Source organism: Ruminococcus sp. RTP21484sp1_RTP21277st1_D2_RTP21277_210401 (genome assembly GCF_040924225.1).
Classification (GTDB): Bacteria; Bacillota; Clostridia; order Lachnospirales; family Lachnospiraceae; genus Blautia_A; species Blautia_A faecis.
Window position 1 is genome coordinate 1 of the sequence record NZ_JBCOMJ010000033.1, and the last position, 57671, is coordinate 57671.

Sequence of the window (57671 nt, forward strand, 5' to 3'; positions counted from 1 at the left end):
GGACAGCTGGTTCCCATATTTTTTACATGGGAGGATGGAAGAAAGTATAGCATTGACAGAATTTTGAAAATCGAGCGGTGCGCCAGCAGAAAGGCAGGCGGTGTAGGAATGATGTACACCTGTATGATACAGGGGCAGGAAAGCCACTTGTTTTACGAAGTGGATAAATGGTTTATGGAGAGAAAAACAGCATAAGGAGAGATTGGTATAGACGATATTATTTGGATTATTAATCGGCAGGGATAGTCACTTTCCCTTTATATTCCTGCAGGTTTTACATAAGAAGATGGATTTCGGTCAGCAAAGGCAGCTCCCACAATGCCTTTTGGATATCCGCTTCTGCAAGTTGTAGTAAGTAATTGCTTCCCATCAAAATCATGAGATCGTGGTACCGCAGGCAAAGGATAAAAGATTTAGACCGTCACTGGGCGTTGAGGAAGAGTAGGTGAGTAATATGAGATACGAAGATTCGATGAAAGATGTAGCTGATCAGATAATCAAAGAACAGCAGCGAGCCAGTAAAATTAAAAACAATCCAGAAGAGTTCCATTGGCATGACGAATATGCAACGTTGAATTTCTTTCGGTTTATCTGCAAAAATATCGGTAACTTGAGAAATGGAGAAATTGAAAAAATGGTCACACGTTTAAAGAACATAGATCAGAAAGCAGTGGAAAACCATGTGAATGGTGCTGTTTGGGCATTTGATTATGATAAGATGTTCTGTGTATTGATGGAAAATGAAATTTGCCGAAAGGTGTGTGAAAAGAATAAATATAACAATTGGATGAATCTGATTGGACAGTATTGTGTTTCAAGGACTTAAAGACGAAGAAAGTTGTTGGAGAGAAGTAATTTCCAGCAACTCTGTCTTTAATGAATAGAGTTCATTTTTTTATTCAACTATTCCCATAATATATACAATATGTAAATGTGCAATTCAAATATCAGTTTATGCTAAGTACAAAAATAATAATAATTACTATTATTGACAAAAGAATAATTATCATGTATAATACAGATATACAAGAAACAAAGTGTTAGAAAAATTGCTAGGAACTTGGTAACAAAAATAAATCGACATTGAAAAGGGAAAATGACTATGAAAAAATATGAATGTGAACCATGTGGCTATATTTATGATCCGGCAGTAGGCGATCCAGACGGAGGTATCGCTCCAGGAACTGCATTTGAGGATATTCCAGATGACTGGACATGCCCAATCTGCGGATTAGGAAAAGATGTTTTCGTTCCTGTAGAAGACTAAGCAGAAAATGCAGATACGAAACTGCCAGACATTAAAAGAGCCTAAGAGAACATATAAAAGAAATGGAGGTCAAATTATGACTTACGATTTAAACATTACCTTTGATGACAATTTAGTAACAGGAAATAAAACAATCGATACACAGCACAAAGAATTGATTGACCGTATTCAGAACTTTGTAATTGCCTGTCAAAATGGCGACAGCAAGGTAAAGGCGATCAAACTTCTGGATTATCTTAACGAGTATACTGACTTTCATTTTAAAGAAGAAGAAGCACTTCAGGAAAAAGCCGGTTATCCAGAGCGTGAAAAACATTATGAAAAACATGAAGAGTTTAAAAAGACAATTCAGGAACTGTATGAATACCTTCAGGAGTATGAAGGACCAACAGATCGGTTCAGTGAACTTGTACAGAAAAATGTAATCGACTGGCTGTTTGGACACATTAAAACATACGACCGCTCTGTGGCAAAATTTATCTTTATGAAACAAAATCCAGATCGATGCTAAAATAAACCAGGGAACGAGTTCACTCAGAATGTAGACAACGTGATGAAGTAAACTAGGGGCTGTCATAATGCAGCCCCTTTCCTGTTATAGCGATATTCTAGGTAATATATTGCGCTGGCATGACATATTATTTTACTACTACTATATGGGAAGAGCAAGCAGCTCTTCTTTTTTTGTCCTTTTTATCCAATTTTAAGTTGTAAAGTCTCTTTTCATGCCAACAGAAATATGCTAAATTGATTTTATAGAACAAGATATAATTCCACTTATATATCTGAGGAAAATGAATGAGAGAGAAAACTATATATGAGAAGATTGCAGAAAAGTATAACACAACACCAGAAGAAGTACGCAGAGAAATGCAGATAGCCATAGATGCAGGATTTGTTAATCCTGACCCGGCAGTGCAGGAAGAATGGAAGAAAATGACACTTAAAGGAGACAGGCCCACACCGGAAGAAGTAATCAATTACGCAGTAAAAAAATTAAAAGGAAATTAAAAATATGAAGAAAAAGATAATTGCAGTAATTTCAGGAACAGCAATCTTGATAATTGCTGCAGGAAGTATTTATGGGAAATTTGAATCCAGTCATAAAGAAGGCGAACCAGATGTAGTTGGAACTTTTTCTGTAAATCGGGATGAAAATATAACCGTGGTCGCAAATAGGGAAGATATTGAGGATAGAGAAGCGTTTGCAAGAAAACTTTTGCAGATGTACAAGGATGATTCTTTTCATTCGACAAAATTCTCCACAGACAGAGGATATGCGACGAGCATTGATATGAACATCTATTTATGGAAAGAAGATATTGAAGACGGGGAATCGGTAATGACAGCCGAATATAGACCTGTAGAATACGGAAAGGACTATGATGTTGTCAATAATCCTGATAAATTTCAACTATATATAGATGGAAAAGAGATTAAATAGTAATCTCCTGAAAGCAAGCTTTTTGTCAATTATTTCAAAGAAAAATTAAAGGATAACAATACATAGTTTTGACAATGATATTTTGAAAAATTTTATAGGAATGCTCTATTATCAAATTGACATAAGAATATGGTAGCGTATAATTAGAATTGAATACACTGAAAAAATGGAGGAATTACATGAAAGCACATAAATATTGGTCAGTAGGAGCATTGATCACAATGCTTGGGACTTTTTACACTGGATATAAAAAGCAAAAATCAAGTCACAAATACTTTGCTTTAAGTTCTATGTTATGTATGGTAATGGCGATATATACAGGTCATAAAATGATTACCGGGAATAGGAAGAAAAAGGCGAATAAAGAGAAAGATACAGAAAGGGAGGGATAAATAATGTTGGAAGTAGGGGTTAAGGCACCGGATTTTGAGTTGCCAGATCAAAATGGGAAAATACATAGATTATCGGATTATACAGGAAAAAAAGTGATTTTATATTTCTATCCCAAGGATAATACAGCGGGATGCACGAAACAGGCATGTGGGTTTTCTGAGCGATACCCTCAGTTTACCGAAAAAGGAGCAGTTATTCTTGGAGTCAGTAAGGATTCTGTATCCTCTCATAAGAGATTTGAGGAAAAATATGGATTGGCATTTACACTTTTAGCAGATCCAGAGCGGAAAGTTATTGAAGCATATGATGTATGGAAAGAAAAGAAAAATTATGGAAAAGTCTCTATGGGAGTAGTAAGAACCACATATCTTATTGATGAACAGGGGATTATTATAAAGGCAAATGATAAAGTCAAGGCTGCAGATGATCCTGAAAATATGCTCAAGGAATTAGATTAATGAAGATAATATTATCCCCTGCTAAAAAGATGATTACAGATACTGACAGCATAGCGCCGGATGGATTGCCTGAATTTATTGAAAAGACGACAGAGATACAAAGTTGGTTGAAAAGTAAGTCAAAAGAAGAACTGAAGACTATCTGGAAATGTAATGACAAAATTACAGAACAGAACTTCAATAGATTGGAAAACATGGATCTTTATCATTTACTTACCCCAGCTGTCTTATCATATGAAGGAATTGCTTTTCAATATATGGCTCCATCCGTGTTTGAGGACAGTCAGTTCGAGTATGTACAAAAGCATTTGAGAATAATATCTGCATTTTATGGTGTGTTAAAACCAAGGGATGGTGTGACGCCTTATCGTTTGGAAATGCAGGCGAAGGTTGGAATAGGAGAAACAAAAAATCTATATGAGTACTGGGGAGATTTATTATACCGCTCAGTGATTGATAACAGCAGGATTATAATCAATCTGGCATCGAAAGAATACTCTAAGTGCATAGAAAAATATCTGACACGACAGGATAGATACATTACGATTACATTTTGTGAGTTATCAGGAGATAAACTGGTGACAAAAGGTACATATGCTAAGATGGCCCGTGGTGAAATGGTTAGGTTCATGGCTGAAAACAGAATTGAAAATCCTGAGGATATTAAGAAATTTGATAGACTAGGCTATTCATTCCGCTCTGATTTATCATCAGATGCAGAATATGTTTTTGAACGGAAAAAATGATGATTGAATTATTATTTTAAATAAAAGGTAATCAGTAATATTGATTATTATAATAATAGAAGGAGGAACAAACTAATGAAATATGTATGTGACGTTTGCGGATGGGAATATGATGAAGAGAAAGGTTATCCTGAAGGTGGTATTGCACCAGGAACAAAGTGGGAGGACGTTCCAGAAGATTTTGAATGCCCATTATGTAATGTTGGAAAAGATCAGTTTTCAGAAGTTGAATAAAATTCTGATTATTTAAATACGGATAGATAAACAAAAACCCTGGTGCGTGTGAGCAACAGGGTTTCAGACTGTAGACAAACTTGGTGTTGGGTGTTATGCCCAGCACCATTTTTCTTTTAAAACTTCTTTTCTTTTTATTTTCTTCAAAATCAACAAAAATCTGGCTGTGTTCCAACCTCGTTTTTCCAGAATCTTTGAAAAGATATGCTCAAAAAGGTCTGTATCTTTGAAACGGCGGGTATAATTCTTTCCAAATGTAGAGAAATGAGGTACTGGATCTAACATGTCTAGTCCGAGAAACCAGCGGTATGCAACGTTTACCTCGATCTCTTTCATGGTCTGACGCATGCTTTTTATCCCATAGAGATACTGAATGAATGGTATCTTTATCAGCATGACGGGATCCATACTGGGACGGCCGTTATCCGGACAGTATTTTTCTTCAACCAGATCATAAATAAAATTCCAATTGATTGCTTTATCAATCAATCGCAGCATATGGTTTTGAGGTACCATGTCATCCATGGAAAACATCATCATTTGTTCTCTGTTTTTATCTGCATTTTTCGTCATCATAAAAAACACCGCCCTTCTGATATTTATTATATCAGAAAAGCGGTTCCAACAATAGCAAAACCCTGCAAAAGCAGGGCTTTGTCTACAGTCTGAAGCAGCTGGATTACAGCTGCTTCAGTACGTTTAAGAGTTTTGTATTATCGTCGTGCATCATGATGCAGAAGCGGACAAATTCGCCGTCCAGGCACTGGAAGGAAGAACAGTCGCGGATCATCAGGCCTTTTTTGATGCAGGCCTCAAAGACATCGGCGGAAGTCAGACCGTCCCGGCGGATTTTTAATAAGATGAAATTGGCATAGGCAGGATAAACTTTAAAAGTAGGGATATTTTGAAGTTCCTGCTCCATGCGGTCACGCTCATCGAGGATCAGATCACGCGTTTCCTGAATGTAGTCGTGGTCACGGAGCATCAGCTCTCCGGCAAAGGCACCAAGACTGTTCAGTGACCATGGCGTCTGTTTTTCTCGCATTTTGGAAAGAAATTCCATATTTCCGGTAATTCCGTAACCGAGACGCATGCCCGGTGCAGCATAAAATTTAGAAACACCACGCAGTACCATAAGATTGGTAAATTCTCTGGTCAGAGGAATTGCAGTTATTTCTTCGACATCTGGTGCGAACTCTACGTAAGTTTCATCGATCATGACAAAAATATCTTTATCTGCACAGAATGCGATCAGTTTGCGGAGATCTTCCTCCATGATCGCAGAGGAAGTCGGATTATTCGGATTGCAGAGAATCAGGAAATCATAACCGTTTTCCAGAGTTTTGCACAGATCCTCTACATCGAGAGTGAAATTTCGTTCTTCTCGCAGATGATAATATTCCTGTGTGCTTCCGGAGAAAGAAAGTTCTCTGGAATATTCGGAATATGTCGGTCCGAGAATCAGGGTGTGTTTCGGCGCACGTTCCTGAATCAGAAGTGAGATCAGTTCACTGGAACCATTTCCCGGTAAAATAAATTCAGCGGGAATCCTGCAGTATTCTGAGATCGTATTTCTGAGAGATACATAATCTCTGTCCGGATAAGAAGAAAAAAGATCAACATTTTCTGCAATTTCTTTTTTTACAGAGGCGGAGAGGCCAAGAGGATTGACATTTGCCCCGAATTTAACGATATCTTCTTTATTTAAATGATAGTAGTCACATATTTTTTCTATGTCACTTCCATGAAAAACCATTTTTGTAGTCATAAGGTTACACTCCTCATTATTTCGCTATTTACTATAATAAATCATCGAAGCGTTTTTTACAATAGACAACCGCCGAAGATGTGTTATACTAGAAAAACAGGTGTTGCTGTGAACACAGGCAGTATTCCGCGAGGTGTTTTGGAATGGATTTTGACCAAGTTGCTGTGAACGGAGTGAACAGTAACAAACAGGTGTTGTTGTGAACAGCAATAACTAATAAATATGCAAGACGGGGGAATGAATATGAGATTGCAGACAGTACAGGATGCATTGAATCAAAAAAATATCAGGTTTGAATATACCGAAGAAGACGGATGCGGAAGTCTGGATTTTATGTTCCGCGGACTGAAATTCCATGTGTGGGAATATCACGATGGAGTCTGGGGTGCAGAGACAAATATCTATGAGGCAGGCAGAAGTGAGGATATTGAGGGCGATTATGAAGAAAAGATTGCCGGAGAAATTCTGTCATGGCCGGATATGATTAATAATTAAGCAGGAGAGAAAAATGAAACTTGTAAACATTGCCGATGAAGGCGCAAAATATAAATGGCAGCTTTATGATCTGTATGATAAAGCATTTCCGGAACAGGAGAAAAAGCCCCTGCAGGTAATGGAAAACCTGGTAGCAGATGGAAAGATGGAGATGCTTGCAATGGTTGACGAAGATGAATTCGTAGGATTGGCAATCAATCTGATCGATGCGGAGCAGGATAGGGCGCTTCTGGATTATTATGCAATTGTACCGGAGAAAAGAAATTACGGATATGGAAGCAGGGGACTGGAGGCATTACTTAAAAAGTTCAAAAATCATAAATATATTTTTGAAATAGAAACACAGGATGAAAAAGCAGAAAATGCTGAAGAACGCAAAAAAAGAAAGGCTTTTTATCTTCGGAACGGACTTCAGGAGACGGGATTGTTTGTAAATGTGTATGATACAGATTTTGAAATCCTTACACCGGACGGTGAGCTGACTTTCTGGGAATATGTAGATTTTCTGCGAGAAGTAATGTATGAAGAATACGTACAGATTCTTCGCCCGACATTGATTGCGATGAAAAAATAATAAAAATACAAAAGGAAATTAAGGACAGGGAACGTGGGAGAAAATGTGGTTTTAGTTTATCTGGTAGTATGTTTTTTTGTATTTCTGGCAGGATTTGTGGATTCGATTGCCGGAGGAGGCGGACTGATCTCACTTCCGGCATATATGATTGCGGGATTGCCGGTACATACTGCAATTGCAACAAATAAAATGAGCAGCTCCATGGGAACTTTCGTGGCATCTTTTCACTACATGAAAAAAGGCTTTATGAAATGGAAAATCTGTATTCCGGCAGTTTTTGGTGCAATTGCCGGATCCTGGATAGGATCTCATCTGGCTCTTCTGATTTCGGAGAAAGCTTTAAAGATCGCCATGCTGGTTGTGCTTCCGGTCATTTTGTTTTATGTACTGAGAAGCAAAGCACTGAAAGGAAAAGACGAAAATGCAACAGAAGTAATCAATGGAATGCTGATTTTTAAAAGTATTCTGATCGCAGCTGTAGTTGGTATTTATGATGGGATTTACGGACCGGGAACAGGAACATTTCTGATGCTTTTATTTACCGGTTTCTGTCATATGACATTAAACGATGCAGCAGGTGCCACAAAGGCAATCAATCTGACAACCAATATCACAGCACTTGTCGTATTTCTGATCAATGGCAAAGTGCTTTTGCCACTGGGAATTGCAGCAGGAGTTTGTAACATGGCAGGGAATTATCTTGGAAGTCATAGCTTTACTTCAAACGGTCACAAGATCGTAAAACCGGTTATGATTGTGGTGATCGTGATCTTCTTCATTAAAGTATTAACAGAACTGATTTGAAACACACAAAAGGGGACTTATTTCACATCCCCCTTTGTCTACAGTCTGAAACCCTGGTGCGTGTGAGCAACAGGGTTTTTTATTGCGATAGTTTGTGATGATATCACAGAAAATGATTTACCTTTTGCTTATAATGTACCTACAAACAAAGTAAGGAGGTAGTCTAAATGAGATTAAAAGATAAAGTTGCAATCATTACGGGTGGAAGCCGTGGTATAGGATTTGCTACATCTGATAAATTCTTGAAGGAAGGTGCTTCAGTTGTGTTGGCAGCAAGTTCACAGGAATCGGCAGATGTTGCTGTAGATAAATTAAAAGAAAAATATCCCAATGCAATAGTTGCTGGAATTAGTCCAAATCTGGCAAGCATGGAGTCTGTCAGAAAGGCTTTTAAAGAGGCAACTGAAAAATATGGATGTGTCGACATATTGGTAAATAATGCAGGGATTTCAGAAAACACCTCATTTATGGATTATACAGAGGAGACTTTTGATAAAGTCATGGATCTAAATGTAAAAGGAGTATTTAATACTACTCGTGTAGCAGCAGAATGTATGGTGGCAAGAGGCAAGGGGGTCATTCTCTCAACTTCTTCCATGGTGAGTATTTCGGGACAGCCAAGTGGGTTTGCTTATCCGGCATCGAAGTTTGCAGTAAACGGATTGACTGTATCATTAGCAAGAGAACTAGGACCTAAAGGTATTCGTGTTAATGCTGTTGCACCTGGGATTACAGAAACTGATATGATGAAGGCCGTGCCAAAGGAAGTTATCGAACCTATGATTGAAAGAATTCCATTGCGTCGTCTTGGACAGCCAGAAGATATTGCCAATGCGTTTGTGTTTCTTGCTTCAGATGAGGCGAGTTACATTACAGGTGTTATATTAAGTGTAGATGGTATGGCAAGAAGTTAAGTTAATGAGGTATGGTGATGTAATCACGGATAATAAATGAAATTAAGACTATAATAAATCTACAAAAAGAAAAAGATAAGGAGGACTGTAAAATGTCTGCTATTAATATCAATAAAAATAATTTTCAGAACGAAGTACTGAATTCCGATAAACCCGTTCTTTTAGATTTTTGGGCATCTTGGTGTGCGCCTTGCCGCATGGTAGTACCCATTGTAGAGGAGATTGCAAGTGAGCGTAGAGATATTAAAGTTGGAAAGATTAATGTAGATGAAGAGCCTGAACTGGCAAATAAGTTCAGTATTATGAGCATTCCGACTTTAGTGGTTATGAAGAATGGGAAGATTGTACAGCAAGTTTCAGGGGCGAGACCTAAGAATGCGATTTTAGAAATGCTTTAGGGAGGTGTGCTAATGGGATTTTTTGATCTCTTTAAACAGTCGAATATTAATCAAGGCATAGAAGAATATAAAAGGACTGATGATGCAGTTCTGCTGGATGTACGTACACCGCAGGAATATCAGGAAGGACATATACCAGAAAGTAAAAATGTGCCGTTGCAGCAACTTGACAATATTGCTTCTGTAGCGAAGAATAAGGATATCCCACTGTTTGTATACTGTTATTCCGGTTCACGAAGCCGCCAGGCAACTGGGATACTGCAACGAATGGGATATTCTAAAGTAAATAATATCGGTGGCATTGCAGCTTACTCAGGAAAGGTGGAAAAATAAGATGAAGGTAATAATTGTAGGAGGTGTAGCCGGAGGAGCTACAGCCGCAGCAAGAATACGCAGACTGAATGAACATGCTGAAATTACTGTGTTTGAAAGATCCGGATACATATCCTATGCAAATTGTGGACTTCCATATTATATTGGAGACGTGATCACAGACCCGGAAGAACTTACACTACAGACACCAGAGAGTTTTTTTAAACGCTTCCGTATTAACATGAAAATTCATCATGAAGTTATCTCCATACATCCGGAACGTAAAAAGGTTTCAGTGAAAAATTTAGAGAATGGTGAGATATTTGAAGAAAAATATGATAAGCTGATCCTCTCTCCAGGTGCAAAGCCAACACAGCCGAGACTTCCCGGAGTAGGTATTGATAAACTTTTTACACTTCGTACTGTAGAAGACACTTTTCGGATAAAGGAATATATAAATAAGAATCATCCAAAATCGGCTGTATTGGCAGGTGGCGGTTTTATTGGTCTGGAACTGGCAGAAAATTTGAGGGAGCTTGGCATGGATGTTACGATTGTCCAGCGGCCTAAGCAGCTGATGAACCCTTTTGACCCGGATATGGCATCCATGATCCATAATGAAATGAGAAAGCATGGGATAAAACTGGTACTGGGCTATACAGTAGAAGGATTTAAAGAAAAAGACAACGGAGTGGAGGTCCTGTTGAAAGATAATCCATCCCTTCAGGCTGATATGGTAGTTCTGGCAATCGGAGTCACACCAGACACAGTATTAGCAAAAGAAGCCGGTCTGGAACTTGGCATCAAGGAAAGTATTATAGTGAATGACAGAATGGAAACCTCTGTACCGGATATTTATGCTGCAGGTGATGCAGTTCAGGTAAAACATTATGTTACGGGTAATGATGCGCTGATTTCTTTGGCAGGACCAGCCAATAAACAGGGCAGAATCATCGCTGATAATATTTGTGGCGGTGATAGTCGTTACCTGGGCAGTCAGGGAAGCTCCGTTATAAAAGTGTTTGATATGACAGCAGCCACTACAGGTATCAATGAAACCAATGCCAAAAAGTCAGGATTAGAGGTAGATACAGTAATTCTTTCTCCTATGAGTCATGTCGGTTACTATCCTGGTGGAAAAGTGATGACAATGAAGGTGGTTTTTGAAAAAGAGACCTATCGTTTGCTTGGTGCTCAGATTATTGGATATGAAGGAGTTGATAAACGTATTGATGTGCTGGCAACAGCAATCCATGCAGGGCTGAAGGCAACCCAGCTGAAGGATTTGGATCTCGCATATGCACCGCCTTATTCCTCTGCCAAGGATCCTGTAAATATGGCAGGATTCATGATAGACAATATAGCAAAAGGTACCTTAAAACAATGGCATCTGGAAGATATGGATAAGATTTCTAGAGATAAAAGTGTTGTGTTGCTGGATGTGAGAACTGTAGGTGAATTTAACAGGGGGCATATGGATGGATTCAAAAACATTCCTGTAGATGAACTAAGGGAACGTATCAATGAAATTGAGAGGGGAAAGCCTGTTTACCTGATATGCCAGAGTGGGCTGCGAAGTTATATTGCCAGTCGTATTCTGGAAGGAAATGGATATGAAACATACAACTTCTCCGGCGGATTCCGCTTCTATGATGCAGTTGTCAATGACCGTGCGCTGATTGAAAAGGCATATGCATGTGGTATGGATTATTAAAAATAATCATAATATTTTTATAATTTTCTTATAGCATAAAAAGATCCCCCATTTATTAGAATGACTTTCATAATTCTGATAAATGGAGGATTCTTCTTTATATGTTACAGAAAAACAATTTTATGATCTTTGGAGTGTTTCCAGTCTTTTTGGATCAAGGATTGTGATTTTGCCGCGGGAGAGTTTGACGAGACCTTCGCCTTGAAAGTATCGAAGCATTCGAGTGATAACTTCCCTGTGGGAACCAAGATGATTAGCAATCGTCTCATGAGTGATTTTCAGCTCGTTTGTTCCTTCGATAGAGGTCTCTTCTAAAAGAAATGAAGCAACACGCTTATCCAAACTCTTCCACATGATTTGTTCAATCAGCCACATGACATCAGAAAAACGGGTGGCTATTAACTCATTGGTATAGTTTGCGACGGGAGCAGATTCCTTCATAATGCCCTTATAGATTTCAGCAGGGATGATCCAAAGATCAGTATCTTTTTCTGCTTCAATGGTTACTTCAAATTGAATGGAGCGTATGATACATGAGGCGGATAAAAGACACATATCCATATCGAACAGACGGTAAAGTGTAATCTCTCGTCCTTCATCTGAAAGTATGTAGGTTCGAAGCTGCCCGGATTTAACCAGTAATAATCCAGTGCAATCCAGGTTTCCATTGTGAATGATTGTCCCTTTTTTTACATACTGTGTGATTAAATTGTCTGAAATTATTTTTTTCTGTGTTGTATTTAAGTCATTCCATAGTGGAAAACAATTTTCGAAGTTCATAACCGTTATCTCCTTTACGAACATAGTATACTTGCTTTTTTTAGATGCGTCAATTATATAACTGGCATATGCCATAAATAGAAATAAAAAGAAGTGTAATAAAGTAAATTATCTTTTCTGTGATATCATCACGGAAGCAAGCACTTATTTGGGGTATATTAAGTTCAAATAGGAGAAGGAGTTGAAAAATATGACATCTATAAATATAAATAAAGAAAAGTTTGGACAATTAATTCATAAGGAAAAACCGGTTTTGGTTGATTTCTGGGCACCTTGGTGTGGTTATTGCCGTAGAATTGGAGCGGCTTATGAAAAAATAAGTGAAGAATACAGCGATATTCTTATTGCTGGAAAAGTGAATATTGATGAAGAACCACAGATTGCAGAAGCTGAAAAGATTGAGGTGATTCCTACGCTGGTTTTATATCGAAATGGAAAGGCAATAGATTCTATTGTTGCACCTGAATCAAAAATAATGATAGAGAATTTTATTAATGAAGCATTGGAAAAATAAAAGGAGGACTGCTGTATGAATGAAAATCATGTTTACGATATGATTATCGTGGGGGGAGGACCTGGAGGGTATACATCAGCATTATACGCAGCCAGAGCAGGATTTGATACCATTGTTTTAGAAAAATTATCTGCAGGTGGTCAGATGTCATTGACCTGGCAGATTGATAACTATCCTGGTTTTGAAAATGGAATTGACGGATTTTCATTGGCAGAGAAAATGCAAAAACAGGCGGAAAAATTTGGCGCTAAAAGTGAATATGCTGAAGTTTTTAATATGGATTTAACAGGAAAGCTTAAGAGAGTAGAAACTAGTTCGGGAATTTATATTGGGAAAACAGTAGTGATTGCTACTGGAGCAAATCCAAGAGAACTTGGTCTCGCTAAAGAAAAAGAATTGATAGGTCATGGGGTTGCTTATTGTGCCTCCTGTGATGGTATGTTTTATAAAGATAAGATCGTGGTGGTGGTTGGTGGTGGAAATTCTGCTGCATCAGATGCTGTTCTTTTAAGTCGAATTGCTAAGAAAGTCATCATTGTTCATCGAAGAGATACATTACGTGCAACGAAAATCTACCATGACCAGCTGATGAAAACTGAAAATATAGAGTTTCGATGGAACAATACAGTAAATGAACTGATTTATGGAGAACGATTGACTGGTGTGCGGTTGAAAGATACAGTTACAGGAGAAGAAAACATTATAGAATGTGACGGCCTGTTTGTGAGTATAGGAAGAAAACCGACAACAGATTTTTTAGATAATCAGATAGAAATGGATAATAAAGGATATATTGTGGCAGGTGAAAACACTGAAACGAGTATTCCGGGTGTTTATGCTGTAGGAGATGTCAGAACAAAGTTACTTCGTCAGATAGTAACAGCAGTGGCAGATGGTGCTATGGCAGTACATATGGCAGAAGAGTATGTGGAGAAATAATAATCAGAATTTGAATGGTGAACTTTTTATACTGAAATATGTACGATTTCAATAATGACATGAACTTATGGGAACGTATTGCGGATACTTTGTGAACTTTATCCTGATACAATGATTATGCTGATGAAAGAAGGCATTCAGAATGGAATTACACTAGAAATACTTATGACAAAAAAACATAAGAAAACACCGGAAGAAAAAGCAGCTGTTGCGAAACAAAAGAAACAACAGATGAGAGCAAAACTGAAAAAAGAAACAAGAGATAATCTGGCTAAAGAAGAGATCTTGCAAGATGACCGATTTTTCTTTATTGCCGGTTATACCTCCGGAGGTGCACCGTATGGTATCACCTGGGAGGAAATGGGTCTGAAACCTTGGGATGATTTGGAGGAAAATAAAATGGTGTAAAAGTGGTGTAAACAAACAAAAATCAGCTGTGAAGATTATTGAAAACTATCGAAAACAATACGCTTCTCATATAAAAATATACAAAAATAACTATTCCATATATTTTTTTACATATAAAAAGAAATTGTGAAATTTTTATCTTCAAATGTGCGAAAATTATGAAAATTGTGCGTATTCATATACTTATACAGAAAAATTTTCATGTAATAAGGCTAAAAAATGAAGCGTATCGGTAGAATACGGAGCTGATTTGCACAATAAAATATAAAAAAACCAGATAAATCAATACGTCATTTAAAAACAAATTCTTAACAAATAATGAATTTTGTATATATTCAAACGTTTTTGTTGCACTTCTTTTGTCAATTTGCTATAATTAATACAATAAACAGAAAGAAATGGGAGAGGTGAACTATGAATTTAGGTATCATTGCACATAATAGTAAAAAAGTTCTCATTGAAGATTTCTGTATCGCTTATAAGAACATCCTGGCCAAGCATGAAGTATATGCTACCGGCACTACAGGAAGAAGAATTGAGGAAGCCACCGGTCTTCATGTCCATAAGTTTTTACCGGGCAGTATCGGAGGCGATAAGCAGTTCATGGAAATGGTAGAGCGGCAGGATCTGGATATGGTAATACTTTTCTATAATCCTGTTATGATAGATCCAAAGGAGCCAGACATCACAGCTATTGTAAAGCGCTGTGACCAGTATAATATTCCGGTGGCGACCAATATCGCTACTGCAGAACTTCTTATTCTTGGACTGGCCCGTGGTGATCTGGATTGGAGACTGAATCTGAAATGAGAGTCATCGCAGGAAAAGCAAGACGACTGAACCTTAAGACTGTGCCGGGTATGGACACACGCCCGACCACAGACCGCATCAAAGAAACTCTTTTTAATATTCTTCAGCCTGAACTTCTGGATTGTCACTTCCTTGATCTGTTCAGCGGAAGCGGTGCAATCGGCATTGAGGCATTAAGCCGCGGAGCAGCTCGGGCTGTTTTTGTTGAAAAAAATCCCAAGGCATGCACATGCATAAGAGAAAATCTGACATTTACAAAACTTGCAGATAGTGGTACACTGCTGAATATGGACGTGATGCAGGCCCTTCGTTCCTTAGAAGGAAAGGGCGTTTTTGACTGCATATTTATGGATCCCCCATATAACCATGAACTGGAGCGTCAGGTTCTGGAATACCTTCAGGACAGCAGTATTCTGGATGAGAATACACTGATCATCGTGGAAGCTGACCTTACTACAGATTTCGGTTATGTGGAAGATCTTGGCTACAGACAGCTGCGTTCCAAAGAATACAAAACTAACAAGCATATCTTTTTATGCCGGGGAAAGTGAGAAAAATACATGGTAATAGCTGTTTATCCAGGAAGTTTTGATCCGGCCACTTATGGTCATCTGGACATAATCAAGCGTGCAAGCGTATCTTTCGACAAAGTAATCGTAGGAGTTTTGCATAATTCTGCAAAAAGTCCGTTGTTTTCTGTTGAAGAACGTGTTAATATACTAGAAAAGGCAACAAAAGACATGGAGAATGTAGAAATCAAGGCATTCAAGGGTCTTTCTGTGAACTTTGCCAGAGAGAATCATGCACAGGTGATCGTGCGCGGGCTTCGTGCAGTTACCGATTTTGAATTTGAACTGCAGATGGCACAGACAAACCGGGTGCTTGCTCCGGATATTGACACCGTGTTTCTGACGACAAGCCTGGAATATGCATATCTTAGCTCTACTATTATGAAAGAAGTAGCAGGCTATGATGGCGACCTGAGCAAATTTGCTCCGCCGGAAATTACCGAAGCTGTTAAGAAAAAGATGCACGATTTGAAGAAATAGAATAAGGAGAGTTTACTATGAGCAGCAGAATTGAACAGATCATTGAAGAAATCGAAGAATATGTAGACAGTTGTAAATATCAGCCACTTTCTACAACTAAGATTGTAGTGAATAAAGAAGAAATCGAAGAGCTTCTTCGTGAACTTCGGCTTAAGACTCCAGACGAGATCAAACGTTATCAGAAGATCATCAGCAATAAGGATGCCATCCTTGAGGATGCACAGACAAAGGCAGATGCACTGATCGCAGATGCACAGAATAAAGCTCAGGAGCTTGTTACCCAGCATGAGATCATGCAGAAAGCATATGCGCAGGCAAACGAGACTATCAATGCAGCGAATCGTCAGGCTCAGGAGATTCTGGATTCCGCTACACAGGATGCTAACAGCATTCGTCTCAGCGCGATCACATACACAGATGACATGATGGCAAACATCGGTTCCGTACTTACCCAGACTCTTGAGGATGCTGGCGGCAAATATAAAGGATTCATCGATGCTCTTCAGGCATGCATGGATGTTGTAAACCATAATCGTCAGGAGCTTGCGCCACAGACTGCTCAGGCAGCTGCAATGTCCGGCTCTTATCAGCCGGCTGATACAGAGGCTTCCAAGGAAGATGAAGCTCTTCTGGACGAGATTGGCGATAACTAATTTTTCTGCGCGAAATATAGCAGACTTTATCTGATTGCAATTCACTAAAACTATTCTATAATTGTTTTATGTGAGCAGTGATCATATTTATAAGAATATAAGTATGAGAACAGCAGTAACTGCTGCATTCATACATTTTGCAGAAGCGTACGGATGAAGGGAGAGTTCCTTTCCAAGTACGCTTTTTGTTTGCGCCATAATACAGAATCCTCCGAATGCACTCATACACAGTGCAAGAAGTACACGAAGGGAATAAGAAAACCCGGACAGCAGGAGCCCATGGAGACCAGTGGTAACTTCTATCAGTCCGAGAAGAATATATTTTCCCTGTGCCGGAAGATACCAGAAATGACTTATGGCAGCGGACAGTATAGAGAACATAAGAATGTAACCACCCAGTTTTGCCATAGTTTCAAAACTATTCATAATGACAAAATCCAGAAGCCCGGCAGAAGTATATTCCTGCTCAGATGTTTTTGGCGTACAAAAGGAAAGCAGTGAGTTTTTTCTATAGAATGTAAAGCGAAAAAAACACATGCAGATCATGTCTGATAGAAGCAGAATCCTCACAAGAAAACCAATATGTAATTTTCCCTCCAGACAGATATGTCCCACATAAGTAATAAGAAAGGCCGGACTTGGATTATTGCAGAAAGTTAACAAATATTCAGCCTCCTGCCGGCTGATTTTTCCAGCATAATACAAATCTGCGGTTAATTTTGCCCCCATAGGGTAACCGGTGAGAAGTCCCAGAAGAAATACATAGGCACCTCCTGGAGAAAGCCCAAAAACGACCTTGAAAAAAGGAGCAGTTGGTTGTAAAATTTTTGTAATCCAATCTGTGTGCACCAGAATTCCTGTAAGGATCATAAACGGAAGAAGGGTAGGCAGTAAGGTCTCCAACCACAGTTTCAGTCCGTTTCTTGCCGCAGCAAGAGCTTCGGCCGGGTAACACAGAAGGAAGAGTAAAAGCAGGATAACAGAAAGCAGGATTATTTTTTTCTTCATTTTGACCTCGTTATTAAAATAAAAGCCCAACATGTGAAGTTATAGTCAGGTTGTGTTCAGCAGCCTGAAGTATGTTTAAAAAATCATTATATAAAATTTATATTCTGTTTCTGTCTCAAAATGCCGAAAAGATAAATACAAACCATATATAAAATTTTGGAGGTAACCCATATGGCAATTTTAGAAAACTTCGAACCCAAAAATGTGTTTCACTATTTTGAGGAAATCTGTGGTATTCCACATGGTTCAGGAAATACAAAACAAATCAGTGATTATCTGGTGAATTTTGCAAAGGAACATGATTTGAAATATGTTCAGGATGACATGAATAATGTTGTGATTTATAAACCTGCAACACCTGGCTACGAAAACGCGCCCACAGTCATCCTTCAGGGACATATGGATATGGTTTGTGCGAAATGCCCGGAAATCGAACATGATTTTACAAAGGATGGACTAAAGCTGGTTGTGAAAGATGGCTTTTTATCAGCCGAGGGCACCACTCTTGGCGGAGATGACGGAATTGCAGTGGCTTATGGCCTTGCGCTTTTAGACAGTACAGATTTGCCGCATCCGACTTTGGAGGTTGTTTTCACCGTCGATGAAGAGACGGGGCTTCTGGGCGCTGACGGATTCGACTGCAGCCTTTTGAAGGGAAGAAGAATGATCAATCTGGATTCTGAAAAAGAGGGCTGTCTGTGGGTAAGCTGCGCTGGTGGTGTTGCTGGAAATTCTTATCTGCCAGTCCGGCGTGTGGACGCTTCCGGCAGAAAAGTTAACGTAAAAGTCTGTGGACTTGTGGGAGGCCATTCCGGAGCTGAAATACACAAAAACCGCGCAAGTGCCAATATTCTTATGGGACAGTTTCTTTATGAACTTTCCCATGTCTGTGGCTATGCATTAAAAGAATTAGAAGGTGGTCAGCAGGACAACGTTATTACAAAAGAATGCGAAGCGGTTCTTCTTGTGCTTCCGGAAGAAATTTCTCAGATCACTTCCCTTGCAAAGAAAATGCAGAAGGATTTCCGGGCAGAATACACTGGTACAGATGATACTATTACAATTCAGATAACAGAAGAAGGGGATATGGATGCACAGGTTCTTCATCCCACCAGCCAGGAAAAAGTGCTTTTTTATCTGATGAACATGCCATTTGGTGTTAAGAAAATGAGTGGTACCATAGAAAATCTGGTGGAAACCTCCTGCAATCCCGGAATTCTGAAGCTGTATGGGGACGAGTTGTTTGTACAGACCAGTATCCGAAGCTCTGTAGGAACTGCCAAAGAGGCTCTTTCCCATAAAATCCAATATCTGACAGAATTTCTGGGAGGCGAATATGAGACTGAGGGGGCTTATCCTGCATGGGAGTATCGTAAAGCTTCTCCTCTTCGTGACAAGATGGTAGAAATTTATAAAAACATGTACGGTAAAGACCTGGAGGTAGTTGCCATTCATGCCGGTCTGGAATGTGGTATTTTTTATGAGCGAATGGAAAACCTTGACTGCACCTCTCTTGGACCGGATATTCTGGACATCCACACCAGCAAAGAACGCCTTGATATGGCTTCTGTGAAACGGGTTTGGGAATATCTGACAGAAGTATTGAAAAATTTGAAAGACTGATAATTACATGTATATTTAAAAGCCTGTTTTTCATAAAGCTTTTGGCATACCCCCATTAAATAGTAACTGTGGCTGCCATAGCCTTTGATCATTCGAATCAGCTGTATTTGGAAAAAATATTTTCCATACAGCTGATTTTTTGTTCTAATTTTTCTGATTTTCCATATATTATCTGAGGGTGAAAAAATCGTTACTATTTACTGGTAACAAAAAAATCATCCACCTTTTCCCATATATTAAAGAGAGGAAATGCCATGAAAAGAAAGACCGGGAAACACTTACTCCTTCTTCTTTTTCTTTTGCCGCTGCTTATCTTGCTTCAGAATTTTATTCAGCAAAGAAGCCAGGCTTCCCTGCTAAAACCGGACACCTGTTTTACAGAAAGCTTCCGGGAACAGGCTTTGTCGTCTGTGCTATATGCAGAGTTAGAAGAACAAGTGCTTTCAGATGGAGAATTTGCCGATCTTCTTACAACAACTATGCTGAATGGAAAATTTTTTCCAAAATATCTTTCCGGAAACAGGGAAGCGTATCTGCGCTTCAAACCCAAAGCCTATTATGACCTGAGAAACTGTTATCTGGCTGTCTGGAAAGACCTGGAAAATTTTCCCATTCCGATCAGAAACGATAGAGAAATATGGCAAGAGATTTTTTATGAAAACACCTTTGGCGCTGCCCGAAGCTATGGTGGAAGCCGGATGCACGAAGGCTGCGATCTCTTTGGCAGGGTTTCTCAATCCGGATTTTATCCTGTGATTTCCATGACTGATGGCAAAATAGAAAAAATCGGATGGCTTCCTCTTGGCGGATACCGGATCGGAATCCGTTCTCCTCATGGAGGGTATTTTTATTATGCCCATCTTGCATCCTATGAAAAATATTTTCAGACAGGTGAAGCAGTGGAAGCGGGGCAGATCCTTGGATTCATGGGAGATACCGGATACGGAGAAGAAGGAATGTCCGGAAAATTTCCGGTTCATCTTCATCTGGGAATCTACATAAATCCACAGGGAAAAGAGGAACTGAGTGTAAACCCTTACTATGTCTTACAGGCAATGGAGAAAAAAGTAAAAAAATACACTTATTGATAACAAATTTTTTGAAATATATGCTATAATGATTAAACATATGGGCAGACACACTTAAATTTAACTGCAGAATATTTTTCATAATACAATGCCCATATTCTGTAAGGAGCGATTTATATGGAAATACAGTTATGGAGAAGCATTTTATGCCCCTACGAACTGGCAGTCAGGGAACTGATTGTCAAATTTGAACACATTATCAGCGAACATCGAGAAAATGATCTGTATTCCCCTATTGAGCAGGTAAGCGGACGAGTGAAAAGTGTATCCAGCATTCTGGAGAAAATGCAGCGCAAGCATATTCCTATGGAACGCATGGAGGAAGAAGTAGAAGACATTGCCGGAATCCGTATTATCTGTCAGTTTGAGGAAGATATTGAGACAGTAGCATCCCTGATCCAAAACCGGTCAGATATGACCATTAAGAGTGAGAAGAATTATCTGAAGCATGTGAAACAGAGTGGTTACAGAAGTCTCCATCTGATCATTTATTATACAGTAGAAACATTAAATGGTCCCCGGAAGCTGCAGGCGGAAATTCAGATCCGCACCATGGCTATGGACTTCTGGGCAACGATCGAACATTCCCTTCAGTACAAATATAAAGGGGACATGCCGCCGCATGTGGCAGAGCGTCTGACGAATGCCGCGGATGCTATTATTTTGCTGGATCAGGAAATGTCTTCTGTGCGCGATGAAATCATGGATGCCCAGAATTCTTCCCAGATGCAGTCCAATCTTGTAAAAGATATTCTCAATAATATAGAAAATCTTTACCGCGTATCCAGCGAACGGGAGATTACCAAAATTCAGACAGAATTTCTTCGTGTTTTCCATACCAAAGATTTGAAACAGCTGGAGCGTTTTCACAGACAGCTTGATATTATCGCGGAAGGTTACCGCGCCCAGGCTGTTTACCATAATATCGGACATCAGCCAGGCAAGAGCTGTATTTCATAAATCTGTCCGAAAATACGTTACTGTTCATTTTGTTCACATCATTCTTGGAACACGCCTTACAGAATGAGCAGTGCATAGGAGAAAAATATAGATGTCACAATTTTTACCAGTTACAAAAAAAGACATGAAGGACAGAGGCTGGGATCAGGTAGATTTTGTCTACGTGACAGGAGATGCTTACGTAGATCATTCCTCTTTTGGAACTGCTATTATCAGCCGCCTTCTGGATAGCCGGGGCTATAAAGTGGGAATTATCCCTCAGCCCGACTGGCGCAGGAAGGAGAGTATTGCCATATTTGGAGAGCCTCGCCTTGGCTTCCTTGTAAGTGCCGGCAATATGGATTCCATGGTTAATCACTATACCGTTGCAAAAAAGCACCGCCAGAAGGATTCTTATTCTCCTGGCGGTAAAATGGGTTTGCGGCCAGACCGTGCTGTTATTGTATACAGTAATCTGATTCGTCAGACTTTTAAGAAAACTCCTGTAATCCTTGGTGGAATCGAGGCAAGCCTCAGACGTATGGCACATTACGATTACTGGGAAAATAAGGTGAAGCACAGTATCCTCATAGATTCCGGCGCAGACTTGATTTCCTACGGAATGGGAGAGCATTCTATTATTGAGATTGCAGAGGCTCTTGACAGCGGAATCCCTGTCAGCGAAATTACCTACGTGGCAGGAACCGTCTATAAATGCAGGGATCTGTCCCGCACTTACGAGCCGATCATACTTCCTTCTTTTGATGAAGTACAGGCGGATAAGCTGGCTTATGCCAGAAGCTTTGCCATCCAGTATCAGAATACAGATCCTTTTACAGCAGGAACCATGGCCGAATCCTACGGAACAAAGGGCTATGTAATCCAGAATCCACCTGCATTACCTCTTACACAGGGGGAGATGGACGATGTATATGATCTTCCTTATGTGGGAAATTATCATCCCATGTATGAGAAAGACGGCGGAATTCCTGCATTAGAGGAAATTAAATTCAGCCTTACCAGCAACAGGGGTTGTTTCGGAAGCTGCAGCTTCTGTGCATTAACTTTTCATCAGGGAAGAATCCTGCAGACCAGAAGTCATGAATCAATTCTGAAAGAAGCGGTCCACATGACCGAGGAGAAAGATTTCAAGGGATATATCCACGATGTAGGCGGACCTACAGCAGACTTTCGCCAGCCTTCCTGCCAGAAACAGCTGACCAGAGGCGTTTGCAAGAACCGTCATTGTCTGTTTCCTGAGCCATGTAAGAATCTGACCGCGGATCACAAAGATTACGTTTCTCTTCTTCGTAAGCTCCGGGATCTTCCAAAAGTAAAAAAAGTATTTGTCCGTTCCGGTGTGCGTTTCGATTATGTGTTGGCAGACCCGGACAAAACTTTTCTTAATGAACTTGCCAAATATCATGTAAGCGGACAGCTTCGTGTAGCTCCTGAGCATGTTTCCAATCAGGTGCTGAAATATATGGGCAAGCCGTCCCACGAAGTGTATGAGAAATTTTTGAAGGAATTTGACAAGGCAAATAAGAAGGCTGGCTTACAGCAGTTTGCCGTGCCATATTTTATGTCCTCCCATCCGGGATGTACCATGAAAGAGGCTGTGAAGCTGGCAGAATATGTCCGTGATCTTGGCTTTACTCCGGAGCAGGTGCAGGACTTTTACCCAACACCTTCTACACTGTCTACCTGTATGTATTACACGGGAATCCATCCTCTTACAGGCGAAAAGGTTTATGTGCCGAAGAGCGCCCATGAAAAAGCCATTCAACGTGCGCTTATGCAATATAAGAATCCGGTCAACAGAGAACTGGTTCTCGAAGGATTGAAAATTGCAGGGCGTATGGATCTGGTTGGGTATGGGGAAAAATGTCTGATCCGGCCTGTCAGAAAAGAGCATGGCGACAACAAATATACAGAGAATGCCGGGCGTAACAGAGAATCAAAGCATGGTCCGGCACCAAAGAAAACCATCCGCAATCATCACACAAGAAAAAAGCAGAAATAGGAGTGTTTTCATGAAACTAATGCAAACAAACAAAGGAGAATTCGGATATCTGAAGCGTGAACGAAAGCGCAGGATCATAATTGCTGCCATTATGCTTGGTGTCCCCGTTTTTATTTTTATCAGTATGTGGATTTACCTGGGTACCAGAAATTCTATCTGGACGATCATTGCTCTGGTAGGATCTCTTCCAGGCTGTAAGGCTGTGGTAGATGTGATCATGGTCTATCTGGCAAAGCCTGTAGATCCGGTTCTGTACAAGAAGATCCATGCGCATCAGGGTGATCTTGTAATGGCGTACGAGATGTATATGACTTTCTATGAAAAAAAATGCACCATAGATGCCATTGCAGTATGCGGAAATACTGTAGTCGGTTATACCAGTGATCCGAAAGCAGATACAAATTTTATGGCTGCAGAAGCCCAGAAACTGGTTCGCAAAAACGGCTATAAAGTAGATGTAAAAATTCTTGGAGAGCTTCGTCCTTTCCTGGAACGTCTTGATTCTATGAACGAACACAAGGAATCCTTAGAAGAAGGGCTTCGCTTTACACCAGATCCAAGATATCCTGATTTTACCAGAGATGAAATGGTGAAGCATGTGATCCTGAATTTGTGTATCTAAGAGGATATCCAGCATGAAAGAATTTATTATTAATGAAAATGAAGCGGGACAGCGCTTTGACAAATATTTAGGAAAGCTTCTCCGTGAAGCTCCAAAAAGTTTTTTTTACAAAATGCTCCGCAAGAAAAATATTACCTTAAACGGCGGCAGAGCCACTGGAAATGAGAAGCTTTCCACTGGTGACCACGTAAAGCTTTTCCTTTCGGATGAGACTTTCGGGAAATTTGCAGGAGTACAGGAAACGGTAGCAAGAGCTCATCAGAAGCTTGACATTGTGTATGAAGACGATAATATCCTTCTGATTAACAAACCTGTGGGAATGCTTTCCCAGCCTGCAGATGATAAGGAACCATCACTGGTAGAATATCTGACGGGGTATCTTCTTGAAAGCGGAGCGGTTACGGAAGCGTCTTTACATACCTTCCGCCCATCTGTCTGCAATCGTCTGGACCGTAATACCAGCGGACTTGTGGCTGCAGGGAAGTCCCTGGCAGGACTTCAGGAGCTTTCTTCATTGTTTCATGATCGAAGCCTTCACAAATTTTACCGCTGCCTGGTAAATGGTGTTATAAAAAATGAAAAATATATCAAAGGATATTTGCATAAAGACGAAAAATGTAATAAAGTAACAGTACAGGAAACGGAAACATCCGGAGCACTTCCCATTGAGACCAGATACCGTCCCCTTGGAGGTAACGGAACCGTTACCCTTCTTGAGGTGGAGCTGATCACCGGACGCACACATCAGATCAGGGCACACCTTGCAGGAACTGGTCATCCCCTTATTGGAGATTACAAGTACGGCAGGCGTACCTTAAACGATGAATACTGCAGAAAGTATGGTCTGAAATCGCAGCTGCTTCACGCATACAGGTTGGAAATCCCGGAAATTGAAGGGCGTCTTTCCTATCTGTCTGGCAAAGAGTTCACGGCTCCTTTGCCTTATCTGTTTCAAAAAATCCTGAAAGAGGAACACGTAGAGGAGAATAAATAATATGAAAATCTGGCATGAAGTATGGGACTATATAAAAATGATCATCATTGTAGTTGCTATAGTCCTGGTTATCAACAATGTAGTACTGATCAACGCAAAAATCCCTTCTCCATCCATGGAGAAGACTATTATGACCGGCGACCGTATCTTTGGATTCCGTCTTGCATATGGTATCAATCTGGATCTGTTTGGACATGAGATTTCCAAAAAAGTCAAGGATCCCGAGCGCTTTGACATTGTAATTTTCAAGTATCCGGATGATGAAAGCCAGCTTTTCATCAAACGTGTGATCGGACTTCCGGGAGAGACTGTTGAGATCAAGGACGGAAAGGTATACATCGACGGTTCTGAGACTGCTCTTGATGATTCCTTTATTCCAGAGAAAATGCAGGGAAGCTTCGGTCCATATACCGTTCCGGATAATTGCTATTTTATGCTGGGTGATAACCGAAATGATTCTAAGGATTCCCGCTTCTGGAAGAACACGTTCGTCCGCTTTGACCAGATCGTAGGGAAAGCAGTTGTAAGATATTATCCTTCCATCAAGCTTCTTGGCTACGAGGAACCGTAAGAATGGCCACATGGAACAGCAGAGGGCTCCGGGGTTCTACCCTGGAGGACCTTGTAAACCGAACAAACGAGCAGTACAGGGAGAAGGGACTTGCTCTGATACAGAAGATTCCCACTCCCATCACTCCGGTACGCATGGACAAAGAAAACCGTCACATTACTCTGGCATACTTTGACCAGCGAAGTACTGTTGACTATATAGGTGCAGTACAGGGAATTCCTGTCTGCTTTGATGCAAAGGAATGCAGCGCCCAGACGTTTCCTCTGGCAAATATTCATCCTCACCAGGTGAAATTTATGGAGGACTTTGAAAAACAGAATGGCGTGGCATTTTTTCTTATATTTTTCAGTCAGTTGAACTTATTTTATTATCTGCCTTTTCGGGAACTGTTGATATACTGGAGACGGATGGAAGAGGGCGGACGGAAAAGCTTCCGCAGGGAGGAACTGGATGAGAAGTATTACCTGCCGAAAAAGAGCGGATTTCTGGTTCCTTATTTAGAGGGATTAAAATTGGATCTGGAAACACGCGTGTTGCCATAACACACGCAACGTTACTGTTCACTCCGTTTACAGTAACACGCTTCGCGATGCACAGAAATCATGCTTTGCATGATTTCGCGCCGCAACTCTCGGGTTTTCTGTGAACTTTGTTCACAAAAAACACCTCGCGGAATGTTACCAGTGAACAGTAACCACGCAACACTTCGTCTTGACAATCTTGGAATATTCCACTATAATCAACATTGATTTTTACATTATCGTAGTAGCGTGATAAAGTGTTATGTAATTAACAAGCAAGAAACAACATGGAGGAAACATGATATGCAGAGAATTTTTCATACGCCGGAGGGTGTACGGGATATTTACAGTCAGGAATGCAGCCGAAAACAAAAGCTTCAGGAAAAGCTTCACCGTGTATTCCATCAGTATGGCTTTGAAGATATAGAAACTCCCACATTTGAATATTTTGAAGTGTTTAGTAAAGAAGTGGGAACCATTCCCTCCAGGGATCTTTATAAATTTTTTGACAGAGAAGGCAATACCCTTGTTCTTCGACCTGACTTTACACCGTCCGTTTCCAGAGCCTGTGCTACCTATTTTAACCCTGAAAAAGAAGTAGTAAGTCTGTGTTATACAGGCAACACTTTTATCAATAATTCCAGCTTTCGCGGAAGATTGAAAGAGACAACCCAGATGGGCGTTGAGCGTATGGGCGATGATTCACCGGAAGCAGATGCAGAGATTCTGGCTATGACAGTAGAGTGTCTGCTTGCGACAGGACTTACCGAATTTCAGGTAAGCGTTGGGCAGGTTGACTATTATAAAGCGATTTTTGCCCAGACAGGCTTGAGCCAGGAAGAGGAAGAAGAGCTTCGGGAGCTGATTTCCCAGAAAAACTATTTTGGTGTGGAAGAGCTTGTAAAGAATAAGAACATGGATAAATCCCTTGCAAGAGTTCTTTCCCAGCTTCCTCAGATGTTCGGATCGACAGAAGTTCTGGAAAAGGCAAAATCCCTTACGGACAATCCACAGGCATTAAAGGCGGTTGCGCGTCTGGAAGAAATCTATGAGCTTCTGAAGGTTTACGGCTATGAGAAATACGTTACTTTTGATTTTGCAATGTTAAGCAAATATCATTACTATACCGGAATCATTTTCCAGGCTTATACCTATGGTACAGGAGAAGCGTTGATCAAGGGCGGACGCTACAATCAGCTGATGAAGCATTTCGGCAAGCCTGCTGCATCCATCGGGTTTGCCATTGTAGTAGATAACCTTCTGATGGCTCTTTCCAGACAGAAAATCGAAATGGAGGGAGAGGAGGGCGTTACGGTTATCACTTACCGCAAAGAAAACCGTATCCAGGCAATCCAGAAGGCCAAAGAGCTTCGCGCCCAGGGCAGAAATGTAGCCCTTCGCCCAGAGAAAGTAACTAAGGTTTGTGAGGTGGAATTATGAGATATCTGACTTTTGCCCTTACCAAGGGAAGACTTGCAGACAAAACCCTTGCCATGCTTGAGAAAATCGGGATCACCTGCGAAGAGATGAAAGATAAGGATTCCCGTAAACTGATTTTTGTAAATGAAGAATTAAAGCTTCGTTTTTTCCTTGCCAAAGGACCAGATGTACCTACATATGTAGAATATGGCGCAGCTGACATCGGAATTGTCGGAAAGGATACGATCCTGGAAGAAGGCCGTAAGCTTTACGAGGTAATGGATCTTGGATTTGGAGCCTGCCGCATGTGTGTTTGCGGACCTGAAAGTGCCAAACCCCTTCTGAATTCAAATCAGCTGATTCGTGTGGCAACCAAATATCCAAACATTGCCAAAGATTATTTCTATAATAAGAAACATCAGACTGTGGAAATCATTAAGCTGAATGGTTCTATTGAGCTTGCCCCTATTGTAGGTCTTTCTGAAGTGATTGTGGATATCGTTGAGACCGGAAGCACACTTCGTGAAAATGGACTGAAGGTGTTAGAAGAAGTTTGCCCTCTTTCAGCAAGAATGGTTGTGAATCAGGTAAGCATGAAAATGGAAAATGAAAGAATCAGTAAGCTGATTGAAGATTTACGAAAGGTAATCTGAAATTACTGTTTTTTCTGGAATAAAATAAAATTGGAAGGATCGATCACAATGCGTACAGTAAGATTAACAAAAGAATCTACCAAAGATATCCTGGAAAATCTTTTAAAACGGAGCCCTAATAATTACGGCAAGTTCGAAGCCGCAGTAGCAGATATTCTTGCAAATGTAAAAGAAAAAGGGGATGAAGCTCTTTTTTCTTACACAAAAGAATTTGATAAAGTAGAGGTAACTCCGGAAACCATACGTGTAACCGAAGCGGAAATTGAAGAAGCATATAAAGCAGTTGATGCATCCTTATTGGAAGTTATCCGCAAGGCACTTGTAAACATCCGCAGCTACCATGAGAAACAGCGTCAGAACAGTTGGTTTACCAGTACCGAAAATGGCACCATGCTTGGTCAGAAGGTAACACCATTAAATCGTGTAGGTGTTTATGTTCCAGGCGGAAAAGCAGTTTATCCTTCTTCTGTATTAATGAATATTGTGCCGGCAAAAGTGGCAGGAGTACCTCACATCGTTATGACCACACCTCCTGGGAAAGACGGTAAAGTAAATCCATCCACTCTGGTTGCTGCCAAAGAAGCAGGCGCTGATGAGATCTATAAAGTTGGTGGTGCACAGGCAATCGGAGCACTTGCTTATGGTACTGCAAGCATCCCAAAGGTAGACAAGATCGTAGGACCTGGCAACATTTTTGTAGCCCTTGCAAAAAAGGCTGTTTATGGACATGTGAGCATTGATTCCATCGCTGGTCCAAGTGAGATCCTTGTCCTTGCAGATGAAACTGCAAATGCACACTATGTAGCAGCAGATCTTCTTTCTCAGGCAGAACACGATGAGATGGCTTCTGCAATCCTCATTACTACCAGTACAGAACTGGCACAGAATGTAGAGAAAGAGATTGAAGGCTATCTGAAGGTTCTTTCCAGAAAAGAGATCATCGAAAAATCTCTGGAGAATTTTGGATATATCCTTATTGCAGAAGATATGGATGAAGCAATTGAAGCAGCGAATGAGATTGCTTCGGAACATATGGAAATTGTCACTAAGAACGCTTTTGAGGTAATGATGAAGGTACGAAATGCAGGCGCTATTTTCATTGGAGAGTACAGTTCTGAACCTCTTGGTGATTATTTCGCGGGACCGAACCACGTTCTTCCTACCAACGGAACAGCCAAGTTCTTCTCTGCACTTTCCGTTGACGATTTTATTAAGAAATCCAGTATTGTATATTATTCCAGGTCTGCATTACAGGAAATCCACAAGGACATCATCCAGTTTGCATCCTCAGAGCAGCTAACTGCACACGCCAACTCCATTGCAGTCCGCTTTGAAGAGGAAGATAAAAAGGAGCAGTCATGACAAGAGAAGCTACTGTTGAACGAAATACAAAGGAAACTAAAATTGCCATAAAGCTGAATCTGGACGGAACCGGAAAAAGCAGTCTGGATACAGGTGTGGGATTTTTCGATCACATGTTAGATGGCTTTACCCGCCACGGACTTTTTGATCTGGATATAAAGGTAAAGGGTGATCTTCAGGTTGACGATCATCATACCATTGAAGATACGGGAATTGTTCTTGGCACAGCTATTAAAGAAGCGGTTGGAGACAAGAAAGGAATCAGGCGTTACGGAAGCTGCATCCTTCCAATGGATGAGTGTCTTGTGCTTTGCGCCATTGATCTCGGGGGACGCCCGTATCTTTCCTTCGAAGGTACGTTTACCAGTGAAAAAATTGGAGATATGTCCACAGAAATGGTGAAGGAATTCTTTTACGCCATTTCTTATACGGCAGCCATGAATCTTCACATTAAGGTTCTAACACCGGGAAATAATCACCATATGGCAGAAGCCATGTTCAAAAGCTTTGCAAAGGCGCTGGATATGGCGGTAGCTTATGATCCTCGTATTACAGATGTGCTTTCTACGAAGGGAAGTCTCTAAGGGCAGAACAAACAGAATTACAATTAAGACGATATGATATATGCCACTTGTTTTCATTTTTTTCGAATTGAGCATGAAAGCAGGTGGCATAATTGCAGAAGAATTTTTCATAAAGGAGTATTAAAAATATGGAACAGAACCAATTAAAGTCCAAAATGTCCTGGTCAGATTTCAAATTAAACAGTGACGGCATGGTTCCGGTTATTGTGCAGGATTACAAAACAGACGAAGTTCTTATGCTTGCGTACATGAACGAGAAAGCATACCTTACCACTCTGAAGCTGGGAAAAATGACTTACTGGAGCCGCAGCCGCAACGAGCTCTGGACCAAAGGACTAACCTCCGGTCATGTTCAGTATGTGAAATCATTGACTATTGACTGTGATAATGATACAATTCTGGCAAAAGTAGAGCAGGTAGGGGCTGCATGCCATACCGGAAACCGGACATGCTTTTTTACCCCATTGCTCTAAAGCCTGTTTGAAAAATCATTCCTGCAATCTGCACGCCCCACTTTGCGATATATTTTGCAGAAAGCCTTTTTCAAACACGCTCTAAAAAAGACTGCAAAAGGTAAAATTATTACATGAAAAAACAAGTGAAAAACGGTGTGATCAAAGTTCTGATCCTGGTTCTGATTCTGGCAGGTGCGTATGGGCTGTGGTGTCATTTTCTTACAGATAATGTAATCTGGAAGAAGCTTAAAATAAACGGCATAGCCATTCAGGGAATGACCAAAGAGGAAGCCATTGACGCAATTTCAAAAGATTTTCAGGAAAAATATGAGAACACACAGATGACCATTACCCTGAATGGAAAGAACTTTAAGGTATCCATCTATCCTGTTCTCGGTCTTGATGTAAAATCAATTGTAGAAAGTGCCTATGCTCTTGGACATGGTGCCTGGTTTACTCATGGAACTGACCGCATCGAACTGATGAACAGCAAGACAAAGGAAGAAGTCACCCTTATGCCAGAAGCCCGAAACAAAGACGAACTGGACAAGCTTCTGGAGGATGCTGGAATTTCAAAGGGATCCACCACTATACAGACTTCCTGTGAACTTACAGATACAGAGCTGGTTATCACTAAGGGAAAAACCGGAATCGGTCCGGATATGGATGCATTGAAAGAAGCGATTCTAAAAGCAATTTCCATAGAAGATTATGAAGCTGTTATCGAATGTCCTACTATGAAGACACCGCCAGAGGAACTGGATCTGGAAGCCTATTATGAAAAAGTACATACAGATGCCACAGATGCTTCTCTGGGGGAAAATAATGAAATTATTCCGGCAGTTACCGGAATTTCATTTGATGTGAAGTCAGCTGCAAAGAAGCTGGAAAAAGCAAAAGAAGGGGCAAAGATTACCATCCCCCTTGAAATAACCCTACCCGAAGTTTCTACAGAAGAGATAGAAGCCCTTCCTTATCTGAATCTTCTTGGTACTTATACTACATATGGCGGAGGTACCGAAAACCGTGTTGCCAATTTGAAGCTTGCCGTGGAAGCCTGTGATGGAATGGAACTTCAGCCAGGACAGATTTTTTCCTACAACGATACTTTAGGTCCACGTACTGAGGAACGAGGGTACAGGGAAGCAACTGTAATTGTAGGAGGCGAACATGCCCAGGATATCGGAGGCGGAATCTGCCAGATTTCCACTACGTTGTTTATGGCATGCCTGCAGTCTGATCTGACCATTGTTGAGCGTCATAATCACGCTGCCCGAATTGATTATGTTGAGGATGGTCTGGACGCAGCAGTGGTGTGGGGAGGTCAGGATTTCCGTTTTCAGAATAATACTGCTTATCCAATTAAAATTGAAGCCTCTTACGATGAAAAAGAGGAAGCCGTAACGGTATCCATTTACGGAACCCAAACTGACAATAATACGGTAGAGATTACTACAGAGCATTCCGATCCAAACACCTGTAAAACCTACCGCAGTGTCTACGATGAGAATGGAACACTTCTCCGCACAGATGAAGTCGGGTACAGTAAATACAAGCAATAACCCTATAAATCTATTGATTTCGACATAACGGTCTGCTATAATGAGGTGAATTGAATAAATCCGTTTTCAGTGCCAGACATATCTGTCTGCTACAGCGTGCAGATTGTGGGAATATTTTTCAACACGCTCTAAGAGGGAATCAGGTGAAAGTCCTGAACGATCCGGTCACTGTAACCAGGGAGTAGAATCCAGTGAAACCATTGGTATATTGCTGAGAAGGATGGATTCTGTGTTGATCTGTAAGTCAGGAAACCTGCTGAATTCGTTTAATGAAAGCTTCCGAAGAAAGTACTTCATTCTCATTAATATATTTGATAATACAATATATTGAATTTTTAGTGCCTGTTTTCTCAGAGGAAGCAGGCATTTTTTTGAAATAATCCTGTCAGGATTGCCCATTGTACAAACAGGCTCCAGAAGCAATTGGGATTTATTCAAATTATAAAATAATAGGAAGAATCGAGGAAAAAGAAATGAAAAGAAATTCAAAACGCTTTCTTGCACTGTTCCTTTCCGTCGCGATGACGGTCACTCCTGCTGTACTTACACAGGCAGAAAATGAGGATGCAAACGTACAGGTTTCTGTTACACCAACTCCAGAAACAGAGGCGGAGAAGACTGCTGTTGCTGCTGAGACCCCTGTGCAGGAGAACGCAACAGCTGAGGAAGAAAACACTGACACTACAGTAACTCCGGCAGCAGTGGATGCCTCTGCTGTGAAAGAGACACCTGCTGCTACAGAAACACCTGCCTCTGAGACCACTCCTGAGGTTACTGCATCACCTGCTGAAGAAAGCAAAAATGAGGAAGCAGAAGCTCCACAGCCTACAGCTGCACCAGAAACAACAGAAGAGGGCAAAACCGAAGAGACAGATAAACCAGAAACAAAGCCAGAGGATCTGAACCCAGATGGTTCCAACATGACCATTGACAAGGAAGATAACAGTGCATATAAAATGCTTAAAATCAAAAGCTCTTCTGCTGAATTAAATGGTGATAAAATTAAGATAACCCTCAATACTGACGGAAAGAACTATGAGAAGCTTTATCTTGGTTCTAAAGAAGATCCTGACGAAGCAAAAAATGCAGCAGCAATCGTTGGTACAGAAAATGAAGATGGTTATACTTTCATTTTTGAGGTTCCTGCCAGTGAACAGGTCCAGACTTTCAGCATCGTACCATTTTCTGTAAAAAATCAGAAATGGTACACAAATATGGCTTTGAAACTGAACGTTCCAGGAATGAAAGCCCCGGAACCAACAGCTACTCCAGAGCCAACTGCAGCCCCTGAGCCAACTGCCACTCCACTGCCAACTGCAGCTCCAACCCAGGCACCAGCCCAGAATGAGATTACAGATGCCGGAATCAAGCTTGTAAAAGAAAACGGTGATGAATTTGCAATGTTCGTAATCACCGGTTCCACTGTAAAGGTTTCGGAGGATAAGTATATTGTCACACTTTCTACCGCAAAACAGAATTATGACATGATCTATCTTGGCAGTGCCAGTGACTCTGATAAAGAAGCAAATTCCATCAAAGGAGTAGAGAACAGTGCAGGAGGCTATACCTACACCTTTGAAGTTACTGCAAGCAAGGAAGCTCAGACAATAGCAGTCGTTCCTCATTCCAAGAAGAGCCAGAACTGGTACGCAAAGGGTATATTGACGATTACCGTACCGGCGGTTCCAGGATATGGAGAGGCTGCTCCAACACCGGAACCAACTGTTTCCCCAGAGCCTACCGAAGCACCGGTTGAGACTCCTGCACCAACTGAAACTCCAGTGCCAAGCACAACTCCGGAAGCAACCACCACCCCAGAGCCAACAGCAACCCCTGCTCCAGGCAGCTGTGCAAGCGGAATTTATAATATTACAGTAAACTCCAGTTCCTCTATGTTCCGTGTAATTGACTGTGTCCTTACTTCCAAAAACGGAAAGATGACAGCTGTTCTTACTTTAAGCGGAACTGGTTACGACTATCTATGTCTTGGAACAAAAGAAGAAGCTGCCGCAGCCGATTCCTCCACCTGGATTCCATATGGGACAGACGCAAATGGCAAATATACATATGAGATTCCTGTTGAAGCCCTGGACAATGGAATTGCAGTTGCTGCTTTTTCCCACAAAAACCAGATCTGGTATGACAGGATCCTGACTTTCCAGTCCAGCACTTTAAATAAGATAGGTGACGTACAGGATGATCCGCAGCCAGATACTGCTCCTGACACAACAATCACAGCAACTCCTGCACCCACTGCAAAACCAAATAAAAAACCGACAGCAACTCCTACACCAACAGCAACTCCAAAGCCAGACAAGAAACCGGAAGAGGAATCCAAATACGAATCTGACTTAAGCGGCGGAACAGCATCTGTAAACAGTTCTACTACATTAGCAGATGGAACCTATACTCCTGACAGTTTCTCCTGGTCTGGTGGTTCTGGAAAGGTCAGCATTTCCTGTAACAAAGTTACGGTAACAAATGGTCAGGCATATGCGACTATTGTATTCAGCAGTGAATATTACGGTTATGTAAAAGCCAATGGAAATAAATACTACGGTGCATGCGGCGGCGGAACTTCTACTTTCACAATTCCGGTAGCACTGAACCAGAATAATACGATCATTGGTATGACAACCAGAATGTCCCAGGCTCATGAAATCACTTACACCATTTATATCGCTTTAAAGGGTGCAAACGATCCGAAGAAAACAGACAAGGATAACCCGGCAGATGACAACAGCATGCTTTCCACAGGAAACAAGAAGCTGGATGATTCTGCACCAGAGATCACAGGTCTTGAGTATAAAGACGAAACTACTCTTGAGCATGCAAAATACTTTAAGCTTTATCACTACGCAAAGGGTATTACCCTTCTTGAAGTAGATATGACAACAGATACTGCAAGAAAACCGGAAACTGTTGATTCCGGAAAAGAAAATGCAAAAACAGAAGCTGCTGATTCCCAGGAACTTACAGGTACAGAAAAGCTCTACATGGGCAATGTTGTAAAATACCTGATCGTACCTGAGGGTGCTGTTATCCCTGCAGGACTTGATAAAGATGTAATCGTAATCAACCAGCCGGTAGAATCTGCTTATGTGGCTTCCACAGATGCTCTTAACATTTTGGATAAGCTTGATCTTACAGACAAAGTTACTGCTCTTGGAATGGAAAAAGAGGACTGTACGGTAGACAGCCTTACAGCTGCTCTGGAAGATGGTTCCGTAACTTTTGCAGGAAAAGATGAAGATACAGATTACAAAGCTCTTGTAAAGAGTCAGTGCGGTATTTCTATCCTTTCTTCTGATATTCTCCCGACAGAGGAAGCAGACACAGAAGCAAAAGAAAACCTTCTGAAAGATTCCGCAGAGAAATATTCCACTCTGAAAATCCCGTTTATCGTGGACCGTTCTGCAGATGAAAAGGATGACAATGCAAAAGCTGAGTGGGAAAAAGCTTACGAAGCAATTTTTGTAACTGATGAGGAAGAATAAATTACTATTCTTCACCATATGCACAGTAGCAAGAATAATCAGCAGGAGAAAATAAAAATGTATGACAAAAAGCTGAAATATAAAATTTTAAGTATTTTTGCAGCAACAGTTATGACATTTACTGCCATTACTCCGGTATGGGCAGAAGAGGAGAACCTGGAAGCAGATGCTTCCGGGGAGACTTCTTCTGACACATCAGAAAAAAGTGCTGCACCTGAAATTGCAGGTCTGACCTATGAATCCGCCATGGATCTGTCTTTTGCAGAATGCTTTGACGTGTATTATTACAATGACGGTTACAAACTTCTGGACATCCATGATGATGCCAGATATCTGATCGTCCCAGAGGGCAAAGAGGCACCTGATGATCTGGATCCTGAAATCCAGATCCTTCAGCAGCCACTTGACACCATCTACATGGCAGCCACTTCCCCGATGGCATTGTTCGATGCAATCGGAAGTGTAGACTCCATCAAGCTGTCAGGTCTTGATGCTTCCGGTTGGTATATCCAGTCAGCAGCTGATGCTATCAATAACGGCGAAATGACCTTTGCGGGAAAATACGATGAACCGGATTACGAGCTTCTGGTAGGTGACGACTGTGATCTTGCAATAGAGTCTACCATGATCCTTCATGCACCGAAGGTACAGGAGATGATCGAAACTCTTGGAATTCCTGTTTTCACCGATCGCTCCAGCTATGAGAGCCAGCCCCTTGGACGTACAGAGTGGATCAAGCTTTATGGCGCAATGATGAACAAAGAAGAGGAGGCAAAGACCTTTTTTGACCAGCAGGCACAGGTTATTGAGAAGCTAAAGGACTTTACAAATACGGAAAAAACAGTTGCGTTTTTCTACATCAATACCAGCGGTTCTCCTGTAGTACGTAATCCTAAAGATTATATTTCCAGTATGATCGAGATTGCCGGTGGAAGAAATGTATTCGCAGATCTTCAGGATGACAGTGGAAAAACTTCCGTTGCCATTACCATGGAGGAATTCTATAATACCGCGGCAGATGCAGATTATCTGATCTACAACTCCAGTATTGATGCTTCTGTAAAAAGCATAGACGATCTTCTTGCAAAAGAAAGTCTGATGGCTGATTTTAAAGCCGTAAAAGAGGGAAATGTCTGGGTAACTGATGATTCCATGTACCAGCATACAGATACAATTGGTGAACTGATCACAGATCTGAACCTGATGCTTACCGGCGGAAGTGAAGAGGATATGACTTTTCTTCATAAGCTGAGCTGACAGCAGGTTCTGTTGTAAATGAAACAAAAATGGAGAAAAATAAAATGAGCAATCAATCCGCTGGAACCAGCTTCCACATGGAAAATTTTAAGAGACGATCTCGTTACGCTATGGTTTTCATTCTGCTGATCCTGGCCTTTGGCCTGATCACAGTTTTGAATATCAACACAGGAAATGTTCATATTTCTCTGTCTGAGATCATAGATATCCTGCTGAAAAAAGCCACAGATACAAAAGAATACAGCATCATCTGGAAAATCCGTCTTCCCAGGATCCTGATGGCTGCCATTCTTGGAGGTGCCTTATCCCTATCTGGTTTTCTTCTTCAGACCTTTTTTGAAAATCCCATTGCAGGACCTTTTGTTCTGGGAATTTCTTCCGGTGCGAAAATGGTAGTAGCTCTTACCATGATTTATTATCTTGGCAGAGCTGTAAACGTAACTTCTTACACTCTGATCATTGCAGCTTTTATTGGTTCCCTGATTTCCATTGGTTTTATTCTTCTGATTTCAAAAAGGATCAAGCACATGGCCACCCTTCTGGTTGCTGGAATCATGATTGGCTATATCTGTTCTGCAGTAACTGATTTTGTGGTAACTTTTGCAGATGATTCCGATATTGTAAATCTTCACGGATGGTCACAGGGAAGCTTCTCCGGTATGAGCTGGAGTAACGTTTACATTTCCTGTGTGGTGGTAGGAATTACCCTGATCCTGACTTTCCTGCTGTCAAAGCCCATCGGTGCTTATCAGCTGGGAGAAGCTTATGCACAAAGCATGGGCGTAAACATCAAATTCTTCCGCGTTGCTTTGATTTTGCTTTCCAGTATTTTATCAGCAACTGTAACTGCTTTTGCAGGACCGATTTCTTTCGTTGGAATTGCAGTCCCATTTCTGATGAAAAGAAGCTTCGGCACATCCAGACCACTTATAATCATTCCGGGAACATTCCTGGGCGGTGCAGTTTTCTGTATGATGTGTGACCTGATTGCCAGAATGGCTTTTGCCCCTCTGGAGCTGAATATCAGTACCGTTACCTCCATCTTTGGAGCACCTGTTGTTATTTTCATGATGTTGCGAAAGAAGAGAGGAAACTGAAATGGATAATTACTATTTTCATATGGATAACCTTTCTGTCGGTTATGATAAAAAGGCCTTAATTCATGATATCTGTATTGGAATAAAAAAAGGGGAGATTGTAACTCTCATTGGTCCAAATGGTTCTGGTAAATCTACGATTCTGAAAAGTATCACAAGACAGCTGCAGATCATTGGTGGAAAAGTTTACTTTGATGATCGCAATCTGAATTCTTTTTCCTATAAAGAGCTTTCCACACGCATGGCAGTAGTTCTTACGGAACGAATGCGTCCGGAGCTTATGACCTGTCATGATATTGTGGCAACCGGACGCTACCCTTATACAGGCAGACTCGGTATTCTTTCCAGAGAGGATGAGGAAAAGGTAGAGGAAGCCATGAGAGCGGTGCACGCGGAATCGCTTGGCAGTCGTGACTTTAACAACATCAGCGACGGCCAGCGTCAGAGAGTGCTTCTTGCCCGTGCGATCTGCCAGGAACCGGATATTATTATTCTGGATGAGCCAACCTCTTTCCTTGATATCAAACATAAGCTGGATCTTTTATCCATTCTTCGGGATATGGCAAAAAAGAAGCAGATCACAGTTATCATGTCTCTTCACGAAATCGATCTGGCACAGAAAATTGCAGATAAGATCATCTGCGTAAAGGGAGATACTATTTCTCATTTTGGAAAGCCGGAAGATATTTTTGAAGAGAACATGATCAAGGAGCTGTATGAGATCAACAATGGATTTTTTGATCCCCTGTTTGGAAGTATTGAGCTTCCGAAACCAGACGGAGAAGCGAAAACTTTCGTAATCTGTGGAAACGGCACTGGTATTCCCATATTCCGTCAGCTACAGAAAGAGCACACACCTTTTATTGCAGGTATTCTTTACACCAATGACGTGGATTACCGCCTGGCAAGACTATTGGCTTCAAAGGTGATCACGGAAGAACCCTTCATGGAAATCAGTGAAGAAGCCTTCCAGAAGGCGCAAAAAGCCATGGAAAGCTGTGAGAGGATAATCAGCACGGCTGTTCCGGTTGGAAGCTGCAATAAGCGGTTAGGAGAGCTTATAGATGCAGCGAAGAAGAGCGGGAAAACAGAGTTTGTATAATTCTGCCTTGCGGGATTCTTTGATTCCGTTTCTTTACAGGACTCATTTTTTACGTTATACTGAGTTCACCGAAAGAAGGAGAGGACTCGTTTTATGAAAAAAAATATATTTACAAAAGACAACCTGATGTTCTTTATCATTCTGAATCTGGGATTGATTTTTACAGCGGTTGGAATTGCCATTTTTAAAACACCCAACCATTTCGCATTTGGTGGTACATCTGGTCTGTCTATTATCCTTTCTACCTTATTTCCGAAGTGGAATGTAGGTGCATTTATGTGGATCGTCAATGCAGCACTTGTTGTACTTGGATTTTTCTTCCTTGGAATCCGCTCCATGGGCTGGACTGTCTATTCCTCTTTTGCCCTGTCTTTCTATGTAAGTGCCTGTGAAGCTATTTATCCCCTTAGTTCGCCACTTACACATGACGTGTTCCTGGAGCTTTGTTTTGCAGTGATCCTTCCTGCAGTGGGAGCTGCTATGGTATTTAATGTCGGTGCCTCCACTGGTGGTACTGATATTGTGGCAATGATTTTGCACAAATATACCAGCCTTGAGATCGGACGTGCCCTTTTGGTCAGTGACCTGGGAATTGTGCTGATCGCTGCTTACCTTTACGGTGCCCAGACCGGACTTTACTGTATTCTTGGAATGATCCTGAAATGCACTGTAGTAGACAGTGCTATTGAGAGTCTGAATCTGAGAAAGGTATGTACGATCATTAGCAAATATCCGGAGCAGGTAGAAGAGTTCATCATCAATGACCTGCATCGTTCTGCCACAGAGCAGAAGGCCTTTGGCATCTATACCAAGAAGGAGCAGAAGGTAATGATGACTGTGCTTACCCGAAGCGAGACCAACCGTCTTCGTATTCATTTAAGACAGATTGATCCTCATGCATTTATTACCATCGTAAACAGCAGCGAAATCATTGGAAAAGGCTTCCGTTCTATCTGATGCCTGCCAGCTAATGCAGAAGACTGATTTTTCCATAACAGAACAGTCTGATGAAGCTTGATTTTAAAACCAGAAAGGAATACAGGCCATGATTTCCAAAACCATGCGAGCAATTCTCCACACCCTTTCCTACGGCAATATCGAAGTGGAATCCTCCCGCAGACTGGTGGACATTAAGAAGCTGGATGCCATGAATATTTTTCTGAAAAAAATGGATATCCAGATTTTCAACGGGGACTACGAAATCCCTCTGCGGATTTATTTTCCTACTGAAGAAGCCATGACAAACGGGGTGGAAAAAGGCCATACTTTTCCAGTTCTTCTATTTTTTCATGGCGGAGGATGGGTGACAGAAAGTGTGGATACCTATAACCGTGTATGTGCCAGAATGTCTCAGTCTACCGGTCATATTGTAGTATCCGTGGAATACAGGCTTGCTCCTGAATACCGTTTTCCAACGGCTCTGATGGACTGTTATGCAGCGGCGAAAGCACTTTATACCAATAATCTGATCCTGAATACAGATTCCCGAAGAATCACTATTATGGGTGACAGTGCCGGAGGAAATCTTGCAGCCGCAGTTGCTCTTATGGCAAGAGACAAGGGCGACTTTCAGGTATTCCGGCAGATTCTTATTTATCCAGCCTTATATAATACCTATACAGCCGCTTCTCCCTATTCCTCTGTGCAAAAGAACGGCACCGACTACCTGCTTACTGCAGTGAAAATGCAGGATTATCTGAATCTGTATGAGAGCTGTCCGGAGGATCGGGTCAACCCTTATTTTGCACCTCTTCTGGCAAGAGATTTTTCTAATATGCCAGAAACCCTGATTCTCACAGCAGAGTTTGATCCTCTTCGTGATGAAGGCGAAGATTATGGAAAAAAACTGGCAGAGGCTGGTAATTATGTAGAAGTACACCGGATCAAAGATGCACTTCACGGCTTTTTTGCTCTTGGAATCCGCTTTTTCCATGTGCAGGAAAGTTTTTCTTATATGAACGAATTCTTAAAAAGGGAAGTGTGAAAATTGAAAGAAGGATATTCGAACTGGAGAAAACTGGATAACGCGGCCCTTGCTTTTCCTCTGGTAACTGGCAAAAATGATACCAGAGTATTTCGTTTTTACTGTGAACTAAAGGAAAATGTAAAACCGGAGCTTCTCCAGGCCGCTCTTGAAAAAACCATGGAAAAATATCCTCTGTTTCAGATGGTTCTCCGAAAAGGATTATTCTGGTTCTACCTGGAACACAGGGATATTCGTCCAATTGTAAAGGAAGAGAAGAAGCCTCCATGCAGCAGGCTGTATATTCCGGACAAAAAGAATCTTCTTTTCCAGGTCAGCTATTATGAAAAAAGAATCAATTTTGAAGTTTTCCATGCACTGACAGATGGTACCGGGGCAATGCATTTTCTCCAGGAACTGGTAAGCAATTATCTGAAAAAGGCTCACCCGAAACAGGATCTGCCTTCTCTTCCAGTCACGGATATGAGCACCCCCGGTGATCAGGAGGAGGATAGCTTTTCCCAGTATTATTCCTCGGATATTCCCGGAAATTCTGAGAAAAAACCTCGCGCTGTCAGACTTCCGGGAGAACGGCTGCTTCATGAGGATATGCATATTACAGAGATTGTACTTCCGGTAAAAGAGCTTCATGCAAAAGCAAAAGAATACGGTGTCTCCATAACCATTCTGATCACAGCCATGTTTCTTTGTTCCATCCATGAGGAAATTCCCAAGAGCAGGCAAAATCGCCCCATTGCCCTTATGGTTCCTGTAAATCTGCGGAATTATTTTCCCTCACAGTCTATGGCAAATTTTTTTGGCTGGATAGAAGTGGGACATGATTTTTCCCAAACTTCTGATTTTACAGAAATTCTGGCTCACGTGAAAGAGCAGTTTGCCGCAGAACTGGTAGAAGAGAAAATTGCCAGACATATGAATAGCTATGTCCGTCTGGAGAAAAATCCGGTCATCCGTGCAGTTCCCCTGGAAATAAAGAAATATTTCCTTATGCTGGGAGCAAACCTAAGCTCTAGAAGCATTACGGCTGTTTATTCCAATATTGGAATTCTTCGTTTTCCAAAGGAGTATAACCAGTACATTGACCGTTTCGGAATTTTCGCAAGTACCAACTCCATGCAGCTTTGTTCCTGTTCTTACGAAAACGAAATGGTTCTTGGATTTACCTCCAAGCTTCCCAAGGATAATATTCAGCGAAATTTTCTGAACATGCTGAAAAAAGAAGAAATTCCTTATACAGAAAAAACCAATAATTTCCCCGGCTGTTCCCTGAAAGAGAAAAAGGAGGCGCAGAGAATCGTGCAGGTTTTCAATTTTGTCTGCATTGCAGCTGCAATTCTCTGCGGCATGATCAATTACCTTACACGGGAAAAACTGGACTGGTTCTGGTTCGCCGCAGCTGGCTGTCTTTGCGGATGGCTGATCGTAGCGGTTGCTTATGCCAAACGGAGGAATATCTTAAAAAACGAGATCATACAGTTGATCCTGGTAACTGTTCTCGCTGTTCTGTGGGACAAATATACCGGATGGCATGGCTGGTCTCTGGATTTTGTCCTTCCATTTGGCGCTCTTGCAGTACTTGGCTCTATACCCGTGATCGTAAAAGTACAAAAGCTGGAAAAAGAAGAGTATCTGTTTTATCTTGTTCAGGCTGCTTTTGCTGGTCTCGTACCGCTGATCCTTATGTTTCTTCACCAGATCCGTTTCCCATACCCATCTGTGGTATGCACAGGAATCAGTCTGCTGGTATTTGCAGGAATGTTTATTTTTAACAGCAATGATACTATCCGGGAGTTTCATAAAAAACTTAGAATGTAATAAAATGGACACAGATTGCAAGGACTTCTTTGCTGAAATTTCGCTAAAGCAGTCCTTGTGATCTGTGTCCGTCTGTTATGTCTGATACCCTAAAGCGTATTTGATAAATCATTCCCGTAATCTGCACGCCCCACTTTGCGGGAGTTTTTGCAGAAAGCCCTTTTCAAATACGCTCTGGAAGTTAATATAATTAAATTTCTACAAGAATTCCCTTCTCTTTATCATACTTACAATATTTGCCATTTCCGGAAATAAATGGCTGATAAGTATTCGTACGTGTATCTTTCACATATACAATTCCTGTGGCGATCATTTCTACCAATGAGAAACGTTTACTCAGGCTTGAGATCCAGGAGTAGGTTTTATTACTGTCAGAATCAGCAGCAACCAGACTGTATCCCTCTTCACACGGTTTCAGAGAGAAGTAAATTTTCTCCGGCTTAGAAGTCTCTTTAAATACCTGGCTTGCTATATAAGTAGAAAAATTCTTCTCCACAAACTGCTGGAAAGAGTATAAGGTATAAACCTCTCCGCTGACTTCGTCTGTAATCCGGTCTCCGCGCTGCAGACGCGCCTTGATCAGAGACAAAGTCTCAATGGTCCAGTTGATAAAGGAAATGCTGCTGTAGGTCATGCTCTCAAGAAGCTGGTCGATCAGTTTCTTTGTGAGAACATTTGATTTCGTTGCTTCGTTAAACAATTCTTCATTCATAATCCGCACCCTCCATAACATATATATGTTAATTGATAATCTTAATTATAAGATCTTATTTTGTTAAAATCAATAATTTCTCCCTCGTTTTTGTATTATTTGTTATTGCTGTTATTTTATATATATTGTTTGCCTTTAACACAAAACCATGTTATCATCATAAGAGTTGGAGTTTATAAAAAGCAAAAACAAATTTTACGAATTTGGAAGGAAAAATTTATGGAAAAACATCATCATGAACGAAGTACTTTTTCCGGTAAACTGGGATTTGTACTGTCTGCTGCCGGAGCTTCCGTCGGACTGGGAAATATATGGCGATTTCCTTACCTTGCGGCAAAGTACGGCGGTGGAATATTTTTACTGATTTACATTATTCTGGCACTTACTTTTGGCTACTCTATGATTGTCGCCGAAACCGCCCTTGGCCGAACGACAAGAAAAAGCCCGGTAGGCGCTTTTGGAAAATTTGGCAAGTCTAAATGGCTGTCCTTTGGTGGCTGGATCAATGCCATCATTCCAGTCCTGATCGTGCCATACTATTCCGTTATCGGCGGATGGGTTATCAAATATCTGATCGAATATATAAAAGGTAACAGCCAGAAGCTGGCAGAAGACGGATATTTTTCTGAGTTTATTTCGAATGGTACCTCCACAGAGGTCTGTTTCCTTATTTTTGCATTTTTAACAGTTGCGATCATATATGCAGGAGTCCGAAACGGAGTAGAGCGCGTTTCCAAATTTATGATGCCGGTTCTGGTATTTTTATCTGTGCTTATTACTGTTTACTCTGTTACAAGACCAGGTGCCCTTGCAGGAGTGAAATATTTCCTGGTACCAAATATTGAGAATTTCTCCTGGATGACAGTGGTAGCCGCCATGGGTCAGATGTTTTATTCCCTGTCTATTGCCATGGGAATTCTGGTAACCTTTGGCTCTTATATGAAAAAGGACGTATCTATCGAAGGTTCCACCAAGAATGTAGAAGTGTTTGACACTGCAATTGCCATTATGGCAGGTCTGATGATCATTCCGGCTGTGTTTGCATTCTCCGGTGGAGATCCGGATACTTTACAGGCAGGACCGGCGCTTATGTTCATCACCATTCCCAAGGTATTTGCCAGTATGGGATTGGGAACTCCCATTGGGATTCTGTTCTTTGTACTGGTGCTGTGCGCAGCTCTTACCAGTTCTATTGCCCTGACGGAGAGCGCTGTATCTACCTTCCAGGACGAACTGAGATGGCACAGAAAGAAAGCAACCGTTATTGTTGGTGTGATCATGATTCTTCTTGGAACTCTTTCTTCCCTTGGATATGGACCGCTTGGCTTTGTAAAAATCATTGGAATGCAGTTTCTGGATTTCTTTGATTTCCTCACCAATTCTGTAATGATGCCAATTGCCGCACTTGCAACCTGCCTTTTAATTTCCAGAAAAGTGGGCGTGGAAAAGATTGAGGAGGAAGTAGTAGCTGAAGGCGGAACTTTCCGCAGGAAAAAGATTTTTAACTTCATGATCAAATATCTTTGCCCGATATTTGCAGCAATTATCCTACTTAGCTCTGTAGCAAATGCATTTGGACTGATTTCCATGTAAATAATTTGTAACTGTTCTGTACTTCTCAGTTACCACTTCGCGAAATAATACCTGCTGAATAAATACTATAATTTTTTAATCGCCCCACCCATCTCAGGTGGGGCGATTGTATAAGGACTGACTCCATATCTACAAAGCTTTAAAGTCTGCCACATTTCCATCAATAACGCACACAACTTTTCCCTATATCTGCTTTTTACAATATGGTTACATTTATCACTACCAAAACATGTATAATAGAACCAGTACATCAAATAAGGATTATTTTTCAGAGTATACAAGAAAGGACCCGAAATGAAAGCCAGAATACTTGTAATAGAAGATGAACCAGCAATCAATAACTTACTTTGCATGAACCTGGAAGTCACCGGCTACCAGACCGTAAGCTACCTGGACGGCAATGACGCCAGCGAAGGAATTGCCTGGGATCATGAGTTCCAGTGCGCCCTTGTAGATATTATGCTCCCTGGAAAAGATGGATATACCCTTTTACCAGAACTGAATCACTACGGCATTCCCGTCATTTTTCTCACCGCCAGAGCCGACATCGCAAGCAAAGTAAAAGGCCTTAAAGAAGGTGCCGAAGACTATATTGTAAAGCCCTTCGAGATGCTGGAAGTGATGGTCCGCCTGGAGAAAGTACTGGAACGTCATGGAAATTTACAGGAGCAGATACAGATTAACAATATTACCATAGACACCATAAGCCATACCGTTACCAGAAATGGAGAGGAAATTTACCTGAAACCAATGGAATACAACTGCCTTATGATGTTCGTCCGCAATCCCAATAAAGCTCTTACAAGAGAGCAGCTTCTGGCCGGTCTCTGGGGCGTAGAATTCGAAGGAGAAACAAGAACAGTAGATGCACATGTGGGACGTATCCGCAAAAAGCTGGGCTGGCAGGACAGGATCAAAACCATTCCCCGCATTGGATACCGACTGGAGGTGGAATTTTGAAGCTTTTTACAAAAATCTTTTTACAGGTGGCCTGCGTGATCCTGATTTTATCCTCCGCTGTTTTTTTCTATACTTCATATCGCTGGAAGAATCAGAGTATTCAGTATATCAATAACTATGAATATACCAAATTTCAGAATAATCTTTTACAATTTGAGGAGAAATTAAGACTTACAAGCAGTCAGTCCGCTAATTCCGATGAGAAAGTCCGAAACCGAATTCTTATCTACGCTTTCCGACAGATTTTCCATGACAGTGCTGTTCTATATCAAAATGATGAAGAACTTTACAACGGTACCGCCTATGACTTCGATGTTCAGGGAATCCAGGAACAACTGGGAGAAGTGGAATTACACGGAAAATGGTATGACGCGGATACTTATATCTGTGATCCCCTTATCAGCAAAGCCGACGGTAAAACACTGTTGCTTTTTTTTTATTCCTCCACAGAGTCAACTACAAATCTGAATTATCAGATTGTCACTTATAAAGACGTTTCTGATGTTCTGGAGAGTAACAGGATCCTTTTTTATCAGGCGGGTATGTTGACGCTGGTTCTTCTTCTGTTAACCGGAACAATTCTTTTTTTCAGCCTGCGGAAAATTATGGCACCCCTTACAAAATTAAGGGAAGCTGCGGTTTCTGTATCTGAAGGCAACTATGATATACAAGTTCCTGCGGAAGGAGATACGGAACTGGCGCAGGTTGGCAAAAGCTTTAATCAGATGTCCTCCAAGGTTAAAGAACAGATTGAATGCCTTTCCACTGTAAACCATACACAACGACAGTTAATGGGAAGTCTTGCCCATGAGCTGAAAACACCTATGACCTCTATCCTGGGATATGCAGATACCCTTCTCACAGTGCGCCTGCAAAGACAGCAGCAGGAGAGAGCTCTCTCCTATATTTCCAGTGAATGCCGCAGGCTGTCCCGACTTTCGGTAAAAATGCTGGAACTTACCGGATTATATGAAACTGGGGAGGCACGTTTTGCCCCAACAGAAAATTCAGTGAAATCTTTTCTGGAGGATTCCAGACAGCTTAACCTCTGCCGTCTGAAAGAGAAGAATATCTGTCTGGAACTTCAGTGTGAACCTGCTGATCTGAAGAAAAACTTTGACAAAGATCTTATGTTAAGTCTGGTAAACAATTTTATTGACAACGCAGTAAAAGCCTCCGCGGACAATTCCAGACTCATACTGGAAGCGACGGCTGAGAAACTGATGGTCCAGGATTTTGGCAAAGGAATCCCAGCTGAAGATCTTGATAAAGTGACAGAGGCATTTTATATGGTTGACAAATCCCGTTCCCGGGCGAATGGAAGTGTGGGTCTGGGACTTGCACTTTGTAAAAAAATCGCGGATATACATGGATTTCAAATGAAAATTGAAAGTGAAATAGGAAAGGGAACCTGTGTATTCATTGAATGGTAAAGAAATTCTTGCCAGATTACAATTCAGTTACAATTTACGGAAGATTTGGTGTAATTCCAAGTACTATAATCTATATCAGAACATGACCGGTGATTACTATGAGCAATATCAAACACCCGTTCCCCTAAATCTCCGGTTATGTTCAAACATCGAAAGGGAGACTTCAAACAAATGAGAAAGAATATAGAAAGAATGATTGGACTTACTCTCTGCATGGGAATGTTAGCGGGATGTGCACAGACACCAGAATCTTCCCTTGTAAGGCAGAAGGGAAATAAAGCACTGGATTCTTACAAAGAAGCGGATGACAAGGATGTCAATATGGCAGGAAATGCCTCCTCCGCTGATCAGACAACTGCTTCTGAAAGTACTGGTACAAGTGATACTGCTGCCTCCACTGACGTTCACCCGGATAATGCCTCAGCTGCCAGAACCACTATCCGCGACCTGATCAATGCGCCTGAGACTTACAAAAGTCAAGTAACAGACGACACATCCAAGCTTGTGGTAAATACGGATGCGGCAGTAGAAATACCAGATGTGGAAAAGATATCTGCAATTTCTGTTACACCAGCTGCAGTCACACAGGATCTTCTTGATGGTATCACAGATGCCTTTTTCTCAAATGCGAAGATTTACACTGCAGACAGCTATTATGTACAGACAAAGGATGAGATCAAGAAAAAAATCGATGAATTAAAAGAAGATGTTGCCAACGGTAATCTGGATCCCAATAATTGGGGAACCGATGATAATGGCAATCTCGTATATGATATTTACGATGACATTGATTATTGGGAAAGCCAGTATGAATCTGCACCTGAAACGAGAAATCTGGTAGAAGGAAGACCTGCCGTGGGAGTGCAGACATACAGCAGTACTGGTGAAGTTATGGAGGACAATGCTTTTACCGGTATCGCCCAGTTAGATGACGGCTCCCAATATTCTTATCGTACCTCTTCCTGGGGAGCCTATTCTTTGGAAGTAAGAATCCAGAAGATAGCCCAAAAAGACGGTAAAGAAATCCCTTCTGACGCTGTCTGGTCCGATTATTCCAGCAGCAGTCCATATGAAAAACCTACCGAAAAATCTATTGGAATTTCGTTGGATGACGCGAAGAAATTAGCCTAGGAAAAAGCAGATGCCATGGGCCTTGACGATTTAAACCAATGCGGATGGGATTATGCGATTCAGACGTCCATTGGAACAGATGATAACTCCAGTTATCTCGGAAGTGGTTATGTTATCTACTACAGCCGTACCATAAATGGAACTCCGCTTACCTATACCATGGATGCAGGTGGAGCGCTTGAAGACATGGACAGTACTATGGAAACCTGGGCTTACGAAAACCTTTATTTTTATGTAAATGCAGACGGAATCGACAGCATGACTTATTGCAATCCATACACCATCGGAGAAACTAAGACTGAGAATTTAAGCCTGCTTCCATTCAGCGAGATCATGAATATCTACGAAAAAATGATGATCGTCACCAACGCGGACAACCTTACCTATGAAAATTCCAGGGTATTCAATATTGACCGTATCGTTCTTGGCTATGCCAGAATTTATGAGCCATCCACAGATGCCCATACCGGTCTTCTGGTTCCTGTCTGGGATTTCTTCGGATCCCGCAAGATTGACTCCGAATATGATGGCGAAACCTACTCAGATACGACAGATTGGCCTACCTGGAGCTTTCTTACCATCAATGCAGTAGACGGAAGTATTATAGACCGTAGTCTGGGATACTGATATGAAGCAGACACTTGGAATTGTACGCTACAATTTCTTCGGCTTTTTCCGTAATCCCAAAGTGATTTTTACCCTCTTTCTGGAATTTGTGCTCAGTTTTCTGCTTACAGGAAGAATCATGGTTGTTATGGATAACTACAATACGCCTGTACAGGCAATTGAACCTTTCCTGTGGACCTTCGGGGATGGAACAGCAGTGCTTCTAAGTTCCATGCTTTTGCTTTTGCTGTTCTCCGACCTGCCGAAAATGACACCAGTCACTCCTTATCAGCTGATCCGTAACACCAAGAAGAAATGGCTCTTAGGCCAGTTTGTCTATATTACATTCGTAACGATTTTATATACATGTTTTATGCTTTTGTTTACTTCTGTGCTGTGCATGAAGGACAGCTATCCAGGCAATCTGTGGAGCGACACAGCAGCAATGCTTGGATACTCTGATCTTGGAAAGAATCTGCAGGTGCCATCTACAGTACGTGTTATGGAAAGCATTTCACCTTACGGCTGTATGCTACAGATATTCCTTTTGCTTTTTTGCTATTCCCTGACTTTAAGCTTTGTAATTCTGGTGGGGAATCTCTACAAAGGAAAAACAAAAGGCATGATAGCTGGTCTGTTTTACAGTATCTATGGATTTCTTCTGGATCCCAATGTACTGGCAGCTGTTTTACATAAAGAAAAGTATGAGATGTATCAGATAAACGTACTGATCTGCTGGATCAGTCCCTTAAACCAGGCCGTCTATGGGAAACATAATCTGGGCTATGATCCATTACTCCCAAAGCTCTGGCAATCCTGTGTATTTTTTCTTATTCTGGTAGTAATACTGGTTATTCTGGCGCTTCGCAGAATGAAGAAATATCCGTTTGAATTTCTGGGGGAAAAATCATGAGTGGTGAGATGAAACGTATGCTTACATCCAAAAATTTTCTGGCAGCCTGGCTGATTGCTTGTGCAGCTCTTCTCTTTGGACAAACCTACCCCAGTCTGAAGAAACCTTTGACTTGTGGTGCTTTTATAGACCTTCTGGATAGCGCTATAAAAGGTCAGATTGTATCTTTTATTTTACCCATAGCAGCAGTGCTTACCTGGAGTGATTCTTTCCTGCAGGAGTATAGAAGCGGATTTTTAAAAACTGCTCTCCCCAGAACCAGCCGTAGTCAATATGTGGAAGGAAAGGTTTTTTCTATTCTGATGTCTGGTTTTCTGGTCTGGTTACTGGCAGTCATAACAGTGCTTTTGGTTAATTTTGTTATATTTTATCCTATGGAAGTAAAAGGAAATATTCCAAAAGATCTGCTGACAAAGCTTCTAATGAAAGCTCTCCGCATGAGCATCCTTGGAGGTATCATAAGTACCCTTGGAGGTATCTGCGGAACTCTGTGTCAATCTGCTTATATGGCTTACGGAATTCCTTTTATAAGTTATTACTTCGGAATTATTTTACACCAACGATATTTTAAAGAACAACTCTGGTTTTACCCGCCAGAATGGATTACTCCTTCTGGAAACTGGGGACCATACCAGACTGGTTTATGGTTATTTTTGTTATTATTTCTACTTGTACTGATCCCGGTTCTGGGAAGTGTACTATATGATAAAATTGAAGAAATTTGAGATGTCAGACCGCTTTTCTGAAAATAAAAATATAGTCCTGCCTTTGAGAAATTGAAAGGATCTAAAATTAAAAGGATTTAAATTGGAAAGAAAACGATTATATGAACAGTGTAAATCACAATAAATTATTAAAGTCAATTCCATGTGTACAAATAAGTCATGTTACTAAACGTTTCGGTGAAGACCTTGTTCTAAAAGAAGTAAATCTTGATCTGAATTACGGACAGGTATATGGCATTGTTGGAAATAATGGTTCCGGAAAAACAGTTCTTATGAAATGTATCTGTGGTTTTCTGCCGGCTACAACCGGAACCATCCATGTATCAGGAAAACAGATTGGAAAAGACACCGATTTTCCGGAAAGCCTTGGCGTTATCATCGAGACGCCAGGTTTTCTTACACAATATACAGGAATGAAGAATCTGGAAATTCTGGCAAATATGCAGAGACTGAGCTCCAAGGCAGATATCCGCCTTATTCTTCGAAAAGTCGGCCTGGATCCCGATATGAAAAAACCGGTTGGAAAGTATTCGCTTGGAATGCGCCAGCGTCTTGGAATCGCTCAGGCCATTATGGAGGATCCCCGTCTTCTCATTTTGGATGAACCCTTCAACGGACTGGATAAACATGGCGTAGCAGAGATCCGAGAGCTTCTTCTGGAACTGAAAGCTGCCGGTAAGACCATCCTTCTCGCCAGTCATAACGAAGAAGATATCCGTATTCTCTGTGACCATGTATATGAAATGGACGGAGGAATCCTGAAGGAAAGGACAGGCTGAACATGAAAGAAAAACGATTACAAAAAAATTCTGTATTTTCCATTAAAACAGACTGCATCTTATTGATTACTGCATTAATTGCCAGTATCCTGTTTCTTATATCCCCATTTGCAGTTTCTGCACAGGAGGCTGATGTTGAAAATACAGAAACAGTTTTTGAAGATGAAGCGGAAACTGTATCAGATATGAACCAGGATCCAGATTTTGATTCTGAGCCGGATTCTACCCTGGATTCCAATCCAGACCCGGATCTGGGCGGATTCATATCCGGTGACGATTCTTCCCCCCAAAATAATCCCATTCATGTTATTATTGAAAATAGATCTGGCAATACAGACAGCAGTAATGCAGAGCCTGCCGGTGATGATGCTATGGGTGTCGGAGATACTTCTTATGGAGAGATCTATGCCGGCAGTACAGACGGAGGTAGTTTCTCCGGAGAAAAGGTTCTTCACAAGCCTCAGCTGCTATTGGAAGACAGTAATCTTTCCAGCCAGACACTAAAAGCTGGCAGCACCCGGGAAATGTCCGTAACCTTTCGAAATAAGAGCCGCAGTCAGAACGTATATGGACTAAAAATTTCTCTTTCCACAGAAACAAAAGGAATTGAATTTGATAAAAATTCTTTTTATGTACAGAGGCTGACACCTGGCGAATCCATTACTTTAACGCAGAATTTATCTATCGCAGAAGATACTGAGCCAGGTCAGGTAACAATCCTGTTTTCTCTGGAATATGAAGATTCCAAAGCCTCCAGTGCCAATAGCACAGAAACTCTGACTTTTAACGTGTCACAGCCTGTACGTGCAGAATTAGAAGTGTCTGACATTCCTTCGGTATTTTATACAATGGATACTGTAGAAATTCCTGTGAAAGCATTGAATCTTGGAAGGGATAAAATCTATAATGCCAAAGTGAAATTAGAAGCAGATGGATTAGCTCCAAAAGAGACTGCATTTCTGGGAAATGTAGATGAGGGAACTGCATCTGAGGGTACAATACGAGTATATGTAAAAGGAAGCACCGGAAATAAAAGTTCTAAATCGCAGTCTGTTGCAGAAGCAGGAAGTTTATCGGACAATGTATCAGATATATCAGATGAAAATGATACTACTTCTCAGAATACATCTATTTCACCAGATCAAATTACAGGAAAACTGATTCTCACCTACGAGGATTCCACAGGTAACTCCTACCAGACAGCTGTCTATTTCTCCTCCGAAATCAAGGAATCCAAGATCCAGTCTCTAAAAGTTGAGGATTCTCAGGAAGAGACTAACAGCTGGTGGTACTCCATTTTTGCAATTCTGGCGTTTCTGCTTATCATCATCATTCTGTTTCTCATATCCAGATTACATAAAAAATCTGTCCTTCTGGAAGAAGCAAGAAAGGCGGCATCTCGTTGAGAAAGAAAAAAATAAACGGTTTCACCTGCTTTCTGATGATTCTCATTTCACTGACTCTTTTCTTTTTTCTCAGGCTTACCTATGAAATACAGAAAGAGAAGCAGCAGTATACAATCTTAATTTCCCTTGGAAATCTCAGTTACGACCAGGATTTCCTGAAAAAAGCTTCGAAAATAAATGGGCTCCAGGAAATCTGGCCAGTTGTGGAAATTCCAGTAACCATAAAAATAGAAGACTATACAAAAACTACCGTATTTTGTGGAATTGATCTGAATGCTTTTACGGAAATTTCCGGGCAAGACAATTTAGGAAACACTCCACGCTTACTCCTGGGGAGCAATTCTCTGGAAAATATGAAAGACTCCAATGGACATGCCATTTCAAAGAAACAGCAGAATAAATATCTGAAGATGGGAGAACAGCTTGCCATTACATATACGTTAGACAGTATCGATTCAAATAAAAGTTCTACTGAATACAGCAGTTCCGTTTCCAGCAGTAGTTTCACGGCTATGGACAATCCCGGGAATAATATTTCACCAGTGTCCTGTCTTCCCTGTAAAGTTGCTGCAATACTCCCCGGAGAAGATAATCAGATCTATATCCCGCTCTCCCAGGCAAGAATTCTGTGCAGCGAATCTGGCACTGCGCTGACTGTAACAAAGGTGTTGCTAAAGATAAAGGGAAAGACCAATCTTGAAAACGCTAAACAGCATTTTGAATAACAAAGATACTTCCTTTTCAGGTGTAAATAAATATCTGCTTATGTTATACTATTGTACAAGACCAATAAAAAGGAGCACTCTATAATGAACAGACAGGAACTACTTAACCAAATTGAGCATTATACCCCGTTCAATGAACAAGAAGAGACGGATAAGCAGCTTATTCTGAACTGGATCAGAAATAATACCAATGCTTTTTCCAGAGAAAACACGGTAGCACATATGACTGCTTCTGCCTGGGTGGTAAATCAGGATAAAAGCAAAATTCTCATGGTCTATCACAATATTTATAATTCCTGGTCCTGGCTGGGAGGGCATGCGGACGGGGAGACAGATTTACTTGCAGTTGCCCTTCGGGAAGTGAAAGAGGAAGCGGGGATTTCCCATGTCTGTCCTGTATCTGAGGAGATTTTTTCTTTGGAATCCCTTACAGTAGATGGACATGTGAAAAAGGGCAAATATGTGTCCAGCCATTTACATCTGAATGTAACATATCTGCTGGAAGCAGATTCTGAGGAAGCTGTCTCCATAAAAGCCGACGAGAACAGCGGTGTCGCCTGGTTTTCCCCTGAAGAAGCGCTGAAGAAATCTACAGAACCATGGTTTGTAGAACATGTGTACTCCAAGCTGATTGAGAAAATGTAATGAAAGAAGCCAACAATTATAATACTTATATGATACAAAGAGAGAGAAGAGAACATGAGTGAGAAAATTGTAGTTTGCCTTGAAAAAGGTGGCGCAAGAGATATGGCTGAAGCTTTTTCCAGGCGCACAAATACCCCAATCTCTGAAAAGCCGGGAGAGCACCTGACGGTGCTTTTTAATTCCAAAGGTGTTTCTTTAACCGGATATGGTCTGGCTTATCAGGGGGATTTCGAAAATATGCTTCACCGGGTGACCAACGGAAGATTACAGCATGAAATGCTGGTACGGGCTTCCAAATCAGAAAAGCCAGGGCGCAAGGCAATAGATGCCACAGCAGGTATGGGAGAGGATGGATTTCTTCTGGCAGCCCAGGGGTATGAGGTAACTCTGTATGAGCAGAATCCAGTGATTGCTGTTCTTTTAAAGGATGCCCTGCGCCGGGCAAAGAAGCATCCCGTATTGAAAGAGATCGCTGCCCGCATGAAACTGACAGAAGGCAACAGCGTGGAATTAATGCCCGCACTCCTGGATCCTGTAGACGTCATATACCTGGATCCCATGTTCCCCGCAAGACAAAAGTCCAGCCTGATCAACAAAAAACTGCAGCTCATCCAGAAGCTGGAGCCCCCATGCTCCCAAGAGACCGACCTTTTCGACGCCGCTATCAGCGCAGACCCGGATAAGATCATTGTAAAACGACCGCTGAAAAGTGATTTTCTGGCAGGAAGGAAGCCTTCTTATACGTTAAGCGGAAAAGCGATTCGATATGATTGTTATACGTTGTAGAGGAAATAAATTGGCAGAGCAGGCAGATGAATAAATGATATATGCATAGCAGCATTTTTATAATCCTTTTCGATTACTGTCAGAAGTGCTAGTGCAAATCAGAAGCAACTATGTATAATAAGAATAAAAAGGACAGTATTGCTTATAAGGAAGGAGAAAATGCTTATGAGAAATGGTAAAAAATCATTAAAAAAAGCCAGCGTACTGCTTACTACATTCTTACTTGTAGTAATGTGTCTGGCAGTGGATACCACATCTGTAAGTGCCGCGAAGATCAAACTGAACAAAACAAAGCTTACCTTGACCCAGGGCAAGAAATACCGTTTAAAGGTAAAAGGCACAAAAAAGAAAGTGAAATGGTCCTCCACAAAGAAATCAGTGGCAACTGTCAATAAAAAGGGTGTCGTTACAGCAAAGAAAAAAGGAACTGCATATATTAAAGCTAAGGTTGGCAAAAAAACATACAAGTGTAAGGTTACTGTTAAGAGTAAAAAAGCACCTGCAAAGCCAGCACCTACAACACCTTCTGCTCCGGTAAATCCGCCGGCAGAGCCTACAGCAACACCTACCACAGCTCCAGCAAAAACACCAGTACTAAGTGCAACATCTTTAAGCATGCGTAAAGGTGAATATTATCAGCTTAGCGTACAGGATCCTAAGCATCTGCCCGTATGGACCAGTTCAAACAAGAATATTGCAGAGGTAGACAGTCAGGGAAAGGTACATGCAATTAATGTTGGAACAACAGAAATCAAAGTAGATGCAGGGATTGTTCTTACATGCACAGTTACAGTTACCATGGAAACAAAGCCTCAGACTGAACCAGTTCTTTCGAAAGCAGTTATAAAAGGGCAGCGGTCAGTCAAGAATGAAGCTGGCGAATCTGTAGTGATTGAGATTCCTCTGAATACTTATACCTATACTTTCAGCACAATTCCAACAAACGTGGAAGAATTGAAGCAGTATAACATCAGCGGTGATGATGGGAGATATAAGGTGCTCGCTCTTTATGTCATGTCACTTCGGACCTGGAAACCGGAAAATCAGACAGATTGCGAAGAAATGATCGGATATTTATGCAATAAGCAGTTATCTGTTTATGAGAAGCAGAGATTAGCAGAGCAAATGAAAAAGAGTAAACAGTATCTCTATCTTGGAAATGCATTCTTAAATGGTGCAACTCCGGCGAATGACTACACACCTTCACAGCCTTATTCAATTACATTAACTCAGGATTCTGTAGTAGATGAAGATCAGATATACATTCCGGCAAATCCTTCCATACCATCTCCTGATCAGTATAGAGCCTTTATCTATTGCAAGGCTTCTGACAGTGGTAAATGGATCGATGTTTATAAATCATCTAAGGACGGAAACTGGTATATGTATAAATGGATGGATCTGATCACTTCAATAAAAGCCCCGGCTTCAAGTAATCCATTCTAAATATGTCTTCAGGTGATTCATTCTAATTACAAGAGGGCAGACATCAAAGACCTCGGTTTTTGGTGTCTGCCCTTAATGTATTTTATAAAAATTATATCTGTAACCACTGGGGGTGACAGTATACTAAGAGAAATCTTTTTGGACACTTTGACAGCAGCTTCCCAAACTACTGCCACGGACTCCCCAAAAACAACTTGTGACGATCATCAGCAGTTGCTTATAGAACTATTCTACTAAAAATCATTCTTTCCGTATTAGCTAGCCAGAACGGCTCTCCTGTAGGGCAATGAGTTTCATACCAGTTAAAACCGCCTTTTTCACTTCCAATCTTTCCGATTAATGATGTCTGCCCAAGTGAAAATAGATATTCTACATTTTTAGGCTCTTGATACCATAATAGCAATCTAATTCCTCCCATGCTAAAATACCCTCCATTTCCACTCCAGCCGTATTGAACATGACCATTAGCAAGCAGTCTTGCAATAATACTTGCATCACCCATTTTATATTCCTCCGTTCAGTATTTTATTGGACCTAAACTGTGCTTTAACATATTCTTTTTAAATATAATATATTTTATATTGTATATTAAGTCATTTATCCCGTTTTTATGGTATTATAAGAAAACAAAGAACAGGATAGGAGGCGTTTGAAATGAATCATAATGATATAGTCAGACAGTCATTCAAAAAACAGGCTGAAAAATTTGTAGCATATCATATGTCAAAAGTGGAATATACAGACTATCTGATTCAGAAAATCGCAGCAACAGGAGAAGAACATGCATTAGAAGTAGCTGCCGGGACCTGTATTTGTGGCAGGGCTCTGGCTCCTTATGTAAAGGATATTACCTGTCTGGATATGACGGAAGAAATGCTGGCACAGGGAATCAGACTTGCCGAAGAAAGTCATATAGAAAATATTTACTTTCAAAGTGGTAATGCCGAAAAACTTCCATACG

At 41.1% G+C, this 57671-nt stretch carries 65 protein-coding genes, 2 pseudogenes and 1 riboswitch (1 of these 68 running past the window's edge); of the genes and pseudogenes, 59 read left to right on the forward strand and 8 right to left on the reverse strand.

Translation table 11 applies throughout. The annotated features are described in order from the left end of the window. The 10 genes from AB5706_RS18420 to AB5706_RS18465 form a co-directional block, all read left to right on the forward strand. A partial coding sequence (locus AB5706_RS18420; protein ID WP_272105124.1) for a hypothetical protein occupies positions 1-195 on the forward strand: 195 nt, incomplete at its 5' end. A 259-nt stretch (positions 196-454) separates the two neighbouring features. Further along, a complete protein-coding gene (locus AB5706_RS18425) occupies positions 455-826 on the forward strand; it encodes a hypothetical protein (protein WP_148463580.1) in 372 nt (123 codons plus the stop codon). A 276-nt stretch (positions 827-1102) separates the two neighbouring features. Continuing rightward, entirely contained in the window at positions 1103-1267 is a 165-nt protein-coding gene (rd, locus tag AB5706_RS18430) for a rubredoxin (RefSeq protein ID WP_148463579.1), read from the forward strand. A 76-nt stretch (positions 1268-1343) separates the two neighbouring features. Then, positions 1344-1778, forward strand: a complete 435-nt coding sequence (locus AB5706_RS18435) for a bacteriohemerythrin (protein ID WP_019161195.1) — start codon at positions 1344-1346, stop codon at positions 1776-1778. Positions 1779-2065: 287 nt separating this feature from the next. Next, positions 2066-2278 carry a sporulation initiation factor Spo0A C-terminal domain-containing protein gene (locus tag AB5706_RS18440; RefSeq protein WP_148463578.1) on the forward strand — a complete coding sequence of 71 codons (213 nt, stop codon included), beginning with the start codon at positions 2066-2068 and terminating at the stop codon, positions 2276-2278. A 4-nt stretch (positions 2279-2282) separates the two neighbouring features. Next, positions 2283-2711, forward strand: coding sequence for a hypothetical protein (locus AB5706_RS18445; RefSeq protein ID WP_024854725.1), 429 nt, complete (start codon positions 2283-2285; stop codon positions 2709-2711). 179 nt (positions 2712-2890) lie between these two features. Then, positions 2891-3103, forward strand: a complete 213-nt coding sequence (locus AB5706_RS18450) for a DUF6219 family protein (RefSeq protein WP_005421604.1) — start codon at positions 2891-2893, stop codon at positions 3101-3103. A 3-nt stretch (positions 3104-3106) separates the two neighbouring features. Then, positions 3107-3562 (forward strand): thioredoxin-dependent thiol peroxidase, encoded by a 456-nt coding sequence (gene bcp, locus AB5706_RS18455; protein ID WP_055060581.1) that lies wholly within the window; start codon positions 3107-3109, stop codon positions 3560-3562. Beyond that, positions 3562-4308, forward strand: a complete 747-nt coding sequence (gene yaaA / locus AB5706_RS18460; RefSeq protein WP_148463576.1) for a peroxide stress protein YaaA — start codon at positions 3562-3564, stop codon at positions 4306-4308. The genes bcp and yaaA overlap by 1 nt, the downstream gene beginning before the upstream one ends. 75 nt (positions 4309-4383) lie before the next feature. Next, a complete protein-coding gene (locus AB5706_RS18465; protein ID WP_055055545.1) occupies positions 4384-4542 on the forward strand; it encodes a rubredoxin in 159 nt (52 codons plus the stop codon). A gap of 180 nt (positions 4543-4722) precedes the next feature. Here AB5706_RS18465 and AB5706_RS18470 read toward each other — a convergent pair. Both AB5706_RS18470 and AB5706_RS18475 read right to left on the reverse strand, forming a co-directional pair. Further along, a pseudogene (locus AB5706_RS18470) lies at positions 4723-5118 on the reverse strand (transposase); the annotation flags it as partial. A 103-nt stretch (positions 5119-5221) separates the two neighbouring features. Beyond that, entirely contained in the window at positions 5222-6310 is a 1089-nt protein-coding gene (locus tag AB5706_RS18475) for a pyridoxal phosphate-dependent aminotransferase (RefSeq protein ID WP_173771954.1), read from the reverse strand. A 243-nt stretch (positions 6311-6553) separates the two neighbouring features. Here AB5706_RS18475 and AB5706_RS18480 point away from each other — a divergent pair, with 243 nt between their 5' ends. From AB5706_RS18480 to AB5706_RS18510, 7 genes are all read left to right on the forward strand, one after another. Then, positions 6554-6805 (forward strand): kinase, encoded by a 252-nt coding sequence (locus AB5706_RS18480; RefSeq protein ID WP_118583122.1) that lies wholly within the window; start codon positions 6554-6556, stop codon positions 6803-6805. A gap of 13 nt (positions 6806-6818) precedes the next feature. Then, positions 6819-7379, forward strand: a complete 561-nt coding sequence (locus AB5706_RS18485) for a GNAT family N-acetyltransferase (RefSeq protein WP_173716727.1) — start codon at positions 6819-6821, stop codon at positions 7377-7379. Between the two features lie 45 nt (positions 7380-7424). Next, positions 7425-8183: a sulfite exporter TauE/SafE family protein gene (locus AB5706_RS18490; RefSeq protein WP_118583172.1), complete on the forward strand. Its 759-nt coding sequence runs from the start codon at positions 7425-7427 to the stop codon at positions 8181-8183. A 167-nt stretch (positions 8184-8350) separates the two neighbouring features. Beyond that, positions 8351-9097 (forward strand): SDR family NAD(P)-dependent oxidoreductase, encoded by a 747-nt coding sequence (locus tag AB5706_RS18495; RefSeq protein ID WP_173716729.1) that lies wholly within the window; start codon positions 8351-8353, stop codon positions 9095-9097. Between the two features lie 92 nt (positions 9098-9189). Further along, a complete protein-coding gene (gene trxA, locus AB5706_RS18500) occupies positions 9190-9495 on the forward strand; it encodes a thioredoxin (RefSeq protein WP_005421612.1) in 306 nt (101 codons plus the stop codon). Between the two features lie 12 nt (positions 9496-9507). Continuing rightward, positions 9508-9828, forward strand: a complete 321-nt coding sequence (locus tag AB5706_RS18505; RefSeq protein ID WP_005421613.1) for a rhodanese-like domain-containing protein — start codon at positions 9508-9510, stop codon at positions 9826-9828. A gap of 1 nt (position 9829) precedes the next feature. Further along, a complete protein-coding gene (locus tag AB5706_RS18510; RefSeq protein WP_368366259.1) occupies positions 9830-11521 on the forward strand; it encodes an FAD-dependent oxidoreductase in 1692 nt (563 codons plus the stop codon). 120 nt (positions 11522-11641) lie between these two features. On the opposite strand, the gene AB5706_RS18515 is transcribed toward AB5706_RS18510, so the two are convergent. Further along, positions 11642-12376, reverse strand: coding sequence for a Crp/Fnr family transcriptional regulator (locus tag AB5706_RS18515; protein ID WP_347562194.1), 735 nt, complete (start codon positions 12374-12376; stop codon positions 11642-11644). 115 nt (positions 12377-12491) lie between these two features. On the opposite strand from AB5706_RS18515, the gene AB5706_RS18520 reads away from it, so the two are divergent. The 7 genes from AB5706_RS18520 to AB5706_RS18550 all read left to right on the forward strand — a co-directional run bounded on the left by AB5706_RS18520 (position 12492) and on the right by AB5706_RS18550 (position 16674). Next, positions 12492-12815 (forward strand): thioredoxin family protein, encoded by a 324-nt coding sequence (locus AB5706_RS18520; RefSeq protein ID WP_055057012.1) that lies wholly within the window; start codon positions 12492-12494, stop codon positions 12813-12815. 15 nt (positions 12816-12830) lie between these two features. Then, the gene (gene trxB, locus AB5706_RS18525; RefSeq protein WP_243881955.1) at positions 12831-13754 is read left to right on the forward strand and encodes a thioredoxin-disulfide reductase; all 924 of its coding nucleotides are present in this window, start codon (positions 12831-12833) and stop codon (positions 13752-13754) included. A gap of 165 nt (positions 13755-13919) precedes the next feature. Then, the gene (locus tag AB5706_RS18530; protein ID WP_118583170.1) at positions 13920-14162 is read left to right on the forward strand and encodes a hypothetical protein; all 243 of its coding nucleotides are present in this window, start codon (positions 13920-13922) and stop codon (positions 14160-14162) included. Between the two features lie 414 nt (positions 14163-14576). Then, complete coding sequence (locus tag AB5706_RS18535; protein ID WP_021926957.1) at positions 14577-14972, forward strand: methylglyoxal synthase; 396 nt, start codon at positions 14577-14579, stop codon at positions 14970-14972. After that, positions 14969-15523 carry a 16S rRNA (guanine(966)-N(2))-methyltransferase RsmD gene (rsmD, locus tag AB5706_RS18540; RefSeq protein ID WP_118583107.1) on the forward strand — a complete coding sequence of 185 codons (555 nt, stop codon included), beginning with the start codon at positions 14969-14971 and terminating at the stop codon, positions 15521-15523. Before AB5706_RS18535 ends, rsmD begins: the two co-directional genes overlap by 4 nt. A 9-nt stretch (positions 15524-15532) precedes the next feature. Continuing rightward, the gene (gene coaD / locus AB5706_RS18545) at positions 15533-16021 is read left to right on the forward strand and encodes a pantetheine-phosphate adenylyltransferase (RefSeq protein WP_118583104.1); all 489 of its coding nucleotides are present in this window, start codon (positions 15533-15535) and stop codon (positions 16019-16021) included. A gap of 17 nt (positions 16022-16038) precedes the next feature. Then, positions 16039-16674 (forward strand): ATPase, encoded by a 636-nt coding sequence (locus tag AB5706_RS18550; RefSeq protein WP_118583101.1) that lies wholly within the window; start codon positions 16039-16041, stop codon positions 16672-16674. An 87-nt stretch (positions 16675-16761) separates the two neighbouring features. On the opposite strand, the gene AB5706_RS18555 is transcribed toward AB5706_RS18550, so the two are convergent. After that, positions 16762-17682: a nucleoside recognition domain-containing protein gene (locus AB5706_RS18555; protein ID WP_173771946.1), complete on the reverse strand. Its 921-nt coding sequence runs from the start codon at positions 17680-17682 to the stop codon at positions 16762-16764. Between the two features lie 171 nt (positions 17683-17853). Between AB5706_RS18555 and AB5706_RS18560 the strand changes: the two genes are divergently transcribed. The 13 genes from AB5706_RS18560 (at position 17854) to hisI (ending at position 30554) form a co-directional block, all read left to right on the forward strand. After that, positions 17854-19305 carry an aminoacyl-histidine dipeptidase gene (locus tag AB5706_RS18560; RefSeq protein WP_173716736.1) on the forward strand — a complete coding sequence of 484 codons (1452 nt, stop codon included), beginning with the start codon at positions 17854-17856 and terminating at the stop codon, positions 19303-19305. A gap of 254 nt (positions 19306-19559) precedes the next feature. Next, on the forward strand, positions 19560-20393 hold the full coding sequence (locus tag AB5706_RS18565; protein WP_226814959.1) for a M23 family metallopeptidase: 834 nt from the start codon (positions 19560-19562) through the stop codon (positions 20391-20393). A 117-nt stretch (positions 20394-20510) separates the two neighbouring features. After that, positions 20511-21353 carry a GTP pyrophosphokinase gene (locus AB5706_RS18570; protein ID WP_118583092.1) on the forward strand — a complete coding sequence of 281 codons (843 nt, stop codon included), beginning with the start codon at positions 20511-20513 and terminating at the stop codon, positions 21351-21353. 91 nt (positions 21354-21444) lie between these two features. Next, positions 21445-23355, forward strand: a complete 1911-nt coding sequence (locus AB5706_RS18575) for a YgiQ family radical SAM protein (protein ID WP_173771943.1) — start codon at positions 21445-21447, stop codon at positions 23353-23355. 10 nt (positions 23356-23365) lie between these two features. After that, the gene (locus AB5706_RS18580) at positions 23366-23977 is read left to right on the forward strand and encodes a hypothetical protein (RefSeq protein WP_173718994.1); all 612 of its coding nucleotides are present in this window, start codon (positions 23366-23368) and stop codon (positions 23975-23977) included. A gap of 13 nt (positions 23978-23990) precedes the next feature. After that, a complete protein-coding gene (locus tag AB5706_RS18585) occupies positions 23991-24971 on the forward strand; it encodes an RluA family pseudouridine synthase (protein WP_368366260.1) in 981 nt (326 codons plus the stop codon). A gap of 1 nt (position 24972) precedes the next feature. Next, positions 24973-25542 (forward strand): signal peptidase I, encoded by a 570-nt coding sequence (lepB, locus tag AB5706_RS18590; RefSeq protein WP_173716740.1) that lies wholly within the window; start codon positions 24973-24975, stop codon positions 25540-25542. 2 nt (positions 25543-25544) lie between these two features. After that, entirely contained in the window at positions 25545-26084 is a 540-nt protein-coding gene (locus tag AB5706_RS18595) for a Holliday junction resolvase RecU (protein ID WP_237963235.1), read from the forward strand. 282 nt (positions 26085-26366) lie between these two features. Continuing rightward, positions 26367-27503 (forward strand): ATP phosphoribosyltransferase regulatory subunit, encoded by a 1137-nt coding sequence (hisZ, locus tag AB5706_RS18600; RefSeq protein WP_173716742.1) that lies wholly within the window; start codon positions 26367-26369, stop codon positions 27501-27503. Next, positions 27500-28135 (forward strand): ATP phosphoribosyltransferase, encoded by a 636-nt coding sequence (gene hisG, locus AB5706_RS18605; RefSeq protein ID WP_148463394.1) that lies wholly within the window; start codon positions 27500-27502, stop codon positions 28133-28135. The genes hisZ and hisG overlap by 4 nt, the downstream gene beginning before the upstream one ends. Positions 28136-28183: 48 nt before the next feature. Beyond that, positions 28184-29497, forward strand: a complete 1314-nt coding sequence (hisD, locus tag AB5706_RS18610) for a histidinol dehydrogenase (RefSeq protein WP_173716743.1) — start codon at positions 28184-28186, stop codon at positions 29495-29497. Continuing rightward, positions 29494-30081, forward strand: coding sequence for an imidazoleglycerol-phosphate dehydratase HisB (gene hisB / locus AB5706_RS18615; protein WP_173716744.1), 588 nt, complete (start codon positions 29494-29496; stop codon positions 30079-30081). The genes hisD and hisB overlap by 4 nt, the downstream gene beginning before the upstream one ends. 128 nt (positions 30082-30209) lie before the next feature. Continuing rightward, a complete protein-coding gene (gene hisI, locus AB5706_RS18620) occupies positions 30210-30554 on the forward strand; it encodes a phosphoribosyl-AMP cyclohydrolase (protein WP_118583473.1) in 345 nt (114 codons plus the stop codon). Here the strand turns inward: hisI and AB5706_RS18625 are convergent. Next, complete coding sequence (locus AB5706_RS18625; RefSeq protein ID WP_368072645.1) at positions 30538-30588, reverse strand: hypothetical protein; 51 nt, start codon at positions 30586-30588, stop codon at positions 30538-30540. The genes hisI and AB5706_RS18625 overlap by 17 nt on opposite strands. 79 nt (positions 30589-30667) lie before the next feature. On the opposite strand from AB5706_RS18625, the gene AB5706_RS18630 reads away from it, so the two are divergent. The 8 genes from AB5706_RS18630 (at position 30668) to AB5706_RS18665 (ending at position 42850) form a co-directional block, all read left to right on the forward strand. Then, positions 30668-32098 (forward strand): VanW family protein, encoded by a 1431-nt coding sequence (locus AB5706_RS18630; RefSeq protein ID WP_173716745.1) that lies wholly within the window; start codon positions 30668-30670, stop codon positions 32096-32098. Positions 32099-32181: 83 nt separating this feature from the next. Beyond that, a riboswitch (cobalamin riboswitch) is annotated at positions 32182-32372 on the forward strand. Between the two features lie 199 nt (positions 32373-32571). After that, positions 32572-35595 carry a hypothetical protein gene (locus AB5706_RS18635; RefSeq protein ID WP_173716746.1) on the forward strand — a complete coding sequence of 1008 codons (3024 nt, stop codon included), beginning with the start codon at positions 32572-32574 and terminating at the stop codon, positions 35593-35595. Between the two features lie 57 nt (positions 35596-35652). Continuing rightward, entirely contained in the window at positions 35653-36852 is a 1200-nt protein-coding gene (locus AB5706_RS18640) for an ABC transporter substrate-binding protein (protein WP_173736061.1), read from the forward strand. Between the two features lie 44 nt (positions 36853-36896). After that, positions 36897-37949 (forward strand): FecCD family ABC transporter permease, encoded by a 1053-nt coding sequence (locus AB5706_RS18645; RefSeq protein WP_148463387.1) that lies wholly within the window; start codon positions 36897-36899, stop codon positions 37947-37949. Position 37950: 1 nt separating this feature from the next. After that, on the forward strand, positions 37951-39051 hold the full coding sequence (locus AB5706_RS18650) for an ABC transporter ATP-binding protein (RefSeq protein WP_173771929.1): 1101 nt from the start codon (positions 37951-37953) through the stop codon (positions 39049-39051). A 93-nt stretch (positions 39052-39144) separates the two neighbouring features. Next, positions 39145-40008: a YitT family protein gene (locus AB5706_RS18655; RefSeq protein WP_118583485.1), complete on the forward strand. Its 864-nt coding sequence runs from the start codon at positions 39145-39147 to the stop codon at positions 40006-40008. An 88-nt stretch (positions 40009-40096) separates the two neighbouring features. Further along, a complete protein-coding gene (locus tag AB5706_RS18660; RefSeq protein ID WP_330602692.1) occupies positions 40097-41035 on the forward strand; it encodes an alpha/beta hydrolase in 939 nt (312 codons plus the stop codon). Positions 41036-41038: 3 nt separating this feature from the next. Then, on the forward strand, positions 41039-42850 hold the full coding sequence (locus AB5706_RS18665) for a DUF6320 domain-containing protein (protein WP_173771927.1): 1812 nt from the start codon (positions 41039-41041) through the stop codon (positions 42848-42850). 43 nt (positions 42851-42893) lie between these two features. Here AB5706_RS18665 and AB5706_RS18670 read toward each other — a convergent pair. Next, positions 42894-42995, reverse strand: a pseudogene (locus AB5706_RS18670) (DUF6783 domain-containing protein); the annotation flags it as partial. Between the two features lie 45 nt (positions 42996-43040). Further along, entirely contained in the window at positions 43041-43562 is a 522-nt protein-coding gene (locus AB5706_RS18675; RefSeq protein ID WP_118583489.1) for a hypothetical protein, read from the reverse strand. A 219-nt stretch (positions 43563-43781) separates the two neighbouring features. On the opposite strand from AB5706_RS18675, the gene AB5706_RS18680 reads away from it, so the two are divergent. From AB5706_RS18680 to AB5706_RS18735, 13 genes are all read left to right on the forward strand, one after another. Next, positions 43782-45155, forward strand: a complete 1374-nt coding sequence (locus AB5706_RS18680; protein WP_173771925.1) for a sodium-dependent transporter — start codon at positions 43782-43784, stop codon at positions 45153-45155. 294 nt (positions 45156-45449) lie between these two features. After that, positions 45450-46115, forward strand: coding sequence for a response regulator transcription factor (locus AB5706_RS18685; protein WP_173771923.1), 666 nt, complete (start codon positions 45450-45452; stop codon positions 46113-46115). Then, positions 46112-47548 (forward strand): sensor histidine kinase, encoded by a 1437-nt coding sequence (locus AB5706_RS18690; RefSeq protein WP_148463382.1) that lies wholly within the window; start codon positions 46112-46114, stop codon positions 47546-47548. Before AB5706_RS18685 ends, AB5706_RS18690 begins: the two co-directional genes overlap by 4 nt. Positions 47549-47719: 171 nt before the next feature. Then, the gene (locus AB5706_RS23245; RefSeq protein ID WP_465220668.1) at positions 47720-48679 is read left to right on the forward strand and encodes a DUF6034 family protein; all 960 of its coding nucleotides are present in this window, start codon (positions 47720-47722) and stop codon (positions 48677-48679) included. Positions 48680-48694: 15 nt separating this feature from the next. Further along, positions 48695-49306, forward strand: a complete 612-nt coding sequence (locus AB5706_RS23250) for a DUF6034 family protein (protein ID WP_465220667.1) — start codon at positions 48695-48697, stop codon at positions 49304-49306. A gap of 1 nt (position 49307) precedes the next feature. Then, positions 49308-50198, forward strand: coding sequence for a hypothetical protein (locus AB5706_RS18700; RefSeq protein ID WP_173771922.1), 891 nt, complete (start codon positions 49308-49310; stop codon positions 50196-50198). Beyond that, positions 50195-50923 carry an ABC transporter permease gene (locus tag AB5706_RS18705; protein WP_226841014.1) on the forward strand — a complete coding sequence of 243 codons (729 nt, stop codon included), beginning with the start codon at positions 50195-50197 and terminating at the stop codon, positions 50921-50923. The genes AB5706_RS18700 and AB5706_RS18705 overlap by 4 nt, the downstream gene beginning before the upstream one ends. A 101-nt stretch (positions 50924-51024) precedes the next feature. Next, complete coding sequence (locus tag AB5706_RS18710) at positions 51025-51702, forward strand: ABC transporter ATP-binding protein (protein WP_173771921.1); 678 nt, start codon at positions 51025-51027, stop codon at positions 51700-51702. A gap of 2 nt (positions 51703-51704) precedes the next feature. Then, entirely contained in the window at positions 51705-53108 is a 1404-nt protein-coding gene (locus AB5706_RS18715) for a hypothetical protein (protein WP_368366261.1), read from the forward strand. Then, positions 53105-53833, forward strand: a complete 729-nt coding sequence (locus tag AB5706_RS18720; protein WP_243881954.1) for a hypothetical protein — start codon at positions 53105-53107, stop codon at positions 53831-53833. Before AB5706_RS18715 ends, AB5706_RS18720 begins: the two co-directional genes overlap by 4 nt. Positions 53834-53917: 84 nt before the next feature. Then, complete coding sequence (locus AB5706_RS18725; protein WP_173771917.1) at positions 53918-54478, forward strand: NUDIX hydrolase; 561 nt, start codon at positions 53918-53920, stop codon at positions 54476-54478. Positions 54479-54532: 54 nt separating this feature from the next. Continuing rightward, positions 54533-55264 carry a class I SAM-dependent methyltransferase gene (locus AB5706_RS18730; RefSeq protein WP_148463380.1) on the forward strand — a complete coding sequence of 244 codons (732 nt, stop codon included), beginning with the start codon at positions 54533-54535 and terminating at the stop codon, positions 55262-55264. A gap of 165 nt (positions 55265-55429) precedes the next feature. Then, positions 55430-56710, forward strand: coding sequence for an Ig-like domain-containing protein (locus AB5706_RS18735; RefSeq protein ID WP_118583507.1), 1281 nt, complete (start codon positions 55430-55432; stop codon positions 56708-56710). Between the two features lie 217 nt (positions 56711-56927). On the opposite strand, the gene AB5706_RS18740 is transcribed toward AB5706_RS18735, so the two are convergent. Next, entirely contained in the window at positions 56928-57212 is a 285-nt protein-coding gene (locus AB5706_RS18740) for a hypothetical protein (RefSeq protein ID WP_173736063.1), read from the reverse strand. A 152-nt stretch (positions 57213-57364) separates the two neighbouring features. Here AB5706_RS18740 and AB5706_RS18745 point away from each other — a divergent pair, with 152 nt between their 5' ends. After that, positions 57365-57671: the start of a class I SAM-dependent methyltransferase gene (locus AB5706_RS18745; RefSeq protein WP_148463379.1), read on the forward strand. Its footprint extends 455 nt past the window's final position; the window shows 307 of its 762 coding nt (coding positions 1-307); its start codon is at positions 57365-57367; the stop codon falls past the right edge of the window.

Coding starts and splice junctions, on each gene's coding strand:
- hisG (WP_148463394.1), top strand. CDS start 27,500: ATGAGATATCTGACTTTTGCCCTTACCAAGGGAAGACTTGCAGACAAA.
- AB5706_RS18740 (WP_173736063.1), bottom strand. CDS start 57,212: ATGGGTGATGCAAGTATTATTGCAAGACTGCTTGCTAATGGTCATGTT.
- hisB (WP_173716744.1), top strand. CDS start 29,494: ATGACAAGAGAAGCTACTGTTGAACGAAATACAAAGGAAACTAAAATT.
- AB5706_RS18650 (WP_173771929.1), top strand. CDS start 37,951: ATGGATAATTACTATTTTCATATGGATAACCTTTCTGTCGGTTATGAT.
- AB5706_RS18655 (WP_118583485.1), top strand. CDS start 39,145: ATGAAAAAAAATATATTTACAAAAGACAACCTGATGTTCTTTATCATT.
- AB5706_RS18425 (WP_148463580.1), top strand. CDS start 455: ATGAGATACGAAGATTCGATGAAAGATGTAGCTGATCAGATAATCAAA.
- AB5706_RS18475 (WP_173771954.1), bottom strand. CDS start 6,310: ATGACTACAAAAATGGTTTTTCATGGAAGTGACATAGAAAAAATATGT.
- AB5706_RS23245 (WP_465220668.1), top strand. CDS start 47,720: ATGAGAAAGAATATAGAAAGAATGATTGGACTTACTCTCTGCATGGGA.
- AB5706_RS18630 (WP_173716745.1), top strand. CDS start 30,668: ATGAAAAAACAAGTGAAAAACGGTGTGATCAAAGTTCTGATCCTGGTT.
- AB5706_RS18710 (WP_173771921.1), top strand. CDS start 51,025: ATGAACAGTGTAAATCACAATAAATTATTAAAGTCAATTCCATGTGTA.
- AB5706_RS18550 (WP_118583101.1), top strand. CDS start 16,039: ATGAGCAGCAGAATTGAACAGATCATTGAAGAAATCGAAGAATATGTA.
- AB5706_RS18585 (WP_368366260.1), top strand. CDS start 23,991: ATGAAAGAATTTATTATTAATGAAAATGAAGCGGGACAGCGCTTTGAC.
- AB5706_RS18675 (WP_118583489.1), bottom strand. CDS start 43,562: ATGAATGAAGAATTGTTTAACGAAGCAACGAAATCAAATGTTCTCACA.
- hisI (WP_118583473.1), top strand. CDS start 30,210: ATGGAACAGAACCAATTAAAGTCCAAAATGTCCTGGTCAGATTTCAAA.
- AB5706_RS18700 (WP_173771922.1), top strand. CDS start 49,308: ATGAAGCAGACACTTGGAATTGTACGCTACAATTTCTTCGGCTTTTTC.
- AB5706_RS18685 (WP_173771923.1), top strand. CDS start 45,450: ATGAAAGCCAGAATACTTGTAATAGAAGATGAACCAGCAATCAATAAC.
- AB5706_RS18450 (WP_005421604.1), top strand. CDS start 2,891: ATGAAAGCACATAAATATTGGTCAGTAGGAGCATTGATCACAATGCTT.
- AB5706_RS23250 (WP_465220667.1), top strand. CDS start 48,695: ATGGGCCTTGACGATTTAAACCAATGCGGATGGGATTATGCGATTCAG.
- AB5706_RS18645 (WP_148463387.1), top strand. CDS start 36,897: ATGAGCAATCAATCCGCTGGAACCAGCTTCCACATGGAAAATTTTAAG.
- AB5706_RS18705 (WP_226841014.1), top strand. CDS start 50,195: ATGAGTGGTGAGATGAAACGTATGCTTACATCCAAAAATTTTCTGGCA.
- AB5706_RS18680 (WP_173771925.1), top strand. CDS start 43,782: ATGGAAAAACATCATCATGAACGAAGTACTTTTTCCGGTAAACTGGGA.
- AB5706_RS18530 (WP_118583170.1), top strand. CDS start 13,920: ATGACAAAAAAACATAAGAAAACACCGGAAGAAAAAGCAGCTGTTGCG.
- trxB (WP_243881955.1), top strand. CDS start 12,831: ATGAATGAAAATCATGTTTACGATATGATTATCGTGGGGGGAGGACCT.
- bcp (WP_055060581.1), top strand. CDS start 3,107: ATGTTGGAAGTAGGGGTTAAGGCACCGGATTTTGAGTTGCCAGATCAA.
- AB5706_RS18640 (WP_173736061.1), top strand. CDS start 35,653: ATGTATGACAAAAAGCTGAAATATAAAATTTTAAGTATTTTTGCAGCA.
- AB5706_RS18435 (WP_019161195.1), top strand. CDS start 1,344: ATGACTTACGATTTAAACATTACCTTTGATGACAATTTAGTAACAGGA.
- AB5706_RS18635 (WP_173716746.1), top strand. CDS start 32,572: ATGAAAAGAAATTCAAAACGCTTTCTTGCACTGTTCCTTTCCGTCGCG.
- AB5706_RS18485 (WP_173716727.1), top strand. CDS start 6,819: ATGAAACTTGTAAACATTGCCGATGAAGGCGCAAAATATAAATGGCAG.
- AB5706_RS18735 (WP_118583507.1), top strand. CDS start 55,430: ATGAGAAATGGTAAAAAATCATTAAAAAAAGCCAGCGTACTGCTTACT.
- AB5706_RS18580 (WP_173718994.1), top strand. CDS start 23,366: ATGAAACTAATGCAAACAAACAAAGGAGAATTCGGATATCTGAAGCGT.
- AB5706_RS18515 (WP_347562194.1), bottom strand. CDS start 12,376: ATGGCATATGCCAGTTATATAATTGACGCATCTAAAAAAAGCAAGTAT.
- AB5706_RS18535 (WP_021926957.1), top strand. CDS start 14,577: ATGAATTTAGGTATCATTGCACATAATAGTAAAAAAGTTCTCATTGAA.
- AB5706_RS18445 (WP_024854725.1), top strand. CDS start 2,283: ATGAAGAAAAAGATAATTGCAGTAATTTCAGGAACAGCAATCTTGATA.
- trxA (WP_005421612.1), top strand. CDS start 9,190: ATGTCTGCTATTAATATCAATAAAAATAATTTTCAGAACGAAGTACTG.
- rsmD (WP_118583107.1), top strand. CDS start 14,969: ATGAGAGTCATCGCAGGAAAAGCAAGACGACTGAACCTTAAGACTGTG.
- AB5706_RS18575 (WP_173771943.1), top strand. CDS start 21,445: ATGTCACAATTTTTACCAGTTACAAAAAAAGACATGAAGGACAGAGGC.
- AB5706_RS18480 (WP_118583122.1), top strand. CDS start 6,554: ATGAGATTGCAGACAGTACAGGATGCATTGAATCAAAAAAATATCAGG.
- AB5706_RS18465 (WP_055055545.1), top strand. CDS start 4,384: ATGAAATATGTATGTGACGTTTGCGGATGGGAATATGATGAAGAGAAA.
- yaaA (WP_148463576.1), top strand. CDS start 3,562: ATGAAGATAATATTATCCCCTGCTAAAAAGATGATTACAGATACTGAC.
- AB5706_RS18555 (WP_173771946.1), bottom strand. CDS start 17,682: ATGAAGAAAAAAATAATCCTGCTTTCTGTTATCCTGCTTTTACTCTTC.
- hisZ (WP_173716742.1), top strand. CDS start 26,367: ATGCAGAGAATTTTTCATACGCCGGAGGGTGTACGGGATATTTACAGT.
- hisD (WP_173716743.1), top strand. CDS start 28,184: ATGCGTACAGTAAGATTAACAAAAGAATCTACCAAAGATATCCTGGAA.
- AB5706_RS18505 (WP_005421613.1), top strand. CDS start 9,508: ATGGGATTTTTTGATCTCTTTAAACAGTCGAATATTAATCAAGGCATA.
- AB5706_RS18440 (WP_148463578.1), top strand. CDS start 2,066: ATGAGAGAGAAAACTATATATGAGAAGATTGCAGAAAAGTATAACACA.
- AB5706_RS18595 (WP_237963235.1), top strand. CDS start 25,545: ATGGCCACATGGAACAGCAGAGGGCTCCGGGGTTCTACCCTGGAGGAC.
- AB5706_RS18510 (WP_368366259.1), top strand. CDS start 9,830: ATGAAGGTAATAATTGTAGGAGGTGTAGCCGGAGGAGCTACAGCCGCA.
- coaD (WP_118583104.1), top strand. CDS start 15,533: ATGGTAATAGCTGTTTATCCAGGAAGTTTTGATCCGGCCACTTATGGT.
- AB5706_RS18560 (WP_173716736.1), top strand. CDS start 17,854: ATGGCAATTTTAGAAAACTTCGAACCCAAAAATGTGTTTCACTATTTT.
- AB5706_RS18495 (WP_173716729.1), top strand. CDS start 8,351: ATGAGATTAAAAGATAAAGTTGCAATCATTACGGGTGGAAGCCGTGGT.
- AB5706_RS18725 (WP_173771917.1), top strand. CDS start 53,918: ATGAACAGACAGGAACTACTTAACCAAATTGAGCATTATACCCCGTTC.
- AB5706_RS18715 (WP_368366261.1), top strand. CDS start 51,705: ATGAAAGAAAAACGATTACAAAAAAATTCTGTATTTTCCATTAAAACA.
- rd (WP_148463579.1), top strand. CDS start 1,103: ATGAAAAAATATGAATGTGAACCATGTGGCTATATTTATGATCCGGCA.
- AB5706_RS18660 (WP_330602692.1), top strand. CDS start 40,097: ATGATTTCCAAAACCATGCGAGCAATTCTCCACACCCTTTCCTACGGC.
- AB5706_RS18565 (WP_226814959.1), top strand. CDS start 19,560: ATGAAAAGAAAGACCGGGAAACACTTACTCCTTCTTCTTTTTCTTTTG.
- AB5706_RS18730 (WP_148463380.1), top strand. CDS start 54,533: ATGAGTGAGAAAATTGTAGTTTGCCTTGAAAAAGGTGGCGCAAGAGAT.
- lepB (WP_173716740.1), top strand. CDS start 24,973: ATGAAAATCTGGCATGAAGTATGGGACTATATAAAAATGATCATCATT.
- AB5706_RS18570 (WP_118583092.1), top strand. CDS start 20,511: ATGGAAATACAGTTATGGAGAAGCATTTTATGCCCCTACGAACTGGCA.
- AB5706_RS18520 (WP_055057012.1), top strand. CDS start 12,492: ATGACATCTATAAATATAAATAAAGAAAAGTTTGGACAATTAATTCAT.